The 56,206-nt window shown below is 67.3% G+C and carries 51 protein-coding genes (1 of these 51 cut by a window edge); 28 read left to right on the top strand and 23 right to left on the bottom strand.

Annotation, left to right across the window (positions count from 1 at the left end):
- Positions 1-156: 156 nt before the first annotated feature.
- The 4 genes from A3OK_RS0116880 to A3OK_RS0116865 all read right to left on the bottom strand — a co-directional run bounded on the left by A3OK_RS0116880 (position 157) and on the right by A3OK_RS0116865 (position 3,803).
- Complete coding sequence (locus A3OK_RS0116880; RefSeq protein ID WP_026597351.1) at positions 157-558, bottom strand: PTS sugar transporter subunit IIA; 402 nt, start codon at positions 556-558, stop codon at positions 157-159.
- 122 nt (positions 559-680) lie between these two features.
- Positions 681-1,205 (bottom strand): HPr kinase/phosphatase C-terminal domain-containing protein, encoded by a 525-nt coding sequence (locus A3OK_RS0116875; RefSeq protein ID WP_019906065.1) that lies wholly within the window; start codon positions 1,203-1,205, stop codon positions 681-683.
- Positions 1,206-1,217: 12 nt separating this feature from the next.
- Entirely contained in the window at positions 1,218-2,975 is a 1,758-nt protein-coding gene (locus A3OK_RS0116870; RefSeq protein WP_019906064.1) for a sensor histidine kinase, read from the bottom strand.
- A gap of 117 nt (positions 2,976-3,092) precedes the next feature.
- Entirely contained in the window at positions 3,093-3,803 is a 711-nt protein-coding gene (locus tag A3OK_RS0116865; protein WP_018046124.1) for a response regulator transcription factor, read from the bottom strand.
- 336 nt (positions 3,804-4,139) lie between these two features.
- On the opposite strand from A3OK_RS0116865, the gene A3OK_RS0116860 reads away from it, so the two are divergent.
- From A3OK_RS0116860 to A3OK_RS0116840, 5 genes are all read left to right on the top strand, one after another.
- Positions 4,140-4,964 (top strand): DUF2470 domain-containing protein, encoded by an 825-nt coding sequence (locus A3OK_RS0116860; protein ID WP_019906063.1) that lies wholly within the window; start codon positions 4,140-4,142, stop codon positions 4,962-4,964.
- A gap of 138 nt (positions 4,965-5,102) precedes the next feature.
- The gene (locus A3OK_RS0116855; RefSeq protein ID WP_019906062.1) at positions 5,103-8,051 is read left to right on the top strand and encodes a response regulator; all 2,949 of its coding nucleotides are present in this window, start codon (positions 5,103-5,105) and stop codon (positions 8,049-8,051) included.
- A 169-nt stretch (positions 8,052-8,220) separates the two neighbouring features.
- Positions 8,221-10,026, top strand: a complete 1,806-nt coding sequence (gene lepA / locus A3OK_RS0116850; RefSeq protein ID WP_019906061.1) for a translation elongation factor 4 — start codon at positions 8,221-8,223, stop codon at positions 10,024-10,026.
- A gap of 173 nt (positions 10,027-10,199) precedes the next feature.
- Entirely contained in the window at positions 10,200-11,750 is a 1,551-nt protein-coding gene (locus tag A3OK_RS0116845; protein WP_019906060.1) for a sensor domain-containing diguanylate cyclase, read from the top strand.
- Positions 11,751-11,927: 177 nt separating this feature from the next.
- Complete coding sequence (locus tag A3OK_RS0116840; protein ID WP_019906059.1) at positions 11,928-14,993, top strand: N-6 DNA methylase; 3,066 nt, start codon at positions 11,928-11,930, stop codon at positions 14,991-14,993.
- Positions 14,994-14,998: 5 nt separating this feature from the next.
- On the opposite strand, the gene A3OK_RS0116835 is transcribed toward A3OK_RS0116840, so the two are convergent.
- From A3OK_RS0116835 to A3OK_RS0116820, 4 genes are all read right to left on the bottom strand, one after another.
- Positions 14,999-15,331, bottom strand: coding sequence for a hypothetical protein (locus A3OK_RS0116835; protein ID WP_245259443.1), 333 nt, complete (start codon positions 15,329-15,331; stop codon positions 14,999-15,001).
- Between the two features lie 244 nt (positions 15,332-15,575).
- A complete protein-coding gene (locus A3OK_RS0116830) occupies positions 15,576-15,962 on the bottom strand; it encodes a hypothetical protein (protein WP_019906057.1) in 387 nt (128 codons plus the stop codon).
- A 65-nt stretch (positions 15,963-16,027) separates the two neighbouring features.
- Positions 16,028-17,923, bottom strand: coding sequence for a methylmalonyl-CoA mutase subunit beta (locus A3OK_RS0116825; RefSeq protein ID WP_026597350.1), 1,896 nt, complete (start codon positions 17,921-17,923; stop codon positions 16,028-16,030).
- A gap of 184 nt (positions 17,924-18,107) precedes the next feature.
- Positions 18,108-18,911, bottom strand: a complete 804-nt coding sequence (locus A3OK_RS0116820) for an undecaprenyl-diphosphate phosphatase (protein WP_026597349.1) — start codon at positions 18,909-18,911, stop codon at positions 18,108-18,110.
- A 206-nt stretch (positions 18,912-19,117) separates the two neighbouring features.
- Here A3OK_RS0116820 and A3OK_RS0116815 point away from each other — a divergent pair, with 206 nt between their 5' ends.
- From A3OK_RS0116815 to A3OK_RS0116795, 4 genes are all read left to right on the top strand, one after another.
- Complete coding sequence (locus A3OK_RS0116815) at positions 19,118-19,810, top strand: glutathione S-transferase family protein (protein WP_019906054.1); 693 nt, start codon at positions 19,118-19,120, stop codon at positions 19,808-19,810.
- Between the two features lie 98 nt (positions 19,811-19,908).
- Positions 19,909-21,039, top strand: coding sequence for a tRNA epoxyqueuosine(34) reductase QueG (gene queG / locus A3OK_RS0116805; RefSeq protein WP_081631260.1), 1,131 nt, complete (start codon positions 19,909-19,911; stop codon positions 21,037-21,039).
- Positions 21,036-21,899, top strand: coding sequence for an SDR family oxidoreductase (locus A3OK_RS0116800; RefSeq protein ID WP_019906051.1), 864 nt, complete (start codon positions 21,036-21,038; stop codon positions 21,897-21,899). The genes queG and A3OK_RS0116800 overlap by 4 nt, the downstream gene beginning before the upstream one ends.
- A gap of 51 nt (positions 21,900-21,950) precedes the next feature.
- Positions 21,951-22,334 (top strand): ester cyclase, encoded by a 384-nt coding sequence (locus A3OK_RS0116795; protein WP_019906050.1) that lies wholly within the window; start codon positions 21,951-21,953, stop codon positions 22,332-22,334.
- A 168-nt stretch (positions 22,335-22,502) separates the two neighbouring features.
- Here the strand turns inward: A3OK_RS0116795 and A3OK_RS0116790 are convergent, their stop codons facing one another.
- A complete protein-coding gene (locus tag A3OK_RS0116790; RefSeq protein ID WP_019906049.1) occupies positions 22,503-23,384 on the bottom strand; it encodes an aldo/keto reductase family oxidoreductase in 882 nt (293 codons plus the stop codon).
- A 93-nt stretch (positions 23,385-23,477) separates the two neighbouring features.
- On the opposite strand from A3OK_RS0116790, the gene A3OK_RS0116785 reads away from it, so the two are divergent.
- The gene (locus A3OK_RS0116785) at positions 23,478-24,386 is read left to right on the top strand and encodes a LysR family transcriptional regulator (protein ID WP_019906048.1); all 909 of its coding nucleotides are present in this window, start codon (positions 23,478-23,480) and stop codon (positions 24,384-24,386) included.
- 90 nt (positions 24,387-24,476) lie between these two features.
- Here the strand turns inward: A3OK_RS0116785 and A3OK_RS0116780 are convergent, their stop codons facing one another.
- Together A3OK_RS0116780 and A3OK_RS0116775 are read right to left on the bottom strand one after the other, a co-directional pair.
- Positions 24,477-25,532 (bottom strand): GNAT family N-acetyltransferase, encoded by a 1,056-nt coding sequence (locus A3OK_RS0116780; protein WP_019906047.1) that lies wholly within the window; start codon positions 25,530-25,532, stop codon positions 24,477-24,479.
- A 245-nt stretch (positions 25,533-25,777) separates the two neighbouring features.
- Positions 25,778-26,164, bottom strand: coding sequence for a hypothetical protein (locus A3OK_RS0116775; protein ID WP_019906046.1), 387 nt, complete (start codon positions 26,162-26,164; stop codon positions 25,778-25,780).
- A 159-nt stretch (positions 26,165-26,323) separates the two neighbouring features.
- Here A3OK_RS0116775 and A3OK_RS0116770 point away from each other — a divergent pair, with 159 nt between their 5' ends.
- From A3OK_RS0116770 to A3OK_RS24120, 16 genes are all read left to right on the top strand, one after another.
- Positions 26,324-27,844: a helicase HerA-like domain-containing protein gene (locus A3OK_RS0116770; protein WP_019906045.1), complete on the top strand. Its 1,521-nt coding sequence runs from the start codon at positions 26,324-26,326 to the stop codon at positions 27,842-27,844.
- Between the two features lie 397 nt (positions 27,845-28,241).
- Positions 28,242-28,556 carry a 50S ribosomal protein L21 gene (gene rplU / locus A3OK_RS0116765; RefSeq protein ID WP_019906044.1) on the top strand — a complete coding sequence of 105 codons (315 nt, stop codon included), beginning with the start codon at positions 28,242-28,244 and terminating at the stop codon, positions 28,554-28,556.
- Between the two features lie 34 nt (positions 28,557-28,590).
- Entirely contained in the window at positions 28,591-28,857 is a 267-nt protein-coding gene (gene rpmA / locus A3OK_RS0116760) for a 50S ribosomal protein L27 (RefSeq protein ID WP_018041680.1), read from the top strand.
- A 148-nt stretch (positions 28,858-29,005) separates the two neighbouring features.
- A complete protein-coding gene (locus A3OK_RS0116755; protein ID WP_026597348.1) occupies positions 29,006-29,479 on the top strand; it encodes a hypothetical protein in 474 nt (157 codons plus the stop codon).
- An 83-nt stretch (positions 29,480-29,562) separates the two neighbouring features.
- Positions 29,563-30,597, top strand: a complete 1,035-nt coding sequence (gene obgE / locus A3OK_RS0116750) for a GTPase ObgE (protein WP_019906042.1) — start codon at positions 29,563-29,565, stop codon at positions 30,595-30,597.
- Positions 30,598-30,640: 43 nt separating this feature from the next.
- Positions 30,641-30,892: a hypothetical protein gene (locus tag A3OK_RS0116745; protein WP_019906041.1), complete on the top strand. Its 252-nt coding sequence runs from the start codon at positions 30,641-30,643 to the stop codon at positions 30,890-30,892.
- Complete coding sequence (locus A3OK_RS0116740; RefSeq protein ID WP_019906040.1) at positions 30,889-31,251, top strand: DUF6883 domain-containing protein; 363 nt, start codon at positions 30,889-30,891, stop codon at positions 31,249-31,251. Before A3OK_RS0116745 ends, A3OK_RS0116740 begins: the two co-directional genes overlap by 4 nt.
- Before the next feature lie 100 nt (positions 31,252-31,351).
- Positions 31,352-32,488: a glutamate 5-kinase gene (gene proB / locus A3OK_RS0116735; protein WP_019906039.1), complete on the top strand. Its 1,137-nt coding sequence runs from the start codon at positions 31,352-31,354 to the stop codon at positions 32,486-32,488.
- Between the two features lie 107 nt (positions 32,489-32,595).
- On the top strand, positions 32,596-33,894 hold the full coding sequence (locus A3OK_RS0116730) for a glutamate-5-semialdehyde dehydrogenase (RefSeq protein ID WP_019906038.1): 1,299 nt from the start codon (positions 32,596-32,598) through the stop codon (positions 33,892-33,894).
- Between the two features lie 35 nt (positions 33,895-33,929).
- A complete protein-coding gene (locus tag A3OK_RS0116725; protein WP_019906037.1) occupies positions 33,930-34,541 on the top strand; it encodes a nicotinate-nucleotide adenylyltransferase in 612 nt (203 codons plus the stop codon).
- A 73-nt stretch (positions 34,542-34,614) separates the two neighbouring features.
- Positions 34,615-35,043 carry a ribosome silencing factor gene (gene rsfS / locus A3OK_RS0116720; protein ID WP_019906036.1) on the top strand — a complete coding sequence of 143 codons (429 nt, stop codon included), beginning with the start codon at positions 34,615-34,617 and terminating at the stop codon, positions 35,041-35,043.
- A 34-nt stretch (positions 35,044-35,077) separates the two neighbouring features.
- Positions 35,078-35,581: a 23S rRNA (pseudouridine(1915)-N(3))-methyltransferase RlmH gene (rlmH, locus tag A3OK_RS0116715; protein WP_019906035.1), complete on the top strand. Its 504-nt coding sequence runs from the start codon at positions 35,078-35,080 to the stop codon at positions 35,579-35,581.
- Positions 35,578-36,936 carry a peptidoglycan DD-metalloendopeptidase family protein gene (locus tag A3OK_RS0116710; protein WP_019906034.1) on the top strand — a complete coding sequence of 453 codons (1,359 nt, stop codon included), beginning with the start codon at positions 35,578-35,580 and terminating at the stop codon, positions 36,934-36,936. Before rlmH ends, A3OK_RS0116710 begins: the two co-directional genes overlap by 4 nt.
- Entirely contained in the window at positions 36,936-38,258 is a 1,323-nt protein-coding gene (locus tag A3OK_RS0116705) for a S41 family peptidase (protein ID WP_019906033.1), read from the top strand. The genes A3OK_RS0116710 and A3OK_RS0116705 overlap by 1 nt, the downstream gene beginning before the upstream one ends.
- Before the next feature lie 160 nt (positions 38,259-38,418).
- Positions 38,419-39,642: a divergent polysaccharide deacetylase family protein gene (locus A3OK_RS0116700; RefSeq protein ID WP_036302347.1), complete on the top strand. Its 1,224-nt coding sequence runs from the start codon at positions 38,419-38,421 to the stop codon at positions 39,640-39,642.
- 390 nt (positions 39,643-40,032) lie between these two features.
- Positions 40,033-40,464 carry a hypothetical protein gene (locus A3OK_RS24120; RefSeq protein ID WP_155912059.1) on the top strand — a complete coding sequence of 144 codons (432 nt, stop codon included), beginning with the start codon at positions 40,033-40,035 and terminating at the stop codon, positions 40,462-40,464.
- A 262-nt stretch (positions 40,465-40,726) separates the two neighbouring features.
- Here the strand turns inward: A3OK_RS24120 and A3OK_RS0116695 are convergent, their stop codons facing one another.
- Together A3OK_RS0116695 and A3OK_RS0116690 are read right to left on the bottom strand one after the other, a co-directional pair.
- Positions 40,727-41,920: a murein L,D-transpeptidase family protein gene (locus A3OK_RS0116695; protein ID WP_019906031.1), complete on the bottom strand. Its 1,194-nt coding sequence runs from the start codon at positions 41,918-41,920 to the stop codon at positions 40,727-40,729.
- A 131-nt stretch (positions 41,921-42,051) separates the two neighbouring features.
- Entirely contained in the window at positions 42,052-44,604 is a 2,553-nt protein-coding gene (locus A3OK_RS0116690) for an ABC transporter ATP-binding protein (RefSeq protein WP_019906030.1), read from the bottom strand.
- Positions 44,605-44,854: 250 nt separating this feature from the next.
- On the opposite strand from A3OK_RS0116690, the gene A3OK_RS0116685 reads away from it, so the two are divergent.
- A complete protein-coding gene (locus A3OK_RS0116685) occupies positions 44,855-45,670 on the top strand; it encodes a class II glutamine amidotransferase (RefSeq protein ID WP_019906029.1) in 816 nt (271 codons plus the stop codon).
- A 36-nt stretch (positions 45,671-45,706) separates the two neighbouring features.
- Here the strand turns inward: A3OK_RS0116685 and A3OK_RS0116680 are convergent, their stop codons facing one another.
- On the bottom strand, positions 45,707-46,390 hold the full coding sequence (locus tag A3OK_RS0116680) for a TenA family protein (RefSeq protein ID WP_019906028.1): 684 nt from the start codon (positions 46,388-46,390) through the stop codon (positions 45,707-45,709).
- Positions 46,387-47,274: an aldose 1-epimerase family protein gene (locus tag A3OK_RS0116675; protein ID WP_026597343.1), complete on the bottom strand. Its 888-nt coding sequence runs from the start codon at positions 47,272-47,274 to the stop codon at positions 46,387-46,389. The genes A3OK_RS0116680 and A3OK_RS0116675 overlap by 4 nt, the downstream gene beginning before the upstream one ends.
- Positions 47,275-47,518: 244 nt before the next feature.
- On the opposite strand from A3OK_RS0116675, the gene A3OK_RS0116670 reads away from it, so the two are divergent.
- Positions 47,519-49,219, top strand: coding sequence for a sensor histidine kinase (locus A3OK_RS0116670; protein WP_019906026.1), 1,701 nt, complete (start codon positions 47,519-47,521; stop codon positions 49,217-49,219).
- 16 nt (positions 49,220-49,235) lie between these two features.
- On the opposite strand, the gene A3OK_RS0116665 is transcribed toward A3OK_RS0116670, so the two are convergent.
- The 8 genes from A3OK_RS0116665 to urtB form a co-directional block, all read right to left on the bottom strand.
- Positions 49,236-50,264: an aliphatic amidase gene (locus A3OK_RS0116665; protein ID WP_019906025.1), complete on the bottom strand. Its 1,029-nt coding sequence runs from the start codon at positions 50,262-50,264 to the stop codon at positions 49,236-49,238.
- 167 nt (positions 50,265-50,431) lie between these two features.
- The gene (locus A3OK_RS0116660) at positions 50,432-50,746 is read right to left on the bottom strand and encodes a zinc ribbon domain-containing protein (protein WP_019906024.1); all 315 of its coding nucleotides are present in this window, start codon (positions 50,744-50,746) and stop codon (positions 50,432-50,434) included.
- Positions 50,747-50,808: 62 nt separating this feature from the next.
- Positions 50,809-52,038, bottom strand: a complete 1,230-nt coding sequence (gene fmdA, locus A3OK_RS0116655; RefSeq protein WP_019906023.1) for a formamidase — start codon at positions 52,036-52,038, stop codon at positions 50,809-50,811.
- A gap of 144 nt (positions 52,039-52,182) precedes the next feature.
- Positions 52,183-53,238: an alpha/beta fold hydrolase gene (locus A3OK_RS0116650; RefSeq protein WP_019906022.1), complete on the bottom strand. Its 1,056-nt coding sequence runs from the start codon at positions 53,236-53,238 to the stop codon at positions 52,183-52,185.
- A 10-nt stretch (positions 53,239-53,248) separates the two neighbouring features.
- Positions 53,249-54,007 carry an urea ABC transporter ATP-binding subunit UrtE gene (gene urtE / locus A3OK_RS0116645; RefSeq protein WP_019906021.1) on the bottom strand — a complete coding sequence of 253 codons (759 nt, stop codon included), beginning with the start codon at positions 54,005-54,007 and terminating at the stop codon, positions 53,249-53,251.
- A gap of 14 nt (positions 54,008-54,021) precedes the next feature.
- Complete coding sequence (gene urtD, locus A3OK_RS0116640) at positions 54,022-54,807, bottom strand: urea ABC transporter ATP-binding protein UrtD (RefSeq protein WP_019906020.1); 786 nt, start codon at positions 54,805-54,807, stop codon at positions 54,022-54,024.
- A gap of 13 nt (positions 54,808-54,820) precedes the next feature.
- Positions 54,821-55,987 (bottom strand): urea ABC transporter permease subunit UrtC, encoded by a 1,167-nt coding sequence (gene urtC / locus A3OK_RS0116635; RefSeq protein ID WP_019906019.1) that lies wholly within the window; start codon positions 55,985-55,987, stop codon positions 54,821-54,823.
- A gap of 13 nt (positions 55,988-56,000) precedes the next feature.
- Positions 56,001-56,206, bottom strand: partial view of an urea ABC transporter permease subunit UrtB gene (gene urtB, locus A3OK_RS0116630; protein WP_019906018.1) — the 3' portion only. The gene runs 721 nt beyond the window's last position; the window shows 206 of its 927 coding nt (coding positions 722-927); its start codon lies beyond the right edge, outside the window; its stop codon occupies positions 56,001-56,003.

Below are 56,206 nucleotides of genomic sequence, written 5' to 3'. Positions count from 1 at the left end.
CTCGTCGGTCCGCCAAGGGGAGAGCCCGCTGTGGCCGATCGTATCCTGGTTCAGTGATGGCACGGACGCGCTCAGACAACGCCGCGCGAAATCGCCACGCTTGCCTGATAAGCCGACAGTGGATGTTTGGGAAAGTCCGTTTCGCTCGCGGAAGTTTTATTTGCCGGCGAGGACACGGGAGGCGACGTTGATGTACTTCCGGCCCGCTTCCTGGGCGTGGAGCACCGCATCTCCTAGAGGCTCGGCATCGCGCACGCTGGCGAGCTTGATCAGCATCGGCAGGTTGATCCCGGCCACCACCTCGACAGTCCCGCCATTCATGCAGGACAGGGCAAGATTGGAAGGCGTGCCGCCGAACATGTCGGTGAGCACGACGACACCCTTGCCGGAATCGACCCGGTCCACGGCGGAGACGATGTCGAGCCGGCGAAGCTCCATATCGTCCTCGGGGCCGATCGTGATCGTCTCGATCTGCTTTTGCGGACCGACCACGTGTTCAAGGGCAGCCTTGAACTCGGTGGCGAGCAGCCCGTGGGTGACGAGCACCATTCCAATCATAGACGCGTGTTCCGACACCCAGTGGGAGCCGCCATTTTGTGCAGCGCAAGGTCGAACGCAAGACGAGAGGCTCGTTCTGCGCATCCTAGCCCCAGGATCATGCCATGTGGGGTGCCCCCACGCTATATGGGAGGGTCCAAATCGCATGAGACGGTGCCGAGGTGCGTCCATGGGGCAACGCTTGCCTTCTCGGCCAGAGCATCGAGGACGAGGCCGGGCGCCAGTCCGCGATCGCAAATGCTGCGGTCCAGCATGATCCGGCGAATCATCACCCCGAGGAGATCGACGGGATCGGGCGGGGCGTCGGGCAGCCGTGGCAGTGTCTCGACGAGATCGACCACGAGGCGGATGACGGCCGCATCGGCGAGAGCCGAGTGCGGCATCAGGCCGATTCCCCTGACCTCGATCAGGCCGTGCAGGGCGGGATGGCCGCGAGCGACGATGCGCCCGTGGCGATGTTCGATCTCGACACGATCGTCGCCGACGAGGGCGGCGTAGCTGCCGTCCCGGCCTGCCCGGTCAAGGAGGGAGAGGGCGAGAGTCGATTTTCCGGCGCCCGATTCGCCCCTGATCAGGATACCTGCTTCGCGGAGCACGAGGCAGGTGGCGTGGATCGCGAGGGCCGGCTCGGGACGATTCCGGTCCATGGGCCGGCTTTTCTAGCGCAAAGCGGCGGGCAGCCGCACGACGAAGCGCGCGCCGCGCACCGTCGGCTCGCCGTTCTCGTCGGCCGGGCCAGGCCGGTTCTCGGCCCGGATCGTCCCGCGATGGGCCTGGACGATCTGGCGCGAGATCGAGAGGCCGAGGCCGGAATTCTGGCCGAATCCCTGTTCCGGACGGTCGGTGTAGAAGCGCTCGAAGATGCGCTCCAGGGCATGTTCGGGAATGCCGGGTCCCTCGTCCTCGACGATCAGCTCCACGTCGGTCCGGGACCGGCGCAGGGCCACCCGCACCTTGGCGTCGGGCGGCGAGAACGAGCGGGCATTGTCGAGGAGGTTGTTGACGACCTGGCCGAGACGGCTGTCGTGTCCGAAGATCATGAAGGGCGCTTCCACGTCGCCTGACGGCGCGTCCACGTCGAACTGGATGAGCGCGTCCTTCGAGCGCCGGCGTTCGTTGGCGACGGAGACCACCGTCGTCATGAGCTTGCGCAGATCGACCCGGCGCGCCTCGGCGCGGGCGAGTTCCGCATCGAGACGGGAGGCGTCGGAGATGTCGCTGATGAGGCGGTCGAGCCGCTTCACATCGTGCTGGATGATGGCGAGCAGGCGCGAGCGCGAATCGTCGCTCTTGGCGAGGGGAAGCGTCTCGACGGCGCTGCGCAGGGAGGTGAGGGGGTTCTTCAATTCGTGGCTGACATCGGCCGCGAAGCTCTCGATGGCGTCGATGCGACGGTAAAGAGCCTGGGTCATGTCGCGCAGGGCGCCCGAAAGATGGCCGATCTCGTCGGTCCGGCCGGTGAAATCGGGGATTTCCTCACGCGACTTGATGCCGAGGCGGACCTTCTCAGCGGCATCCGCGAGACGCCGCACCGGACCCGCGATGGCGCCGGCGAGAAGGATCGACAGGACCAGCATCACGGCGGCGGCGATGAGGAAGACCTGGAGCAGGCCGAATCGCTCCGAGGCGATGACCCGGTCGATGTCGCCGCCCTGCGTCGAGAGCATCAGGGCGCCGCGCACCGATCCCGCCCGCAGGATCGGCACCGCCACCGAGACATTCGTCTCGCCGGCCTCGTTGCGGCGGACCAGGGTTCCGCGGGCGCCGCCCAGCGCGACCTGGACCTCCTTCAGGCTGTGACCGCTCGCGGGGCCGACCTCCTCCATGGCGGGGGCCCGGGCCGCGCCGAACAGCTTGGCCTGGACGAATTCCCAGGCCTGTTCGAGGAAGTTGCGCTTGCCGCGCACGACGATGCCGTCGCTGCGGCCCATCTCGCCGCGGGCCGAGAGCGTTCGGGTGTCGAACAGCAGGCCGCCATCCTGGTCGTAGACTCGCGCCCGGTTCCCCGTCGGCGTGATGAGGCGGCGCAGAAGCGGCGCCACCCGCTCGGGGTTGAGGGAGAAGGTGAGCGGGGAGGGATTGTCGTCGCCCGCTCCGCCCTCTCCGGCCTGGAGCTGGAGCAGCTTGTCGGGATCGATGCGGATCGCGTCGGTATCGACCGAGGCCGAGGAGGAGATCGCACCGGCGATGATTTCGCCCTGGATCAGCAGACTCTGCACCCGCGCCTGGATCAAGCCCTGCCGGAACTGGTTCAGGTAGAGAAAGCCGAACAGCAGCGCGATCAGCCCGACGAGGTTGAGGACGACGATCCGTCGCGTCAGGCTCGACGAGGCACGCTGGCCGATGCCGCGCCAGATCGTGCGCGGCAAGGTGAGGAGGCCGCGCTGCGGGACTTCGGCTTGGTCTTGGGAGTCCACGATCGTCCGAGGTTCGAGTATCCGCCCGAGAGGTGCATCCCACGTCTCGGAAAGGTTATTGAGGACAAAGCTTTATGACGTCGTCGCGCGAGAATCCCGCTCGCCGTTGCGTCACGCTCAACCTTCCTTGAAGCGGTAGCCGACACCGTACAAGGTCTCGATCATGTCGAAGTTGGTGTCGACCACCTTGAACTTCTTGCGCAGCCGCTTGATGTGGCTGTCGATGGTGCGGTCGTCCACGTAAACCTGATCGTCGTAGGCCGCGTCCATGAGGGCGTTGCGGCTCTTCACGACGCCGGGCCGGTGGGCCAGCGCCTGCAGGATCAGGAACTCGGTCACCGTCAGCGTGACGGCCTCACCCTTCCAGGTGCAGGTATGTCGCTCCGGGTCCATCATCAGAAGGCCGCGCTCCAGCGACCGGGCGGCGGCATCCGCCTCGCGCGCCGCGGCACCGGGGCCGTCCTTGGGGGCGAAGCGTCGCAGGACCGCCTTGACCCGCTCCACCAGTAGCCGCTGTGAGAACGGCTTATGGATGAAGTCGTCGGCGCCCATCTTGAGGCCGAAGAGCTCGTCGATCTCCTCGTCCTTCGAGGTCAGGAAGATCACCGGCAGATCGGATTTCTGACGCAGGCGACGCAGCAGCTCCATTCCGTCCATGCGCGGCATCTTGATGTCGAAGATGGCGAGGTCCGGGGGGGAATGCTTCAGCCCGTCCAGGGCCGAGGCACCGTCGGTATAGGTCTGGATCCTGTAGCCTTCGGTCTCGAGGGCGATCGAGACGGAGGTGAGGATGTTTCTGTCGTCGTCCACGAGGGCGATGGTGGGCATTGCGCGTTCCCTGTTGCTCGGATGCGGCCTTCGCGGACGTCGGTTCGCTAAAAACGTCTCCGCATCCCGCCCTCCGAAAACGAGGGCCGGCAAAACGCGCTGGCGGACCATTCGAAAGCAGGGCCGCATGCGCGCGGAGAGTCAGGCTGTGTAAAGAGTTCGGTTCAAAAAAGCGAGCTTGCTCGATATCTAGGCCGATTTGCCGCTTGACTGAGGCCGTCGTGCCGCAGTCCGGCGGCCTCGCGCAAGCAGTCCGCAAACCATTATCATCGCGATTCTGAATGGAGGCCGGCGGTCCGGGACCCCGGTCGAAACCACATGAGGGCAGGGCGCAACATGGCTGACGATACGCGGGTCGAGGATGGTCGGGTCGAGGGTGCGCAGGCCGATGCGTCGCCGCAGCGGCGAGGGCCCGCCGCTCCGCTGCCGGCCTCCGAGGCACCCTTCGATGCGATCGGCCTCGCCCGGCATCTTCTGCGCAGCATCCGGTCCGGTGCGCTGGCCACCCTCGACGCCCAGGACGGGATGCCGTTCGCCTCCCTGGTCACCATCGCCACGGATGTCGACGGCACGCCGCTGATGCTGCTGTCGCGGTTGTCGGCGCATACGCGCAACCTCCTCGCCGATCCGCGCGCCTCGCTGCTGTTCAGTGCCGGCGGCAAGGGCGATCCCCTGGCCCATCCCCGGCTCACCGTCACGGGGCGCGCGACGCAGACGAAGGAGCCGCGCATCCGCGAGCGCTTCGTCGCCCGTCATCCGAAGGCGAAGCTCTATGCCGACTTCCCGGATTTCGGTTTCTTCGCCCTGGAGCCGAGCGCCGGGCATCTCAATGGCGGTTTTGCCAAGGCTGCGACGCTGACGCCCGCCGAACTTCGTCTCGATCTCTCCGGCGCCGAGGCCCTGATGGCCGGCGAGCGCGGCGCGGTCGAGCACATGAACGCGGACCATGCCGACGCGCTCGCTCTCTACGCGAAGATCGAGGGCGGCGGCGACGGGCCCTGGCGCCTGACCGGGCTCGACCCGGAGGGCATGGATCTCCTCGCCGGCGACCGTACCGCGCGCATCCGCTATCCGGCGCCGGTCACCGATATGGGCGGCCTGCGCAAGATCCTGGTCGAGATGGCCGCGAAGGCGCGCGAGCCCGTCCCGTCCGCCGGCTAAGTCGAGCGTCCGCTACGTATTCGAAACGACTCTGCGCCTAGGTGAGGGGAGGCAGGCGTCCGATCGGTACGCCCATCGACGGGATGGCGAGCGGTGCGCAGGAGCGGAGAGCGGGGGCAACACTCGGCGGTGGCGACCATGATGGTCTTCGCGCTCGCCGTCGCACTTCCCCTCGTGATGCTCGCCGTCGTCACCACCGACTGGTACGTCTCGGCGGAGCGGGCCCGCCTCGCGACGATGGGGCAGCTCACCGGAGATCATCTCCGGGAGCGCCTCGACCGCGACCTGTCGGAGATGACGACCATGGCGCGGACGCTGGCGACCTCGCCGTCGATCGACGCCGAGGATTGGGCGCGATTCGACGCACAGGGCCGTGCACTCGTGGACACCACCGAATTCACGGTGTCCCTCGTGCGCCTCGACGGTCGCCAGATCGTCAACACCCGCGTGCCCGCCGGCGCCGCGATGCCGACCTCCCCTCGTCCCGAGATCGCCGCGAAGCTGGTCGCGACCCGACGCCCGGTCGTCTCGCCGGCCATCAAGAGCGTGATGAGCGGGGTCGACATCGTCCTGATCTGCGCGCCGGTCCTGCGTGGCGGAACGCTGGAGATGTATGTCTCCATCGCCGTGCGCATGGACCACTTCCTCCGCCTGATCGCGCAGGCGGATATCGCCGATCCGTTCTCCGCCGTCTTCGTCGATGGCGCGAAGCGTGTCATCGCGCGGACCGACGATGCGCCGGACCCATCCGATCTCTCCGAGAAAGGCCCGCCTGCATCTTCGTCTCAGCCCCAGCTTCTGGAAGATTGGGAGAAGGCGGAGGCGAGCGTCATGGAGTTCCGACATCGCTCGGGAGCCTCCGATTGGACGGTGGTCACCGGCCTGGACAAAGAGGCGTTCGAGGCCCCGCTCTATCGCTCGCTCTCGGTCCTGGCCTTCCTCGCCGTGGCTCTGGTCGGCAGCGGCGGGATCATCGCCTGGATCTACACCCGGCAGGTGGCGAAAGCGGTGCGAGCCCTGACGCGGGCCGCCGAAGCGATCGGGCGCGGCGATCCCGTCGACATGCCCACCGGCGAGATTCGCGAAGTGAACCAGATCGGCATGGCGCTGGTGACGGCGTCCCGTGTCTCGGCCGAGCAGCGCGCCGCCATCGCGGAGTCCCATGCGCTGCTCGAGGTCAGGGTCGCCGAGCGCGGCCGCGAGCTCGAGGCGAGCCGGGCGCATTACCAGCTCCTCGCCGAGACCATGACCGACGTCGTCATCCTGCGTCATGCCGATTGGCGCATCGCCTATGTCTCGCCCTCCGGTGCGGCGCTGTTCGGCACGGAAGGACCCGGCTTCGATCCGCGCGTCCGCATCCATCCCGACGATCTCGCCGCCTTCGCCACGGCGGATGCCCGGCTCGGTCCCGACCGGCCGAGCACTGTGTCCCTGTTCCGGATGCGCCACGCGGACGGACGCTGGATCTGGATCGAGGCGATCAACGACATCCTGGCCTCGGCGGCGCCGGAAGCGCCGAACGTGATCTCGACCCTGAGGGACGTGACGAAGCGGCAGGATCAGGCCGACGAACTGCGCATGGCCCGCGATGTCGCCGAGCTGGCACAGGCCAAGGCCGAGAATGCGAGCCGGGCGAAATCCGAGTTCATGGGCCTGATGAGCCACGAGATCCGGACGCCGCTGACGACGATCAAGGGGTTCGCCGACCTCCTCGCCCATACGGCCGATCTCTCACCCGACCAGGTGCGCTATCTCGCGCTCGTGGGGGCGGCCACCGATACGCTCATCGGCGCGGTGGACGACGTTCTCGACTATGCCAGGGCCGAGGCCGGCGACCTGCGCCTCGACAGCATTCCTCTCGACCTGCCCGCTCTGGTGAGCGAGGCGGCCGATCTCGTGAGGCCCGTGGCCGAGGGACGGGACCTCACCATCGACGTGGTCGTCGCCTGCGACGGACCCCGCCACGTCCTCGGTGACGAGCGCCGCCTGAGGCAGATCCTCCTCAACCTGCTCAACGACGCCATCGGTACGCTCGACCGGGGCAAGGTCACCCTCGCATTGCAGGGGCCGCGCCGCGGCGATTCCGTCGGGCGGTGGCGCGTGGCCGTGACCGCCAATGCCGGCGACGACCCGGAGCATCTCGCATCCCGCGCCACGGCCCTCGACGGCAGCGGCCTCGGCTTCATCATCGCCCAGCGCCTCGTCGGGCTCATGGGCGGTGGACGCATCGACCGGAGCACGCCCCTCGGCGAAACGGCGGCCTACCGCTTCTCACTCTCGCTGGCGCCGGCGCCGATCGTGAACCGGACCGCCCCGGCTCCGAAAGGCGGCGAGCCCGGTGCCGGCCGCATCCTCGTCGTCGAAGACAACCGGATCAACCAGGAGGTCGTCCAGGCGATGCTGAAGCGCCTGGGATACGGCGTCGACATGGTCGATAGCGGCGAGGCGGCCATCCTCGCGGTGCAGGCCAGCGGCTACGATCTCGTCCTGATGGATGTGTCGATGCCCGGAATGGACGGGATCACGGCCATCCGGCGCATCCGGTCCCTGCAGCACCCTTCGCGTCGCGTGCCGGTCCTGGCCATGAGCGCCAACGTGATGCCGGAGCGGGTTCGTGCCCTGAACGAGGCCGGAGCCAACGGCCATCTCGGCAAGCCCTTCGATCTTCCGACCCTGTCCCGGGCCGTGGGCGGGCAGCTCTCGGCCATCGTCCTGCGCGAGAGCGGCGAGGGCATGCCCATGCCGGAACGGCCGCCGATCTTCGACCGGACGGCCTTCGACGCCCTGAGTGCCGAGATCGGCACGGAAGCGGCCCGCGAGGCCGTGCGCGCTCTGGTCAGCCTCGTCGAGCGATCCGGCCAGGACCCCGACGCGGCCGACGCGGCCTCCATCGCGGTCCATGCGGACCGGACCGGGTTTCGCGATCTCGCCAGATCCTACCGGGCGCTCGCCGCCGCCCCGGCCGGCATCGAGAGAGACGGCGCATGCGGGCGCAGCCGGATCGCCCGGGATCTGATGAACCGCATGGTCCACGAGATCACGGGGCCGACCATGCCCGAGATCCGACGGACCGTGGCCCTGCTCTGAGCCCCGCCGCGGATCGATCGGGGGGGCGCGACCACGTGCTGATGCGGCTCCGCTTGGCGTGTGGGGGCCGCGCTGCTATCTCCCGACGCGCGTCCACACACCAAAAAGCCGTGCGCCGGGCCCGTCCTTACGCCGACGGACCGCGACCGCGCCGGAGACAGACCCCTCGATGACCACCGTCCCCATCGACAACATCCGCAATTTTTCCATCGTCGCGCATATCGACCACGGCAAGTCGACGCTGGCGGATCGGTTGATCCAGACCACCGGCACGGTGGCCCTGCGCGACATGAGCGAGCAGATGCTCGACTCGATGGACATCGAGAAGGAGCGCGGCATCACCATCAAGGCGCAGACCGTGCGCCTCGAATACAAGGCCGAGGATGGCAAGGATTACATCCTCAACCTGATGGACACCCCCGGCCACGTGGATTTCGCCTACGAGGTGTCCCGGAGTCTCGCGGCCTGCGAGGGCTCGCTCCTCGTGGTCGACGCCTCTCAGGGCGTCGAGGCGCAGACGCTCGCCAACGTCTACCAAGCGCTCGACGCCAACCACGAGATCGTGCCCGTCCTCAACAAGATCGACCTGCCGGCTGCCGAGCCGGAGCGCATCCGCGCCCAGATCGAGGAGGTGATCGGCATCGACGCCTCCGAGGCGGTGGCGATCTCGGCGAAAAGCGGCCTCAACATCGAGGCGGTGCTCGAAGCCATCGTCAAGCGCCTGCCGGCCCCGAAGGGCGACCGCGACGCGCCCCTCAAGGCCCTGCTGGTGGACAGCTGGTACGACGTCTATCTCGGCGTCGTGGTGCTCGTGCGCATCGTCGACGGCGTGCTCAAGAAGGGCATGAACATCCGCATGATGCGGGCCGACGCCGTACACGGTGTCGACAAGATCGGCGTGTTCCGGCCGAAGATGGCGGATATCGGCGAACTCGGCCCCGGCGAGGTCGGCTTCTTCACCGGTTCGATCAAGGAGGTCGCCGATACACGCGTGGGCGACACGCTCACCGAGGACAAGCGGCCCTGCAAGGAGATGCTGCCGGGCTTCAAGGACGTGCAGTCGGTGGTGTTCTGCGGGCTCTTCCCCGTCGATGCGGCCGAGTTCGAGACCCTGCGCAGCGCCATGAGCAAGCTGCGGCTCAACGACGCCTCGTTCTCCTATGAAATGGAGACATCGGCGGCGCTCGGCTTCGGCTTCCGCTGCGGCTTCCTCGGCCTGTTGCACCTCGAGATCATCCAGGAGCGCCTGGAGCGCGAGTTCAACCTCGACCTCATCTCGACGGCGCCCTCCGTGGTCTACCGCCTGCAGATGACCGACGGGACGATCAAGGAGTTGCACAACCCGGCCGACATGCCGGACGTGATGAAGATCACGGCGATCGAGGAGCCCTGGATCCGCGCCACCATCCTCACGCCCGACGAATATCTCGGCGGTGTGTTGAAGCTCTGCCAGGACCGGCGCGGCACCCAGGTCGACCTCAACTACGTGGGAAAACGCGCCATGGTCGTCTACGACCTGCCGCTCAACGAAGTGGTGTTCGATTTCTACGACCGCCTGAAGTCGATCTCCAAGGGCTATGCGAGCTTCGACTACCACATCTCGGATTATCGCGAGGGCGACCTCGTCAAGATGTCGATCCTCGTCAATGCCGAGCCGGTGGACGCCCTCTCGATGCTGGTCCATCGCAGCCGCGCCGAGCATCGCGGCCGCGCCATGTGCGAGAAGCTGAAGGACTTGATCCCGCGCCACCTGTTCCAGATCCCGGTCCAGGCGGCCTTGGGCGGCAAGATCATCGCCCGCGAGACCATCAAGGCCCTGTCCAAGGACGTGACGGCGAAGTGCTACGGCGGCGACATCTCGCGCAAGCGTAAGCTCCTCGACAAGCAGAAGGAGGGCAAGAAGAAGATGCGCCAGTTCGGCCGCGTGGAGATCCCGCAGGAAGCCTTCATCGCCGCGCTGAAGATGGACGATTGAGCCGCTACTTTGGAGGACGGAATCGGATTCTTGCCGCTTCGGTCCTCCGGGACGCCCATAACGAAGCCTTAACGAGTCTGACTCAACGTCGATCATCCGAGGCAGCGAGGCCCGCTAAGCGATGGGCGTGACACGTACCAGGCACCGATACGGGAGCCTGGGAGGGAGTACCGATGGTCCTGCTGCGTCGACTCGCCCGCAGGCTTCGCTCGGCGCGTAGCTGGATCGCTTTCGGAATCCTGGCGCCGGTCGGCATGGTCGTGGTGTCCGGCATCATGTTGCTCGACCTGCGGCAGGATGCCTGGGACAAGGCCGAGCAGACCTCGCGGAACCTTCTGCAGGTCATCGAGCGCGACATCGCCCGCAATATCGAGATCATCGATCTCTCTCTGCAGGGTGTCGCCGACAATGTGAAAAATCCGACCTTGGCGGATGTGTCGCCCGAACTGCGCCAGCTGATCCTGTTCGACCGGGCGATCACGGCACAGGATATGGGCGTGCTTCTCGTGCTCGACGAGAAAGGCGACAGCATTCTCGACGGGAATGCGATCCCGGCGCGCCCGACCAACAATTTCGATCGGGACTATTTCCAGGCGCACAAGGCCCAGGGCGGCCGTGGCCTCTATATCAGCCGGCCGCTGATCTCGCGCCTGACGGGCGCCCGGGTGATGGTGCTGAGCCGTCGTCTCGACAGGGCGGACGGATCGTTCGACGGAGTGGTTCTGGGAACCCTGAAACTGTCCTACTTCACTCGCCTGTTCGACAGCATCGGACTCGGGCGCGAGGGCGCGATCAACCTGTACCTGCACGATGGCACGCGCATCATGCGCTACCCGTACAAGGAGGAGGATATCGGCGTCAGCATCGCCGGATCCTCCAATTTCAACCGGTTCGTTCAAACCGTCAGCGGCAGCTTCGTCGGAGCCTCCAGCCGCGACGCGGTCCAGCGGCACTATGCCTTCACGCAGGTCGGGTCGCTGCCGTTGATCCTCAACGTCGCCTTGTCGGTGGATGAGATCGAGGCCGAGTGGCGGGCGAAGGCCATCGTCATCAGCGCCGTCGTGCTCGCCCTCTGTGGCCTCACCATCAGCCTCTCGCTGCTGTTCGGACGGGAGCTGAACCGCCGCGGCGCCATGCAGGCCGAACTCGCCCGGCAATCGCTCACCGATGCGTTGACCGGCTTGCCGAACCGCCGCCGTTTCGAGGAAGCGCTGGCGACCTTGCGGGGTGAAGCCCTTCATTCCGGCAAGCCGGTCGCGCTGCTGGTCATCGATGCCGATCACTTCAAGCGCTACAACGACCGCTATGGACATTCGGTCGGCGACGACGTGCTGCGTAAACTCGCTCAGTGTCTGTCGGACAGCCTTCAGCGTCCCGTCGACCTCGTCTGCCGGGTGGGCGGCGAGGAGTTCGTGATCCTGGTCCAGGACGGCGATGAATCCGCGGCCCTGCGCATCGCCGACAGGGTCCATGCCGAGGTGGCGCGCCTGTCCGTCGAATCGGCGCAGATCGCAGCCGGATCGGTGACGGTCAGCATCGGCGTCGCGACGATGGGCGCCCCCGGAGGAGACCTCCTCACGCCGTCCGACCTTTACCGGCTCGCGGATGCCGCCCTCTACGAGGCCAAGGCCAACGGCCGCAACCAGACCCGCTGCGCCGAGCGTCGTCACGGGACGGGGGACCGCCGGCAAGGCGGCGTTCGCCTGACGGGCGCCCCTGCCTGAAGCCGACTGAGACGGGGGCACTGCCTCGGCGTTGCGCGGATTTCGCGGGAACGCTCGGCATCGACAGCCGCGAGACGGCTTGAATGGCGGTCACAGACAACCTGTGTGTGGCTCCGATCGCGACTTGATGGGCAACCTGAGGTATATTATTTCGCTCCTCTCTTGAAGGAGCCGCCGATGCCGATCGACGATGACGCGCTCGGCGCGATAGTCGCAGAACTCCTGACGCGTCCGGGGCATGAGAAGGTGAGAGCGTTGCTCTACCGTCTGCTGACCGAGGCCCTCGGTGCCCGCAGCGAGCAGATCTTCTTCGAGAGAAAGATACCTGAGGTTAGAGGTCGCCTCGACGCGTTGCTGGGCCGGACGATCGTCGAGATCAAGTCCGACCTGCGCAGGGAAGGCAGGGAGGCCGAGGCGCAGCTCACGCGTTATCTGCCGGAACGCGAAGGCGCCACCGGCCAGCGCTATGTCGGTCTCGCCACCGACGGTGCCTCGTTCCTGGCCTACGAGATGAGGGACGGCGCGCTGGTCCGGCTCACCGAGCACGAGGTGAGGCTGACGGAGGCGCGCGGCCTCACCGCCTGGCTCGAAGGCGTCATCGCCGTCCTCGACTGGCTGCCGGCGGACGCCACCGGGATCACCAACGAACTCGGCCGCCAGAGCGCGGCCTTCGCGCGGACCCTCGGCCTGCTCGCCAAGGCCTGGGATGCGCTGTCCGCCGACCCGGAGGCGGTGCTGAAGCGCCAACTCTGGTCGCGCCATCTCGGCTTCGTCTACGGCAAGGCCATCGACGACGATACGCTGTGGCTCCAGCACACCTATCTCGTCATCCTGGCCAAGGCGATCGCTGCCGGAACCATGGGAGCGACCGGCCGCTCGCCGGAGGATTTGCTGTCGGGGCGCGCCTTCCACGAAGCGGGGGTCCACGGCGCGGTCGAGACGGATTTCTTCGGTTGGGTGCTCCAGGCGCCGGGCGGAGAGGCCATCGTCGCCAGCCTCGCGGCGCATGCCGCCCGGTTCGATCTCGGCAGCGTCGATGTCGATCTGCTCAAGGTTCTCTACGAATCCCTGATCGATCCGGCGCAGCGCCACGATCTCGGCGAGTATTACACGCCGGATTGGCTCGCCCGGAAGGTGGTCCGGCGCGCCATCGACCGGCCGGCCGAGCAGACCTGCCTCGACCCCGCCTGCGGCTCGGGCAGCTTCCTCTTCCATGCCGTGCGCCTCAAGCGCGAGGCCCTGATCGCGGCAGGCGTGCCCCTCACGGAGATCGCTTCGCGCTGCTGCGCCTCCGTGACGGGGTTGGACGTGCACCCGGTCGCGGTCATCTTCGCCCGCGTGACCTACCTCCTGGCCCTGGGCGATGCCCTGCCGGGGCGCGGCGGCGATATCTCGCTGCCGGTCTATCTCGGCGACGCGCTGCAATGGAACGTGAAGCGCGACGCCTTCGAGAGCGACCTCGTGGTCGAGGTGCCGCGCGATCCCCGCGAGGGCAGGAAGGGGTCGCCGACCCTGCGCTTCCCCCTCGGCCTCTGCGCCGACCCGCCGCTGTTCGATCGCGTGGTCACGGCCATGCACGATGCCAGCGAGGCCGGCCGCACGGCCGAGGCCTTCGCCCGAGGTCTCGCCGGCCTCGGCATCCCGGCCGAGCAGCACGAAACACTGCGCACCACCTACGCCACCTACGACCGATTGCGCCGGGCGGGCCGCGACCATGTCTGGGGCTTCTTCGCGCGCAACCTCAGCCGCCCGGTCGCCCTGTCGGATGGCGCCAGGGTCGATGTCGTCATCGGCAACCCGCCCTGGCTCTCGTATCGTTTCATGGCTCCGGCGCTGCAGGCGCTGTTCCGTGATACGGCGCGTCGGCTCGGGATCTGGGTCGGACCCGACGAGGCGCGGCTGGTGACGCAGACCGACCTGTCGGGCCTGTTCTTCGCGCGGGCCGCGGAACTCTACGCCCGTCCTTCCGAGGAGGGCGGGATGGGGGGACGGGTCGCCATGGTCCTGCCGCTCGCCGCGATGAGCCGCGGCCAGTTCCGTGCCTTCCGCACCGGCGACTGGACGGGCGTCCGGGTCGCGTTCTCCGAGGCCTGGATGCTCGACAATCAGGCGGTCTCGCCGCTGTTCAGGGTCCCGACCTGCGTGCTGTTCGCCGATGTGACGGCGGGGGAGGCCCGGCCGATGCCGGGGCGGGTGACGGCTTTCTCGGGGCGGCTCCCTTCCAAGGATGTGCCCGAGGAGGTGGCCGACCGGTGTCTGCGTCAGGAGCAGGCCGATGCGCCCGCGGCCGCGAATTTCAATGCCGGCTCACCCTATCGCCCACTGTTTCATCAAGGTGCCACTCTGGTCCCGCGGATGCTGTGCTTGGTGGAGCGTGTCCAGGCTGGTCGACTTGGTGGCAATGCCGCTGCGCCTCTTTTGCGGAGTCGCCGTTCCGCACAGGAGAAGGCACCTTGGCGAGATCTGCCGGCTCAGCAGGGCGCGGTCGAAGCTGCCTATGTCCAGCCTGTCTATCTCGGCGAATCAATCGCGCCCTTTCGCGTCCTGAGACCCTTCGAAGGCATCGTGCCGGTGACGTCCGGTGGGACTATGCTCGACGCGAAACAGGCCAGCGACCGCAGTGCTCCCCGGCTCGGAGCATGGTTACGGCAAGCCGAGGCAGAATGGGCACAACACGGCGCGGGGCGCATCTCCCTGAAACAGCGCTGGGATTTTCAGCGTGGGCTATCCTCACAGTTTCCGATGCCGCCCATACGCGTTGTCTTCACCAAGGCTGGAAAGTGGCCTGCGGCTTGTATCCTCAGGGATCGCCGCGGGATCATCGATCACAAGCTCTACTGGGCCGATGTTCCGACTGACGAGGAAGCGCGCTTCCTCATCGCCATCCTGAACAGCGAAGCCGTCCGCATCCGCATCGCCCATCTGCAAAGTCGGGGGGAGCAGGGTGTGCGTGACTTCGACAAGCTGATGTTCACGCTTCCGATCCCGCGCTTCGACCCTCGCGAGGCGGTCCATGCCGCATTGGCGGCGGAAGGCGCAGTCGCGGAGGAGATCGCGGCCTCCGTCGTGCTGCCGGCGGAGGCCTCGTTCCAGCAGGCGCGAGCCCTGGTGCGGAACGCCTTACGCGAGGGGGGCGTGTCGGCGCGCATCGATGCCCTGGTCGAGACGCTCCTCGGCCCCGACCCGCGCCTTGCCGTGGCGGACCGCATCGCCGAGCCCGTCTTCGAGGACGCGGATGCCTGACGGCTCTATTCTGCCTTGTCGCTCGCCTCGTCGAGGGTCTTCTCGGCGGGCGGTTCGGCGATCGCCACCGCCTTGCGCTCCAGCATCGGCTTGAGGCGGATGGCGAGTTCGCCGCCGAGATGCTTGGTGTAGGCGATCTTGAAATAGCGCTCGCCGGTGCCGGTGCCGAAAAGGCGGTCGTGGGTGCGGATCATCGCGTCCACCTCGGGCCGGCACAGGAAGCCGATGATCCCGGCCGCCTCGTACCACCGGCCCGCCCTGGCGTGACGCATGGCGGCCGGGTTGGCCATCACTGTCTCGGCGAAGCAATCTGTGGCCGCCTGTTCCAGCGGCACCATGGCCGCATGAGCGGCGTGGTCGGGGGTGCGCGGGACGGCGTTCGCGACGCTGGCCGTCACCAGAGGGATCAAGAAAGCGCTAAACAGCCGAACCTTCATCGCCCACAACCCCTGAAGTCGATCGATCCCGATTCGTTGCGAGTATTCAACGAAGACTTGGACCGGAACAGGGCCTGTTGCACTGCAAGATCGTCGACTCACCATTTCGTGAGTCGGCTGTGCTCAGCCGATCACAGGTGCCGCGTCAGCCCCGCTTCTCGGCGTTCCAGCGACCGGTGCAGCGGATCATGCCGTTGCTCGACCAGGTGCCGTTGCCGTAGCCGCCACGATCGAGCTGTCCGACGACGTTGGCGCCGTCCGAGCCGCGCATGATCGTCGCCCGCACGGCGCCGTTGCCGGAGACGCGGCCCCGGATGTCGAAATCGCCGCCCGGATAGCTCGCCTCACCCTTGGCGATCCGGACGCCGTAGCGATAGGCGCGGTCGCACGGTCCGTCCTGGGTGATGACTTCGATGCTCCAGTTGCCGTCGTAGCGATTCGGCACCGAGACCTTTCGCTTGGCCGCCTCCGCCGTCCCGAGGGAGGTGGAGAGGAGGGCGAGGGCGCCGGCGGCAAGGAGGAAGCGTCGCATCGTGGCCTGTTCTGCAAAGACGGGATCGGGGCTGGAAACGTCCCGGATCCCGTATCGGTTGCGGTTCACGCCTTCGAAGTCTCGCTCGGCGCGGCGTGCGTGGCCTCGCTCAGCGCGGCTTGAAGGAGCGCGAGGAGATCGCCTCCGGCATGGAGATAGGCATCGACGCCGGCCGCTTTGAGCCCCTCCGCGAGGTCACCCGGCTTGCCCGCGAGATAGACGGTCGTCGCGCCGGCGGCCTTGAGGGCCCGGGCCGCGTCGACGGCATGGGTCGCGTAGAGGGCATCCGACGAGCAGAGGCAGGCGATGCGCACACCGGAGGCCGCGAAGGCCCGGCCCAGGACTTCGCTCTCCGAGAAACCCTCTTCGTTCACCGCCTCGATGCCGCCGGCCGCGAAGGCGTTGGCGGCGAAGGTCGAGCGGGCGTTGAAGACGGCGACCGTCCCGAGATTGGCGAGGAACACCAGGGGGCGCCCACCGGTCCTGGCGAGATAGGCGTCGGAGGCGTCGCGCAGCGCCTCGTAGGGCTCGGCGAGACGTAGCGAGGGCAACGGCTCGCAAGTGGTGGTGCCGGTCCCGCCGAGAGCGAAGGCGGGTGCCAGCGTCTGGTTGGGCGCGAGGTCGAGGACCGTCACCGGCTTCTCGGCGAGGAAGGGGAATTCGCTCGCCCCGGTCAGCGGCTCGCGGCGCGTGGCGATGTTCTTCGTGCGGGTGGCGCGGGTCTCGCCGATACGGGCCTGGACGGCGCCGGCCTGCAGGCTCGCGACGATGCCGCCCTCGCGTTCGATCGCCTGGAAGGCGGCCCAGGCCGTGGTGGTGAGTTCCTCGGTCAGCGCCTCGAAACCGCCGGCTCCGGCCGCCGGATCGGCGACGCGGGCGAGGTTCGATTCCTCGATCAGGACGATCTGGCTGTTGCGGGCGACGCGCCGGGCGAAGGCATCGGCGAGTCCGAGCGAGGCGGTGTAGGGCACGATGGCGACGGAATCCGCGCCACCGAGGCCGGCCGAGCAGGCCGCCATGCCGGTGCGCAGGATGTTCACGAACGGATCGCGCCGGTTCATCATCCGCCACGCGGTCTCGGCATGGAGGCGCAGCGGCTTTGGGTCGAGCCCGCAGGCGGCCTCCACCCGCGCCCAGAGCCGGCGCATGGCGCGGAACTTGGCGATGGTCAGATACTCGTCGGCATCGGCGACGAGCAGGATGGCGACGGCGTCACGGGCGCGGGCGAGATCGTGTCCCCCGGCTTCCAGCATGCGCAGATAGGCGACGGCCGTGGCCAAAGTGGCGGCGAGTTCGGCGGCCTCGCTGGCGCCGGCCTCGTGATAGGGGCGCCCATCGGCGAGCATCGCCCGTCCTGTGAAGCCGGCCCCGTCGAACTCCGACAGCAGCGACGACACCGCCGCACCGATATCGGGAAGCGCCGCATCGAGCCGGCCGGTGGCGGCGAGGGTGCCGATGGGGTCCAGGCCGAGGTCGAGATCGAGGGCGCCGAGATCGTCGTTCCGGTGCGCGGCCAGCGCCTGGACCAGCCGGGCCGCCTCGAGGCCGCGCCCGCCCGCATCGAGGCGCGTCGCGATGAGAGACAGCATCACGCCGGACAGCGCCGTGTCGAGGGTCGGCACGTCTTCGGCAGTAATCCCGAAACCGCGCGCGGAGACGGCGCCCGAAAAGACCAGAGTGAGCGCGTCGGCGCCGCCTTCGAGATCGGCCATCGCGAGGTCGTGCGCGGCCTGCGCGTCGGGATGGTCGACCCGCTGGGCGATGCGCCAGGGGCCGGGGGCGCGCATCGGCTGCGCCACGGGGGCGGCCGGCTCATAGAGCGGCTCGATCCGGATGCCGTCCGCCGTCTTCGAGACGAGCCGCTTCTCGAAATCGCCGCCCTTCAGCACGCCTTCCACCAGACCGAGCCAACGCTCGCGGGTCGGTGTCGGAAACAGGTCGGCGAGGGGGCGATCTTCCATCGTCAGGGCCTTGGCACGCGCTTCCGCCGGCCGCTTATGGCCGGACTTTGTCGGCGACAGCCCTCGCACGGCGTGGCGTGCTGGGCAACACGCCGCGCCTATCAAAGAAGTCAAGGCGGGGGCAAAGAAAACGCCTCCCGCCGTCTGCTTGCCGCGCCGGATCGCAGCCCGCGCGCGGGCCTCGTCATCCGAACAGGATCAGTCCCGCGAAGCCGAGGGAGCCGACGATGATGCGCCACCACGCGAACAGGCGGAAGCCGTGCGAGGAGACGTAGTCGAGCACCGTGCGTACGACGATGAAGGCCGAGATGAAGGCCACGATGAAGCCGATGACGATCAATCCGGCATCGTCCTTCGACAGGTTCTTGTAATTGTCGAGGAGATCCTTGGCGAAGGCGCCGGCCATGGTCGGGATCGCGAGGTAGAACGAGAACTCGGTGGCCGAGCGCTTGTCCGCCCCCATCAGCATCGCGCCGACGATGGTGGCGCCCGAGCGAGACACGCCCGGGATCATCGCGAGGCACTGGAAGAGGCCGATCTTGAAATCCATCGGCAGGGTGAAGTCGAAGACGTCGCGTTTCTTCACCTCGAGGTCAGTCTCGTCGAGAACGAGGAGGACGAGGCCGCCGGCCACCAGCGTCGCGCAGACGATCCAGGGATTGAACAGGTAGAACTTGATGTATTTCGAGAACAGGCCGCCGATGATCGCCGCCGGCAGGAAGGCGAGGAGAATGCCGTAGACGAAGCGCCGGGCGTTCGGGTCGCTGGGGAAGGCCTTGGCGATTCCGAGCAGGCGGCGGAAGTAGACGGCGAGGATCGCCAGGATCGCGCCGAGCTGGATCAGCACCTCGAACGTGTTGTTGGGCGACTGGAAACCGATGAAATGGCCGACCAGCAACTGGTGGCCGGTGGAGGAGACCGGGATGAATTCGGTGGCGCCCTCGACGACGGCAAGCACGACCGCCTTCACGATGCTCATGGCATCCATCATGTCATCGCCTCAATTGTTTCGGGTTGGGAGCGCGGTTCGCCAGAGGGTGTCGACGATCAGGGTTGACGAGCGGTTACCGGGCCATGTTCAGCGTGTTAATGAGGCGGCAATGATCGGGCAATAAATCATGCTCGCCGACCCTCTTGCACAAGCGGCTCCGACACGGCGCGTCCCGCGATCCCTTCCCCTCCGAAACGGCCTCTATGGCGACGCTTCACCATTCCCCCTTCTGCCCGCATTCGCGCTTCATCCGCCTCGTGCTCAGCGAGATGGGGATGGAGCCTGCGCTCGTCGAAGAGCGGGTCTGGGACCGCCGCGAGGCCTTCCTGCTCATCAATCCGGCGGGTACGACGCCGGTCCTGGTGGAGGAGACCGGGCTTGCCGTGCCGGGTGCGGGCATCATCGCCGAATATCTCGACGAGACCCGCGGTCTCGGCCTCACCGGGCGCCGGCTCCTGCCGGAAACCACCGCCGAGCGCGTGGAGGTCCGTCGCCTGCTCGACTGGTTCCTGGTGAAGTTCGACGCGGAGGTGACCGGCTATCTCGTCACCGAGAAGATTTCCAAGCGCTTCATGACCAGCGCCAATGGCGGCGGTCCGCCGGACATGCACGCCATCCGCGCGGCGCGGACCAATGTGCGCTACCATATGAAATACATCGGCTATCTGATGTCCCGCCGGAAGTGGATCGCCGGCGACCATCTGACCTATGCGGATCTCGCGGCCGCGGCCCACCTCTCCTGCGTGGATTATCTCGGCGACGTGCCATGGGACGAGGACGAGACGGCGAGGGACTGGTACGCGCGGCTGAAGTCGCGCCCCTCGTTCCGGACGCTCCTGGCGGACCGGGTGCCGGGCATGGCTCCGGCCGACCATTACGCGGATCTGGATTTCTGAACCTTCCGGCAGGCCACCCCCAGGGCGAAGGCAGAGAACGGGAGGGCAAGCAGGCGGCCGGTCGCCGTCTGCAGCGCAAGATCCTGTCCGGCGATGCCCTGAGGCAGGCCGTCGAGGCGCGCGCCCGCCATCTCGGCTTCGATTCCGTCCGGGTCACGACACCCGATGCCGTGCCCGCCCTGCGCGAGCGCCTGCCGGCCTGGCTCGCCGCCGGGCATCATGGCGACATGGATTGGATGGTGGAACGGGCCGACCAGCGCGCCGATCCGGCCATTCTCTGGCCGGGTGTCCGCAGCGTCGTGATGCTGGGCATGAATTACGGCCCGGAGACCGACCCGCTCGCGCTGCTCGCGCTGAAGGATCGCGGCGCCATCGCGGCCTATGCCCAGAGACGCGATTATCACGATGTGTTGAAGGGCAAGCTGAAGGAGCTCGGCGGCTATCTGTCCGCCAAGGGCGACGTCCGCGTCAAAGTCTTCGTCGATACCGCCCCGGTGATGGAGAAGCCTCTCGCTGCCGCCGCAGGTCTCGGATGGCAGGGCAAGCACACGGTGCTGGTCTCGCGTGAGCACGGCAACTGGCTGCTGCTCGGCGCGATCTACACCTCGGCCGATTTCGCGCCGGACCTGCCCGAGGCCGACCATTGCGGTTCCTGCCGCCGCTGCCTCGATATCTGCCCGACGGCCGCGTTTCCCGCGCCCTACCAGCTCGATGCCAGGCGCTGCATCTCCTACCTCACCATCGAGCACGAGGGGCCGATCGCGCCGGAATTCCGCACCGCCATCGGCAACCGCATCTTCGGCTGCGACGATTGCCTCGCCGTCTGTCCCTGGAACAAGTTCGCCGTCACCGCCTCAGAAGGGCGCCTCGGCGCGCGGGCCGACCTCGCCGCACCGCCGCTCGCCGAACTGGCGCGCCTCGACGACGCGGCGTTCCGGGCGCGGTTCGCCGGCACGCCGGTGAAGCGCACGGGGCGCGACCGCTTCCTGCGCAACGTCCTCATCGCCATCGGCAATTCGGGCGCGCCGTCGCTGGCCGCCGAAGCGGAGCGCTGCCTCTCCGACGCCTCGCCCCTGGTGCGCGGCATGGCGGTGTGGGCCTTGGGCCGCCTTGTCGGCGCAGCGGCGTTGCGCGACCTTTTCAACAGCCATGCCATCGGCGAAACCGATGGCGACGTCGGCGCCGAATGGCGCGCGGCGCTGGATCACGCGGGAAACACGGCGGCATGAATCTCTTCGTCTTCGGCCTCGGCTTCACGGCGCGCCGCTTCGCCGAGCGCGCGGCCGGACGGTTCGACCGGATCCGCGCCACCGTCACCGACCCGACGCGAGTGGGCGCCGGGCTCGGTGACGTCGCCCTGCGCGGTTTCGGCCCCGATGCGGATGACGCGCGGATCGCGGACGATCTCGCCGATACGGACGTCCTGCTGGTCTCGGCCCCGCCATCGCGCGACGGCGACACGGTGCTCGCCCGCTACCAGGATGCCATCTCCGAAAGCCGGATCGGCTGGATCGGCTATCTCTCCACCATCGGGATCTACGGCGATCAGCAGGGCGCCTGGATCGACGAGACCACGCAGCCCAATCCCACCAGCGGTCGCTCGCACGGTCGCATCGCGGTGGAGAAGGCCTGGCTCGATCTCGGCGAGCGGACGGGCAAGGCGGTGCAGGTGTTCCGGCTGTCCGGCATCTACGGGCCGGGCCGCAACCCGATCGTGAAGCTGCGGGAAGGCAAGTCCCAACGCATCATCAAGCCGGGTCAGGTGTTCAACCGCATCCATGTCGACGACATCGCGACGACGCTGCTCGCCTCCATCGACAGGCCGCGCAACGGCGCGATCTACAACGTCACCGACGACGAACCGACGCCGCCGCAGGTGGTGACGGAATATGCGGCCGGGCTCGCCAACCTGCCCTTGCCGCCGGAGATCGACTTCGAGACGGCGGATCTGAGCCCGATGGCGCGCAGCTTCTACGGCGAGAACAAGCGCGTGCGGAACCGACTGATCCGCGAGGAGCTCGGGGTCGATCTCGCCTATCCGACCTACCGTGAGGGGCTCGCCGCCCTGGTCGCCGACGCCAGAGGCTAGGCAGCGTGATCCTCGTCCCGGGACCGGCCCCGATCAGTCAGGAGAAGCGGCATGACGGACCCTGCGCGGAACAAGGCGAACGTGATCTCCTTCTACGAGACGATGTTCAACGACTGCCAGCCGCGCGAGGCGATCGCGCGCTATGGTGGCGACGAGTACATCCAGCACAACCCGCATGTGGCGACGGGTAAGGACGGCTTCATCGCTTACTTCGAGCGCATGGCGCGGGAATGGCCGGGCAAGCGGGTCGAGGTGAAGCGAGCGGTGGCCGAGGGCGATCTGGTCGTCCTTCATTGTCTGCAGCACTGGCCGGGCAGCCACGATTACGCGGCCATGGATATCTTCCGGCTCGATCATCACGGCAAAATCGTCGAGCACTGGGACGTGCTGCAGATCCTGCCCGAGGCGTCCGCCAATCCGAACGGGATGTTCTGAGCCGTGGGCGGCTCGCTCGACCGCACCGCAGCCTCGTCATTCAGGATGCTTGACGGACGGGCGGGCGACGGTAGCGCGACGTCCGACCGATCCGACCTTCACCCTATCGCGAACCGAACCACGTTTTCACGGCCGCGCGACGCTGGCCGGGAGCGGTTCCACAAAGCCTCAGCTCGTTTCGGGACGAGCCGCGATCCGATCGAGCGCCGCCATCGTCTCGTCCGGGAGCGTGAGGGCTGCCGCCGCCAGGTTTTCGTGCAGGTGCCCGAGTGACGATGTGCCGGGGATCAGCAGGATGTTGGGCGAGCGGGCGAGCAGCCAGGCGAGGGCCACCTGCATCGGTGTCGCGCCAAGCCCCTCGGCGATGTCGGTGAGGGCCGTCGACTGAATCGGGCTGAAGCCGCCGAGCGGGAAGAACGGCACATAGGCGGTGCCTCGAGCCGCCAGCTCGTCGATGAGCGCGTCATCCGCCCGATGCGCGAGATTGTACGCGTTCTGAACACAGACGATCTCCGTGATCGATCGCCCCTCGGCGACCTGCCGGGCCGTCACGTTACTCAGGCCGATCCGGCGGACGAGGCCCTGGCGCTGAAGCTTGGCGAGGATGGCGAGGGGCTCCGCGATCGAGCCTTCCGCGGGGCCGTGCACATCGAGCATGATACGCAGGTTGACCACGTCGAGCGCGTCCACCGCGAGATTGCGGAGATTGTCGTGGACCGCGCGCGTGAGTTCCTCCTCGGAGAAAGCCGGATTCCACGACGCGTCCTCACCGCGCTTCGCACCGATCTTCGTGACGATCACGAGGTCGTCCGGGTAGGGGTGAAGCGCTTCGCGGATGAGCTGGTTGGTGATGTGAGGGCCGTAGAAGTCGCTCGTGTCGATGTGGTTCAAGCCTCGCGCCACCGCCTCGCGCAGGACGGCGATGGCACCTGCCCGATCCTTCGGAGGACCGAAAACCCCCGGCCCCGCCAATTGCATCGCGCCGTAGCCCATCCGCTTCACGGTGCGGTCGCCCAGGGCATAAGTCCCGGCCTGTGCGTTATCGGTCATGGTCGCCTCCGTTGTGATGAGAGGACATGTAGACCCGGCCGGATCGTGTGATAATGCGGGCTAGTCGGCACGGGCCGTACGAAAGATCGCACAATGGCCGATGATCTCGGGGATCTCGCCGCTTTCGTCACCGTCGCGGAGGCAGGCGGGTTTCGTGATGGCGCGCGGGCGAGCGGAACGAGCGCATCGGGCTTGAGTGAGGCCGTCCGCCGGCTCGAGGCAAGGCTCGGCGTCAGGTTGCTCAATCGCACGACGCGGAGCGTCGCACCGACCGAGGCGGGGACGCGCCTGCTGGAGCGGCTGACGCCGGCCTTGAGCGAGGTGAAAGCGGCGCTCGATGTCGTGAACGGCTTTCGCGACCGCCCGGCCGGCACGCTCCGGCTCAACGTGCCGGTCAGCGCGGCGCGGCTCGTTCTGCCGGCGATCGTTCCGCCTTTCCTCGCCGCCTATCCCGATATCCGTCTCGAAGTGGTGGCCGAGGACGGATTCGTCGACGTGCTGGCCGCCGGCTGCGATGCCGGGATCCGCTACGACGAGCGCCTCGAACAGGACATGATCGCGATCCCGATCGGGCCGAGGGAGCAGCGTTTCGCAACGGCCGCCTCGCCGGCCTATCTCGATCGCCATGGGCGTCCGTCCCACCCAAGCGAGCTGCTGACCCATGCCTGTATCGGCGGACGCTTCGCCAGCGGCGCGATGACGGCGTGGGAGTTCGAGCGTGACGGGGAGATCGTGCGCGTCGATCCCAGCGGTCCTCTCGTCGTCCGCGTCGGTGCCGCCACGGATCTCGCCGTGGACGCCGCCATCGCGGGGACCGGGATCATCACCCTGTTCGAGGATTGGCTACGGCCACATCTCGACAGCGGCGCATTGGAGCCTGTTCTGGAGCCCTGGTGGCAACCGTTTTCGGGGCCATTCCTGTACTATCCCGGCCGTCGCTACCTTCCCGCGCCGCTGCGGGCCTTCGTCGATTTCGTCGGCCGGCAACGCCCCCGTTCCTGATTCCGGACATCGACCGATGCCCGGGCTTCCCGGTCAGGTGAGGAATCTCCGCTTCCGGGAAGGAACGGTAACGGAGCGTTCGACGCCGGCTCAGGCCGCGCGTTTGTTCGCCGCCGGGGTGAAATGGCCGATGTAGCGGGCGGCGATGGCCGAGACCGGCAGCACGACGAACACGTCCGTCGTGCCGAACTGATGGTCGATGACGGCGCCGTCTCCGAAGGTGGCGCCGACGCGCAGGTAGCCCTTGATCAGCGGCGGCAGCGACTGGAGCGCGGCCTTCGGGTCCACCACCTCGCGCGGCATCCTGTCCATGGCGACGTGGCGTCCCGGCAATGCCCGCGCGCGCCAGGGCTCGGGGGCGCGGGCATGGTGGTGCAGGAAACTCAGGGCGAGGGCGAGCTTATCGGGGTCGGTGCCTTCCAGGCTGGCGCAGCCGAGCATCGCATCGATGCGGTGGTGCTGGACATAGGCCCAGATCCCGGCCCAGAGCAGCTCGACCGTGCGCTTGGTCCGGTACGGCTTGAGCACGCAGGAGCGGCCGAGTTCCAGGAAGCGCTTGCCCGGATGGGCGGCCAGAAGCGGCGCGATGTCGTATTCGCCGGCGGTGTAGAAGCCGAAATTGCGGTCGGCCGCGTCCTGGCGCAGCAGGCGGTAGGTGCCCACCACCTTCGGTCTCGGGCGTCGGAAGGGTTTCGCCTCCGTCGCCGCATGATCGATCACCAGCAGGTGGTCGCAGACCGTGTCGTAATCGTCGATGTCCCGCCGCGACAGCAGGGACATGCCGGAGGCGACCGCCGACATCTCCTGGTAGAACACCTGGTAGCGCAGGCGCTGGGCGCGGCGGATCTCGGCGACGGTGGTGGCGAGGCGCACTTCGAGATCGCCGATACGGCCGAGAATCGGGTCGAGTCCCGGAGCAGCCAGCGGTTTCTTCAGGCGCGGCTTGAACCTGATCGGCGTCGCGCCCGGAGGAACCAGGGCCCTCGCACCGAAGCCCGGAAGGCTCGAGAATCCCGGAAGCCCGGCGAGTCCCGCATTCCCCGCTTCCAGGCGCTTCTGCTTGAATCGGGCGATGGGCGCATGGACATGCGCTTCCCAGCCATTGAGCCAGGCCGTGGACGCATCGCGTGCGAAGTTCGGGACCATCGTCCATTCCGCTCTGTCGGACCCGCGAGGCCGGCGCCCGATGGAGCGCCGGAACCTCGTGTCCGCGAGGCCACATCATCACGAAGCCCGAACGCTTTTATGACAGGCTTTTGCTTGAAACCAGAGGCGGTTAGTGAAGGAGAAAAATGGTTCGCCGGCGCCATTCCCATGGGTAGCCGCCGAACCTTCCGCGCACTCTCGCTCCCTGGGTCGATGCCGGAGAGGAGAGGGGTATCGAATCGGCCTCAGACGAACTGGTTGAGGCCGGGGATCGCACCGACGATCGGTCCCATCACGTCTTCGCCCGCCTTCTCGCGACCGAAGGCGAAGAGCTCGCTGCCGAGGGGTTGCATCTGCCCCATGGGGACGCCCGCCGCCATCAGCTTCTGGCCGAGCGCCATCACGCCGCCACCCATCATGCCGCCGAGCATGCCCATCAGCCCGCCGCCGCCTTCACCTTCGTTCGACTGGGCCGCCGCCGCGTCCGCTCCGGGCATCGCCGCGAAGAGTTGGGCGACCTCGGTGGCCGGGCCTTCCTTCTGCAGGAACGCGAGGATGTGGCCGATGGCCGTCTGCGCCGTCGCGGTATCGAGGCCGGTCACGGTGGTGACGCGGGCGATCAACTCTTCCATGTGCAAATGCTCCAACGCATGCGGGTTCGTAGTCCATCTGGCCTGTCCGCGCTGAAATCAAGCGCTGGCGGCGGCGGCGCTGGAAAATGCCACCTCGCGGCTGCATAACGCCAAGGTCGATGCGCTGGGCGCGACGCGGGACGGTGGGATCAGGCGATCATGCAGAGCGACGGCACCATCCTCGTCGGCAAGAGTGGCACCAAGCCGGAGGCGCTCAGCCTCAGGCTCGCCAACCGCCACGGCCTCGTCGCCGGCGCAACCGGCACCGGCAAGACGGTGACGCTGCAGGTGATGGCCGAGGGCTTCTCCAATGCCGGCGTCCCGGTCTTCGCCGCCGACATCAAGGGCGATCTCTCGGGCTTGGCGGCCGCGGGCGAATCGAAGCCGGTCTTCGTCAAGCGCGCCGAAGAGCTCGGGATCACCTACGAGCCCGACCGCTTCCCCACCGTGTTCTGGGACCTGTTCGGAACACAGGGTCATCCGATCCGCTGCACGGTCATCGAGATGGGGCCGCTGCTGCTCGCCCGCCTGCTGGAACTCAACGACACGCAGGAAGGCGTGCTCAACATCGCCTTCCGCGTCGCCGACGACAATCAGTGGCCGGTCCTCGACCTGAAGGACCTGCGCGCGCTGCTCCTCTACTGCACCGAGAACCTCAAGGAGATCTCCGGCAAGTACGGCAACGTCTCGGCGGCATCCGTGGGCGCGATCCAGCGCCAGCTCCTCATGTTGGAGAACCAGGGCGCGGACCAGTTCTTCGGCGAGCCGGCCCTCGATCTCAACGACTTCATGAAGGTCGACCGCGAGGGACGCGGCATCGTCAACATCCTGGCCGCCGACAAGCTGATGCAGCGGCCGCGCCTCTACGCGTCGTTCCTGCTCTGGATGCTGTCGGAATTGTTCGAGCAGCTGCCGGAGGTGGGCGACCTCGACAAGCCCAAGCTCGTCTTCTTCTTCGACGAGGCGCATCTCCTGTTCAACGATGCGCCCAAAGCCCTCCTCGATGCCGTGGAACAGGTGGTCCGCCTGATCCGCTCGAAGGGGGTCGGCGTCTATTTCGTCACCCAGAACCCCCTCGACGTGCCTGAAACGGTGCTGGGGCAGCTCGGCAACCGCGTCCAGCACGCGCTTCGCGCCTTCACGCCCCGCGACCAGCGCGCGGTGAAGGCGGCCGCGGAGACCTTCCGGCAGAACCCCGGCTTCGATGTCGCCTCGGCGATCACCGAACTCGGCGTGGGCGAGGCCCTGGTCAGCTTCCTCGAGGCCAAGGGCACGCCGTCGATCGTGGAGCGCGCCCTCATCGCCCCGCCCCAGGGCCGGGTCGGACCGCTCACCGAGGCCGAGCGCGCCCAGCTGATCGCGAACAGCCCGCTGCGAGGGAAATACGACGCCGCGGTCGACAACGAGAGCGCCTACGAGATTCTCGCCAAGCGCAAGAACCTCGATTCGGCTCCAGCCGAGGCGGCGCAGCAATCGGAGGGTGGCTTGAGCGGCATGCTCGGCGGCCTGCTGGGCGGCGTCCTCGGCTCGAAACCCGCCGCTAAGGGCGGTCGCCGCCCGCCGCCGAGCCTCGCCGAACAGGTCATCGGCAACGCCGCCCGTTCCATGGCCCGCAGTGTCGGCACGCAGGTCGGCAACGCAATTTTGCGGAACGTGCTGGGCGGGTTGATGAAGCGGTGAAGTGTAGAACCTGTCCGCATCGGAGATCGGCGTAACCAGACTTTCGACGAAGGATAGAGGCGTCCGTCGCTGAGTTTCATCGGCGAAACACGGCGATGCACTGTTACCCTGTGCCGAGGCCGACTTTGACGTCGATGGTCGTGGGCCGCTTGCGGTCTGCGTTCATACGCAGCGATGGTCCCGTGTACGATCGAAGAGGACGCTGTGGCGTCCTCGGTGACACATTGACACGACACCCCTCCCACGCTTATCCACCGGCACTCGCGCGGCTTCCTCGACGAAGTCCGCGCGTTTCGCGTTCGCGCAACGGCTCGATCCGGTGTCGCGGATGACCTGAACAAGAAGACGGTCCAGGCTCACAAGGCCGGAGGCCGGCAGAGAACACGAAGAGAGAACGATGTTCGCAGTCATCAAGACGGGCGGCAAGCAGTATCGCGTTGCCGCCAACGACACCATCACGATCGCCACTGTCGAGGGCGAGCCCGGCTCCGCCGTGACCTTCGGCGACGTCCTGCTGTTCACGGACGGCGCGGGCGCCACCCAGGTCGGCGCGCCGCTCCTGTCGGGCATCAGCGTCGCTGGCGAGATCGTCAGCCACGGCCGCGACGCCAAGGTCATCGCCTTCAAGAAGCGCCGCCGTCAGAACTCGCGCCGCAAGCGCGGTCATCGCCAGCACCACACCGTGGTGCGCATCACCGGCATCAGCGCCTGACGTTCTGATCGAGACATTTCGGAGTTAAGCCACCATGGCCCATAAAAAAGCAGGCGGTTCGTCCCGCAACGGCCGCGATTCGGCCGGTCAGCGCCTCGGCGTGAAGAAGTTCGGTGCCGAGGCCGTCATCGCCGGCAACATCATCGTTCGTCAGCGCGGCACCAAGTTCCATCCCGGCGTCAATGTCGGCATCGGCACGGATCACACCCTGTTCGCCAAGGCGGATGGCCGCGTGTTGTTCCAGGTGAAGCGCGGCCGCGCCTTCGTCGCCGTGGTGCCGCACCAGGAAGCCGCGGAGTAATCCACGGCCTCCCACGGCGCGGCGTGCTCCCTCGGGGCTCGCCGCCACCACGATCGTCTGACATCGAAGGGAGGATGGCGCACCATCCTCCCTTTCGTCGTCTGCGATGTCGCCGCCTGACGGTGTCGTGTTCGGCAACGGTTCCGCGATGACGACGCTCAAACTCGTACTGGCGGGGATCGCGGCCATCGGTTCGGCCGCTATCGCCCTCGTGGTTCTGAACGGCCGAGGCGAGACGCCCGCTACTCCGGTCGCGGACACTCCGAGACAGTCGCGGAAGAGCCCGACGCTCTATTGCGAGTTCTACAATGTCGTCGGGCGAAGCCCCAAGGTCGGCTTCACCTTCGCGATCTCGGACCACGACTCGCGGCCGGTCTTCGCCCAGGCGAACCAGTTCGAGATGGACGGGACGCGGACCGAATTCGGCCGGGAGGCGCCGCGCCCGGTCTGGACTTTCGACGATGCGCAGGTTCCGGCGACCCTCACGTCGCCGGATGGCGCTATCGTCATCAATCTCTACGCCTACGACCGGACGAAGTCGGGTGAGGCGTGGTTCGAGGCCGGCCTGCGCAGCGTGCAGTATCTGAACCTCGACGGGAAGTGCCGTCAGGGCGCAGCCTGAACCCGAACCCGCATGTGATTCGCCAAGGTCCGGATCCCGCAGGACCCGCCCTCGGCGCATGAACGACAGAGACGAGAACACCCGTGAAATTCCTCGACGAAGCCAAGGTCTACGTGCGCTCCGGTGACGGCGGCGCGGGATGCGTGGCCTTCCGACGCGAAAAATTCATCGAGTTCGGCGGCCCCAACGGTGGCGATGGCGGCCGTGGCGGCGACGTCTGGGTCGAGTGCGTCGACGGCCTCAACACGCTGATCGACTACCGCTACCAGCAGCACTTCAAGGCGAAGAAGGGCGAGCACGGCATGGGCTCGAACCGCCACGGCGCCAACGGGGCGGATGTGGTGCTGAAGGTGCCCGCCGGCACCGAGATCATCGCCGAGGACGGCGAGACCCTGATCGCCGACATGACCCATGTCGGCCAGCGCGTGCGCCTCGCCAAAGGTGGCAATGGCGGCTTCGGCAACGCCTATTTCACCACCTCCACCAACCGTGCGCCCAAACACGCTAATCCGGGGCTCGAGGGCCACGAGCAGTGGATCTGGCTGCGCCTGAAGCTCATCGCCGATGCCGGCCTCGTCGGCCTGCCCAATGCCGGCAAGTCGACCTTCCTCGCCACCGTCACGGCGGCGCGGCCCAAGATCGCCGACTACCCCTTCACCACCCTGCATCCGGGGCTCGGCGTGGTCCGCTCGGACGAGCGCGAATTCGTGCTCGCCGACATTCCCGGCCTGATCGAAGGGGCCCATGACGGCGTCGGCCTGGGCGACAAGTTCCTCGCCCATGTGGAGCGCTGCCGCGTGCTGCTCCATCTCGTCGAGGCGACGAGCGAGCATGCCGGCAAGACCTACAAGCTCGTGCGCAAGGAATTGGAAGCCTATGGCAACGGCCTCGCCGACAAGCCCGAGATCGTCGCCCTGTCGAAGGCCGACATCGTCGATCCCGACACCTTGAAGGAGCAGGTCGCGCGCCTGAAGCGGGCATCGAAGGTGAAGCCGCTGATCCTGTCCTCGGCCACCGGTCTCGGCGTGCAGGACGCCCTGCGCGCGATCACGCGAGAGATGATGGAAGCCAAGGCGGCGGAAATCGCGGCGCAGCCGGCGGAGGCGTGGCAGCCCTGAACGAGCGTATTGTCTGCGGCGCGACTCGGGGTAGAATGAGTCTATGTCGGTCGAAGTCCTTTATCTGCTGAGGAAAGACGATCCGGGAGGCACGCTCCGGGATCTGGACGAGGTTACCCTGCTTGCGGAGGCGATGACCGATGACGGCGCGACGGTTCCCGCAGGCACGGCGGGGACGATCGTCGGCATCTGGCGTGACGGCGAAGCGTTTGAAGTCGAGTTCGCGCTTCCCGAGGGAGCATTGGCGACGGTGCGTGCCGAGGCGTTGACCCGCACGCGGCGCAGTGCCCATTGAGTCGAGATCTGCCTTCGATCCGTGGTCTGACGATCAGCGAAGACAAGGTGACTCGATACCTTCTCAATACCGATCATCCGCGCGGTGGCCCGAAGGCCAGATTTTTGCTCCGCTTCGGCTTCGACGGTCATGAGCCGCGTGTTCTCCAGGATTCGCTCGCCGATCACCTCCTCCTCGCTCCTGATGCTTGGACGGTCTCAAATGCGCAGAGCGACATCAAGATCGTGTGCGAGGGGCCGATGACCTCGCCGGATGGGCGGCACCCCATGATCCGATCCGTCTGGATGCTGGAGAATGAGTTTGCCGCCTTCGTTACCCTGGTTCCACTGACGCGCGGTCAGCCAAGGTCGACGCCGTGAGGTGGAAGGCTGGTTTCGCCCGGACCCATGCGCAGCCGCCGCTGTTTAAGGGCACGGATTTCGTTCACACGGATATCGCCTTCGCCTACACCCCAGTGCCATGACCTCTTCCCCCCAGATCCCTTCCCTTCAGGATTTTCGCCGCGTCGTCATCAAGGTCGGCTCGGCGCTTCTCGTCGACCGTGCGCGCGGTCGCCTGCGCCATGCCTGGCTCGCGGCGCTGGCAGAGGACATCGCCGACCTGCATGCCCGCGGCGTCGATGTCCTCGTCGTCTCCTCCGGCGCCATCGCGCTGGGACGGACGGTGCTCGGCTATGCGCCCGGCACGCTGCGGCTGGAGGAGAGCCAGGCCGCCGCGGCGGTAGGGCAGATCGCGCTCGCGCGCTATTGGGCGGAGGTGCTCGGCCATCACGGCATCGCCGCGGGCCAGATCCTGGTGACGCCGCAGGATACCGAAGAGCGCCGCCGCTATCTCAATGCCCGCGCGACCGTGCTGAAGCTCCTCGAAGTCCGCGCCGTGCCGGTGGTGAACGAGAACGACACGGTCGCCACCAGCGAGATCCGTTACGGCGACAACGATCGCCTCGCCGCCCGTGTCGCCACCATGATCGGCGCCGACGTGCTGGTGCTGTTCTCCGACATCGACGGCCTCTATACCGCGCCCCCCGCCAGCGACCCGGAAGCCCGGCACCTGCCCCTGATCGAGCGGATCACGTCGGAGATCGAGGCCATGGCGGGCGGGCCCGCCTCCGAATTGTCGCGCGGCGGGATGCGCACCAAGGTCGAGGCGGGCAAGATCGCCGCGAGTGGCGGAACCCACATGGTCATCGCCGACGGGCGCGAGAAGAACCCCCTGCGCGCCATCCTGCAGGGCGGGCGCTGCACCTGGTTCCTGTCGGGCTCGAACCCCATCGCCGCCCGCAAGGCCTGGATCGCCGGATCGCTGGAACCGCGCGGCATCCTCGTGGTCGATGCCGGTGCGGCCCGCGCCCTGCAGGGTGGGGCGAGCCTGCTGCCCGTCGGCGTCACCGGGATCGCGGGGAGCTTCGGGCGCGGTGACGCGGTGATCATCCGCGATGTGCAGGGCCGCACCCTGGGGCGGGGCCTCGTGGCTTACGACAGTGCACAGGCGGCTCAGATCATCGGTCGCCCGAGTCGCGAGATCGCCGAATTGCTGACTCATCCCGGTCGCGCCGAAATGGTGCATCGCGATGACCTCGCTATGGTGGGGGAATAGGCTCGAATATTATGCAATGTGCTTGTTTTGCTGCCTCATCGCGTGGCATGACGGCGCAGTCGACATGCCGCCATCGCCTTGAACGGTGAGCCGCGAGGAAACAGACCGTGCCCGTCCTGAATTTGAGATCCGATTTCGCCGACGCTCCCGATCTCTCCGAACAGATGAATGAGATCGGCCGCCGCGCCCGCGCCGCCGCGCGCAAGATCGCCCAGGCTTCGGCCCAGGCGAAGGACATCGCCCTGCGCCAGGTGGCCGACCGTCTGAGGGCGAGCCGCGATGCGATCCTGGCCGAGAATGCCCGTGACGTCGCCGCCGCCAAGGCGAGCGGGCAGAGCCAGGCGCTGATCGATCGTCTCACCCTCGACGAGGGCAGGCTCGCCGCCATGGCCGATGCGGTGGCCAAGATCGGTGCGCTGCCCGATCCCGTCGGCCGCCAGCTCGCGGCGTTCGAGCGCCCCAACGGCCTGCTGATCGAGCGGATCGCCGTGCCGCTCGGCGTCGTCGGCGTCATCTTCGAGAGCCGCCCCAACGTCACCGCCGATGCGGGGGCTTTGTGCCTCAAGGCCGGCAATGCCGCGATCCTTCGCGCCGGCTCCGACAGCCACCGTACCGCCATGGCCATCGCCCGCGCCATGCGCGAAGGGCTCGAGGCCGCCGGCCTGCCTGCGGACGCGGTCCAGATCGTCCCCACCCGCGATCGCGCGGCGGTGGGCGCCATGCTGTCGGGCCTCGACGGCTGCATCGACGTGATCGTGCCCCGTGGCGGGCGCGGCCTGGTGGAGCGCGTCCAGTCCGAGGCCAAGGTGCCGGTCTTCGCCCATCTCGACGGCATCTGCCACGTCTACGTGGCGGCCGGCGCCGATCTCGACATGGCCCGCACCCTGGTGATCAACAGCAAGATGCGCCGCACCGGCATCTGCGGCGCGGCCGAGACCCTGCTCGTCGATGCCGCCGTGGCGGAGACCCATCTCGCCCCCCTGGTCACGGCGCTGATCGGGGCCGGCTGCACCGTGCGCGGCGATGCGACGACCCAGGCCGTCGATGCGCGGGTCGTGCCCGCCACCGAGGCCGACTGGCGCACCGAGTATCTCGACGCGATCATCGCGGTGAAGGTGGTGGACGGGCTGGACGCGGCCATCGCCCATATCGAGACCAACGGTTCGCACCACACCGACGCCATCGTCACCGCCGACCCGGTGGAGGCGGCCCGGTTCCTCGCGGAAGTCGATTCGGCCATCGTGACCCATAACGCATCGACGCAGTTCGCCGATGGCGGCGAGTTCGGTTTCGGCGCCGAGATCGGCATCGCCACCGGGCGCATGCATGCGCGCGGGCCGGTGGGCGTCGAGCAGCTGACGACCTTCAAGTACCGTGTCCATGGTCGCGGTCAGACACGTCCTTGATGCGGCCTGCCTGATGCGGCTCGCCGGCATTCCTCGTGCGGCTTGATGCGGCCGGGCTCGCCCGGCTGCCTCCTGCCGCGCCCGGCCTGCGGATCGGGCTCTATGGCGGGTCGTTCAATCCGGCCCATCTCGGCCATCGCCATGTGAGCCTCGTCGCGCTGAAGCGGCTGGCCCTCGACCGCGTCTGGTGGATGATCACGCCGGGCAACCCGCTGAAGGACCGATCGGCGCTCGCTCCCCTCGACCGCCGGATCAGGATCGCGGAAGAGATCGCGAACCATCCGCGCATCGCCATCACCGATTTCGAGACGCGGATCGGGGCTCGCTACACGCGCCAGAGCCTGGACTACCTCCGGGCCCGGTATCCCGAGGTCCGGTTCGTCTGGATCATGGGCGCCGACAGTCTCGCGGCATTTCACCGCTGGCGCGATTTTCGTGCTATCGCTGCCATGATGCCGATCGCGATCATCGATAGGCCCGGCTTCACCCTGACGGCACCGAATGCCCGCGGGGCACAGGCGATGGGCCGATGGCGCATCGACGAATCGGATGCGGGCCTCCTCGCCGATCTCGAACCCCCGGCCTGGGTGTTTCTCCACGGCCCGCGCTCGACCCTGTCGTCCACCGCCCTGAGGGCCGGACGATGACGAGCGCGTCGCGACTCTTGAAAACGGAGAGTGATCGTTCCACTCTCATCAGACTATAGAATGTTCAGGTAAAATGACCGCCGCCACTTCGGGAATCGAGACACTGACCGATTCGCACCATACGGGAACCGCTGGTTCCGACCACGCCGCCGATCAGAGGATCGGTGATCTGAAGGCGCTTGCGCTCGATTGTCTCGAAGACATGAAGGCCGAGGAAACCATCGAGATCGATCTCGCCGGCCGCACGTCGCTGGCCGACACCATGATCATCACCTCCGGCCGTTCGCAGCGCCATGTGGGCGCCATCGCCGACCGCATCCTGCAGGACATGAAGTCCAAGGGTTTCGGCACGGCCCGGGTCGAGGGTCTGCCGGCCTGCGACTGGGTGCTGATCGATGCGGGCGACATCATCGTCCATATCTTCCGGCCGGAAGTCCGCGGCTTCTACAATCTCGAGAAGATGTGGGGCGCCGATCGTCCCGCCGGTCTGCTGGCCGGCTGAGCGGTCGATCCCGATGAAGCGAGGCGCCTGACGCGTGCGGCTGCTGGTCACGGCCGTCGGTCGCCTCAAGCCTGGACCGGAGCGGGATCTGGCATCCCGCTATCGCGACCGGGCGGTTCAGCTCGGCCGCGGTTTCGGCCTCACGGCTTGCGACATCGTCGAGATTCCCGAAAGCCGGGCACGGCGCGCGATCGACCGGAGCGTCGAGGAGGGAGCGGCGATCCTGTCCCAGGCCCCGGCCTCGTCGAGCGTGCTGCTGGTCTATGACGAGCGCGGACGCTCGAACTGGACGAGCGAGCGAATCGCCGAACAGATCGCCTCGTGGCGCGACGCGGCCACGGCCACCCTCGTGGTCGCCATCGGCGGCGCGGACGGGCTCGCGCCGGCGGTGCGGGACCGCGCCGACCTCTCCCTCGCTTTCGGAGCCGCCACCTTGCCTCACGGCCTTGTGCGCGTCCTGGTGCTCGAGCAGGTGTACAGGACGCTGACGATCCTGGCGGGGCATCCCTACCATCGGGGAAATATCGACGCATTATGAGCGGAGCTTTGCGGCGCGGGCCCTATGGCGGAGCGATCCGCATCGCCGCATGCGCGGCGGTGGCGGTGCTCGCGTCCGGCTTGGCTCTGGCCCAGGATGCGTCGAAGGCTCAGGACGCGGCCAATGCCGATGCGATCCAGCGTGCCATCGACGAGAAGGCCCGCCGCGCCGAGAACCTGAAGCGGGTCGAGGAGCAACTGGCCGCCTCGACAGGGGCGCGGGCGAAGCTCGAGACGGAGATCGCTTCCATCGGCGGCGACCGGGCCAAGCTCAACGCCGCCCTCCTCGATGCCGCCCGGCAGGCGCAGGCGACCGAGGGCCGGATGAGCCGGTTGGAGGAGCGTTTGAAGACGCTCACCGCCAGCGAGGCCGGCATCCGCCGCTCGCTCGATGCCCGCCGTGGCGTCATCGCCGAAATCCTCGCCGCCCTCCAGCGCATGGGCCGGAGGCCGCCTCCGGCGGTCCTGGTCCAGCCGGAGGACGTGCTCGCCGTGATCCGCACCTCGATGCTGCTGGGCGCCGTCGTGCCCGAATTGCGCGGCGAGGCCGAGACGCTGGCCGCCGACCTGACCGAGATGGTGCGGCTGAAGGGCCTCATCGCCGCCGACCGCGAGGGCCTGCAGAACGACCTCGCCGGCTGGGCCAGGGAGCAGCAGCGGATCAACGCCCTGATCACCGCGCGCCGGACGCGCCTCGCCGAGGTCGAGAGCGGCCTCGTCACCGAGCGCGCGCGCACGGCCGAGCTGGGAGTCCAGGCCAGGAGCCTGAAGGAACTGCTCGACAGGATGGAGAGCGAGGTCGCCTCGGCCCGCCGGGCGGCGGAGGAGGCTCGCGCCGCCGAGACGCGCGAAGCCCGCGTCACCCAGGAGCGCTTCGCGGCGGCCGGAACACGCGATCCCGCCCGGTTGGCTCCCAAGATCCGCTTCGTGGATACGCGCGGCGAGGTGCCCAGGCCCGTGAGCGGCGCCACCCTGCGCAGCTTCAACCAGCCCGACGGAAATGGCGGAACGACCCGCGGCATATCGCTCGCGACCCGCCCGAAGGCGGTGGTGTCGTCTCCGTCCGATGGGTGGGTGTCGTTCGCCGGGCAGTTCCGCTCGTATGGACGACTCTTGATCATCAATGCCGGCGATGGCTACTATCTGCTGCTGGCCGGTATGGATCAGATCAACGTCGAGGTCGGACAGTTCGTGCTTGCCGGGGAACCGGTGGCCGCCATGGGAGAGGGCGGCCAGGGCGCCACTCCGGGCGACCGCGACGGACCGGTTTTGTACGTCGAGTTCAGGAAAGACGGCGGCTCCATCGATCCGGAGCCTTGGTGGGCCAAAAGCCCCAGCGAGAAGGTTCGCGGATAATGCGCAAGATTTCCCTAGTCCTGGCCGGCGCGTTCCTTGGCGTCGGCTCCTCTCTCCTCGCCACGCAGACGCACCTGCTCTCCGGGACCAGCGCGGTGGCGGCTTCCGCCGAGACCTACCGCCAGCTCAGCCTGTTCGGCGACGTGTTCGAGAAGGTGCGGACCGATTACGTCGAGAAGCCCGACGAGGCCAAGCTGATCGAGGCGGCCGTGAACGGCATGCTCACCTCGCTGGACCCGCATTCGAGCTACATGGACTCGAAGAGCTTCCGTGACATGCAGGTGCAGACCAAGGGCGAGTTCGGCGGCCTCGGCATCGAGGTCACGATGGAGGACGGCCTGATCAAGGTGGTCAGCCCCATCGACGACACCCCCGCCTCCAAGGCCGGCATCCTCACCAACGACATCATCACGCAGATCGACGAGGATCAGGTCCAGGGCCTCACCCTCAACCAGGCCGTCGACAAGATGCGCGGGCCGGTCAACTCGCCGGTGAAGCTCAAGATCAGCCGCAAGGAATCGAAGGACCCGATCGACGTCGTCCTCAACCGCGACGTCATCAAGATCAAGCCGGTGCGCTCGCGCGCCGAGGGCGGAGACGTCGGCTACATCCGCCTGACCCAGTTCACCGAACAGACCTATGACGGCCTGCGCAACGCCATCGACAAGCTCTCCACGGAAGTCGGCCAGGACAAGCTCAAGGGTTACGTCCTCGACCTGCGCAACAATCCGGGCGGTCTCCTCGATCAGGCGGTGATGGTCTCCGACGCGTTCCTCGACCGCGGCGAGATCGTCTCGACCCGTGGCCGCAACCCGGACGAGACCCAGCGGTTCTCGGCCAAGGCCGGCGACCTCACCAAGGGCAAGCCCATCGTCGTTCTGGTGAATGGCGGCTCGGCCTCCGCTTCCGAGATCGTGGCCGGCGCCCTGCAGGATCACAAGCGCGCGACCGTGCTCGGCACGCGCTCCTTCGGCAAGGGCTCGGTCCAGTCGATCATCCCGCTCGGCGGCAGCGGCGCGCTCCGCCTCACCACGGCGCGCTACTACACGCCGTCGGGCCGATCGATCCAGGCCAAGGGCATCGAGCCGGACCAGGAGGTCCTGCAGGAGATCCCGGACGAGCTGAAGGGCAAGGACGAGACCAAGGGCGAAGCCGGCCTGAAGGGGCACCTGAAGCAGAAGGACGTCGAGGAGCGCGGCGGTTCGTCGGCTTACGTCCCGCCGGATCCGGCCAAGGACAAGCAGCTGATCGCGGCGATCGACTTCGTCCGCGGCATCCAGAAGGGCGCGGCCAACACCCCCAAAGCCGCCGTTCCGAACTGAAATCGTCAGTTCCGTACTGAAACGCGGCCCGTGTCGCGTGATTTAAGCAAGCGTTAACCAGCGCGGCCTGCAATGTCGGTAATGACCGACTCTGCGGGCCGCTTCGTTTCCTGGATGGAAGCGCCAAGTCTCTGTCGGTCGCGAGGCTTGAGGAAAGCGGCTGAACGTGGCCACCGACGACATCCTGACCCGCCCGCTGGGGACCAAGAGTGCTGCGGCCTCGCGCTCGCTCGGCCAGCGTCTGCGCTCTGTCTCGGCACCCAGGATGACCCTGCCGGCGGTCGTCGCGATGGCGGTCGCGGGCCTCGCCATCGGCGGCACCATCCTGGCGATCACCGGCGATCCCCAGGGCGGCGAGCCCTCCGCCACCACTGCCATCGCGTTGCGTGAACCCGCACCCCCTCCGCCCGTCGCGAAAGCGCCGGAGCCCCCACCGTCAGGGCCACGCTCGGCCGGCGAGGTCGAGACGGCGTCCGGCGTCCATGTGGTGCGGCCGGCCGGCTCCGCGGCCCCCACCGATGCGGTGATCATCCGCGTGCCGACCGCCGAGCCGACGCGCCTCGCCGCCCCCGACCCTCGGCTGATGGAGCGGGGACGCCACGGCAGCCTGCCGAAAATCGGAGAGGGCCGTCGCCGACCCCTCGACGCCTATGCCCGATCGGATTTCGATGCGGGCGCACCGGGCGCGCGGATCGCCATTCTCGTCACCGGCCTCGGCGTCGGACAGGCCGCGACGGCCGGCGCCATCACCAAGCTGCCGCCCGCCGTCAGCCTCGCCTTCTCGCCCTATGGCGGCGATCTCGAACGCAGCGTCGCCCGCGCCCGTGATTTCGGCCACGAGATCCTGGTCCAGGCCCCCATGGAGCCGTTCGACTATCCCGACAGCGATCCCGGTCCGCAGACCCTGCTGACGAGTTCGCGCCCCCCGGAGAACCTCGACCGTCTGTCCTGGGTGATGAGCCGGTTCGGCGGCTATGTCGGCCTCGTGAACTTCATGGGGGGCAAGCTCGGCAGCGATTCCGCCGCCTTCGAGCCGGTGCTGCGGGAGATCGGCGCCAGGGGGCTCGGCTTCGTCGATGACGGCTCCTCGCCCCGATCACTCGCGACATCCCTGGGCGGCAAGCTGAAGATTCCTGTCGCCCGCGCCGAAATCGTTCTCGACGCGACGCCCAATGCCGAGGCGATCGACCGCGAACTCGCCCGGCTCGAAGCCCAGGCCAAGACGAACGGGTTCGCGCTGGCATCGGCCGGGGCGATGCCGCTGACGATCGAGCGGATCGCCCGCTGGTCGCGCGATCTCGAAGCCAGGGGCATCCGCCTCGTCCCCGTCAGTATCGCCCTGCGGGGAACGCCGCCGGCACGGATGACGAGCGCCACGCCGTGAGAGGGTTTCCAGCGGAGCCATTGGGCTGAACCCGCCGCCCGCCGCCCGCCACCCGCCAGTGGTGAAAATCTGACGTTTGGTACCCGCTGCCGGGGCTGCTTTCGACTCAACGCAGACGTTGTGACCGCGATCGGCACACACTGAAAGCAGCCCCTCGTATTTTACGACAAATACGCACAGAGGCGTTAAAGCTATCAGGTCGGCGGTTATAGAGGGTGGTGAAGGGGTGCAGCGACAATGTGAGCGGCTACATGTACGTTTAATACATCGTGGGCGACGATTTTATTCACTAAAGATCCTGCACAACAAGGTTTAAATAAGGAGTTATATATAATCGAACCATCGAATTGTTATATAAGTTGACGATTATGTAATCACATTGATGACGCGATGGTCTATATGAAATTCACTAATTTGATTAAAATTGCGCTCAAAAGCGCAGCTATCGTTGCTGTCGGAGTTTTATCATGGGCCTATATCAATGAGGAGTACTACTGCAAAGTTTCAGAAGAAAATATCAAAAATAAAGAAGAGGCTGTCGAAATTATCAAGCGCAACATTCGTTGGTTCACGAGCGGTAAAGCCACACGGATAGAGCAGTTAGAGAACTTCAAGAATCCCAAAATTACAAATCTGGTCCATTCGGGAAATGGGTGGGGAGCTTGGGAAACCGAAGATAGTAAACCGCACAAAAGAAGGTTTTTTGTGAGTTACAGCCCCTTCGATCCCATTGATCACACATTCGAGTGCAAGGTAGCATGCGGAACTATATATACAGATCAGTGCCTTACACTTAGAGACTCGCGTATCAACCTCGATTAGATCAATATGCTTGCATGGTATTTTGCGGGCAGGTGGAATAGCAGTGGAGGCGTCTCGTTTGATGCCTGTACCGCTCGAAAGCAGACAGGCGGGAAACCACCCATCTCGGACGCTCAGGGCGGGTAGCATCCGTCAGATTTTGACCATTAGGAAAACGAGGGCGTTCTCGGCGGCCGAAGGTGGACCGTCTGTCGTGCGATCATGGCGTTAGCACCCCTCTTCCCTGCGTGCGGGGAGAGGGGAGCCCGCTCATCCGTATGCGCTAGCGCTGCGCCAGGGTCTCGACGATTGCCGGCGGGGTCGGGGCCGGCATCTGCCCGGCGAGGGACGCAGAGAGCATCATTGGCAGCGTCTGCTCGTAGCGCGTGACGAGGTTCGTGAAGCGTGACGGTTCCGTCTCGTAGGTCGGTTTGAACCCGCGCACCCGCGTCAGCACGGGAACGGAGGCCGCCGCCATCCAGCGCGACCACACCACCTCGGCGACCTGAACAGGGCGGCGCTGGGCCGGGATCACCACGACGTCCTGGCCGGCATAGGCGAGCGCTTCGGGTCGGCTGACATCGCCGAGCGAGACGCCCTTGGCGGAGAGCGCCGCCCAGAACGGATGCTGCGCGCCGTCGGAATAGGTGGTGCGCACGGCCGCGCTCCCGTCCTCGACGAGGCTCGCGATACGGGCCTCCTCCTGCGCCCGGCGCGCCGTGACCAGGGATTCCAGGGCGGGATCCTTGTAGGGCAGGAAGGCGTAGCGGCCGGCGGTGACGGTGACGTTCGGCTCCTCGCCCGTCGCGTCGAACCGGTCCGCACCCTCCTTGAGCTGGCGCCAGAACGCGATGTTCGCGTCGGTCCGGTAGCGGGCCATGTTCGCCGCGTTCATCCGGAATGGGAAGGATTGGAACTGGAACGCTGCCTGGCCGCCCGCGAAGGCATCGCGGGCGATGGCGTAGATCTCGCCGACCACCTGGTCGGTCATGGCGAAGCATCCCATCGACGAGCAGACGCCGTGGACCATCACGGCCGAGCCGGTGGAGCCCTGCGCGCGGTCGTAGGCGTTCGGATAGCCGACGTCGAAGGAGAGATAGTAGCTCGAATTCGGGTTCATCTGGCGCTGGGGCACCGTGTAGAACCCCTCCGGCGTCTGACGGTCGCCGGTCTTGCGCTTCGGCCCGAGCTGGCCCGACCAGCGGCAGATCGGGAAGGTCTTGATATGGACGAAGCGCCCGTTGGCGGCCTTCTTCCAGACCTCGATCTCGGATTCCTTCTTGTAGGCCCTGAACAGGACCGGCGCCGAGGCGCTGGTGCCCTTCTGGCTCATCAGCGCGAGGGTGGCCGCCGGGATCGGCGCGGTGGCCTTGGCCGATTGGGCCTGCGCGACGTTCGGCGCCGCGAGGGCCAGACCGAACACGACCAGGCAGGCGATGCTGAGGCGCGGCACGATTGGCGAGGGTCGAATGACCATTCCCGGCCCTGGAGAGCGATCCGCCGACATTCGCCGGCGCCGTGCGACAGGTTGCACGATGGTCTTCCTATCGCATCCCATTGGGGCGGCAATAGGGAAGTGCCTGATTCCCTTCGGTTGTCCTCGTCGCGTCAGGCGGCCAGAACCGCGTTGCGCTCCACATGCAGCACCGCGCCGAAGGGATCGTTTGCATCGAGGGCGTTGGTGTCCGGCAGGCAGACGATGAGTCCGCGCCCGGCCCGCGCCGCGCGCAGGCTGGCGAGGCGCTCCTTGATCTCGGCGGCCTTGCCGTCGTCGAGGGCGATGGCGATGACGACGATGTCCGGCTTGCGCACGAGGCAGCGCGCGAGATCGATGCCGATTCGCTCGCGCGAACCGATGGCGTTCTCGCCGAGACTCGCCCCGCCGCCGCCCATGCCCGGTTCCACACGGCTGGCGAGGCCGAGCCGGTAGACGGCCGATTCGAGTCCCTGCTGTACGAGGACGCGGCGCACCAGCGCCCGCACGCGCTGTTCGGCGCCGGCTTCCTCACCGTTGATGCGCCCGAACAGCAAGTTCTCCTCCAGGCTGGCGGCCGGGTTGAGGCGGGTCGGGTCGTAGAACTCGACGCCCGAGCGCAGGCTCTGCGGCATCAGCCGCGCGAAGGAGTGCCGCGCCACGACGATGCGTTCTTCGAAGGCGGCGTCGATCAGGCCGAACCGGTGCCGGGTCTCGCTGTAGCGGAGCGCCAGCCCGATCAGGCGCTTGCGGTCGCGCTGGCCGGCCGGGCCCCGGCGCCAGCCCTTGGCCTCCGGCTGGCGGCTGACCAGATCCTCGAAGAACCCTCGCTCGGCCGCCGGAAACAGGGAGAACGCGTCGAAGAGAGGGTGATCGTCGGGCAGATCGGCGAAGATCTCGATGGTGCTGCGCGCCACCTGCAGACCGATCTCGGTGAAGGGCCGGGTCAGGTCCTCGGCTTCCAGCACGGCGCGCAGGTAGGGATGGGCGGCGATATGGCTGCCGGAGAAGGCCGCCCCGACGGCCTCGCCGAACAGGATGTTCTCGCCCACCGTCGCCTGATGGTTGTAGCGGGCGGGATCGAACGGCTCCACCAACCGCGCCGCCTTATCCGCCGCCAGGGCCTCCCGCACGGCGTGACGGGCGGAGACGATGGCCTCGGCGATGCCGGGCTCTGCGCTCGGATCCACCGTCCCTTCGAGGCCGCGGGCATAGACGAAGGCGTCGAGCCCGGTCAGACGCAGCACCTCGATGAGGTCCGTCTCCGAGGGCCGCTCCTGCCGCGCCGCGCCGTAGAGGATGTTCTGCTCCAGCGTTCCCTCGATCAGGATCGCTTCCGCGCCCGCGAGGGCGATGTGGCTGGCGCGCTCGGCCGGGTCGAGACTGCGCAGGTCGATCCCGTCATAGGTCACCGCGCCCGCGGTGGGTTCGAGCTGTCCGGCGAGGAGGGCTGCCAATGCCCGCGCGCCGCTGCCGCGCTCGCCGACGATCGCCAGATGGGAGGGCATCGGTACCGTGACGTCGACGCCGGCGAGGCGCTCCCCGCTGGCGGGATCGTAGGCGCCGACCCCGGAGGCTGCGAGCGCGCCGCCCTGCGGCAGAGCGGCGAAGGGGCCCGGCCGGAAGCCACCCCGTCCCTCGAGAGAGACTAGGGTCGTCGCGAGATCGCGGAAGACCGGCGTCACCGCCTCATGGACCGAGCGCAGCCGAAGGGTCACCGCGAGCGCCAGGACGGCGAGGGCGAAGCCGCCGCCGGCGGCCACCAGGGCTCCGGGCGCCACCGGCGGTGCCGTGCCGCTCTCTCCGCGCCAGAGGGCTACGGCCAGGATGATGGCGGGGAGCAGGACGCCGAGGGCGAGCGAGGGCGCCCGCGCGAAGGCGAGGGAGGATTCGGCGGCCGCCAGGGCATCGCGCATTGCCGCCCCCTTGGCCGCGAGGCGGTTACGCTCGAAGGCTTCGGCTCCATGGGCCCGCACCGCCGGGACCCGCCGGATGAGGTCGGCGAGGAAGCGCTCGGCGCTCGCCCCGGAAGTCAGGCGCAGGGCGGTGCGCGCGCGGGTCCGCTGGAGGATCAGGATTCGGGCGAGGCCCGCCGCGAGAAGGCCCACCGCGACGGCGGGTACCAGCCTCGGAGCGGCAAGGCCGGCCAGCGCGAGGGCCAGGATCACGGCGGCGAGGGTGGTGACCGGGACGACGATGCCGAGGCCGAACAGGGTGTCGATCCGGGCCAACAGCGCGCCGATGAGCTGCGTCAGGGTGCGGGCCTCGTCCCTGGCCGCCGTCGGGGCATGCAGGATCGCCGTGGTCACCCGCTCGTTCAGGAGACGGATCGTCCGGGTCTGGACGAAGAAGCACAGCCGCGCCACGATCCAGCCCAGGGCAGCCGCGAGGAGAGCGACGGCGGCGAGCCCGCTCAGCGCCCACAGGATCACGTCGACGGGTGGCATCGGCCAGCCGGACACGGCCACCAAGGGCGGGTCGCCGGCCGAATTCCAGGGCCGCTCCATCGCGATCCGGAGGAACGGGACGGTCTGCGCCGGTGCCTGGACCAGGACGCTCACGAGATCGCGCAGGCAGAGGAGGGCGAACGCGGCGAGGGGGAAGCCCAGCCCCAGCGTGAGGGCGATGGCCGAGAGCTGGAGCGTCCGTGCCGACTTCCAGGCGAAGGCGATCGGATCACGATCCATCGACGTTTCCCTCCGGCGGCCCGTGCCGGGTACGGTCCATCAAGGCCGGCTTAGAGGATCGCCGGCGGCCATGGAAGGCGCGAGAACACCGGTGACGAATCTCTTCGTGTCTCCCGGCACATGCGGCTCCGCGGTTGTCGGACGCGGCAAACACTCCTAGGTTTGTGTTTCTCCGGCGACCTCGACGCCCGCCCGCTTCCTCACCCGCTTTCCCGTCGCAAGCGCATCGCCAGAAACCGCAAGATTTTCCATGTGCGAATTGCTCGGCATGAGCGCGAACGTGCCAACCGATATCCGCTTCTCTTTCGCCGCGCTCGCCCGGCGCGGCGGCGAGACCGGACCTCACGCCGACGGATGGGGCATCACCTTCTACGAGGGCCGCGGCGCCCGCGCCTTCCATGAGCCCGAACCGAGCGCGCGCTCGGTCCTCGCCAAGCTCCTGCGCGAATATTCGATCAAGAGCCGGATCGTGATCGCGCATGTGCGCAAGGCCAATCGCGGGCGGGTCGGGCTCGAGAACACCCATCCGTTCAGCCGCGAGCTCTGGGGACGGCGCTGGACCTTCGCCCATAACGGCCAGCTCAAGGGCGTGAAGAAGTGGCCGCTCACCTGGTTCAAGCCGGTGGGCTCCACCGACAGCGAGTACGCCTTCTGCTGGATGCTCGACCGGTTGCAGGCGCGCTATCCGAGCCTGCCGAGCCCGGCACGGCTCGACACGGCGGTCGCCGAACTCTGCGCCGAGCTGCACGGGCTCGGTGTGTTCAACATGCTGCTGAGCGACAGCCGGACGCTCTATGCCCATTGCGGCAAGCGCCTGTGCTACCTCACCCGCTGCGCCCCCTTCGGCACGGCCACCCTGATCGACGAGGATTGGCACGTCGATTTCGCCCAGGAGACGCGGAGCGACGACGTGGTGACGGTCATCGCCACCAAGGCGCTCACCCGCGACGAGTGCTGGACCGACGTGGAGCGCGGTCACATGCTGTCCCTGCGGGACGGCATCGTGCGCATCGTCAAGCCGGGTGCGCCGAAGCCGGTGCGCGTCCCGCTCCCCTGCACGCATTGAGAGCGGCGAGCGGTCTTCGCACCTGACGGTCGGATTTCAGACCGGCCAGACCGCCTCGCGGTAGGCGCCGTCCCAGAACATCCATTCGAGCTGCGTCGCGCGGGTGAAGGCGCGGTGCATCCTTGCCCGCAGCGAGGGCGAGACCCCGAGCGCTGCGGCATCGGTGGCCGCGATCATCTCGGCGACGGCGATGCCGAACTCCTCGCCGGCATAGGTGTCGATCCAGGCGGCGTAGGGATTGCCGGCGCCGGCGCGCGACAGGATGTCGGTGCCGATCTCGGCATAGATCCAGAAGCACGGCAGCAGGGCGGCGAGCAGAACCTCGTAGGGTTCGGCATAGGCCGTGGCGAGGAGATACGAGACGTAATGGTCGCAGGGCGGGGACAGGGGAGTGCCGGCGAAGGTCTCGGCCGTGATGCCGTAATCCCGGAAGAAGCCGCCATGGAGCGAGCGCTCGACCACGATGGCCGTCTCGGCCGCCTTGGCGAACTGCACGATCCCCTCGGGCTCCGGCGCCTTCGCCGCGGCCAGGGCGAGCGCCCGGCCGAATCCGATCAGGTAATGCGCGTCCTGCAGGATGTAGTGCCGGAACCGGGCCTCTGCGAGCGTGCCGGCGGCGAGCTCGGCATTGAAGGGCATCGTGCGGATGGTCTCGTAGGCCGCTTCGTTGCGGGTCCAGGCCTCCGCCGCGAAGCCGGTCTCGTCGATGGGACGGATCATGAGCGGGGCCCTTCCAGGGTGAGGCTGACGCCGTGGCGGGCGCGCTGGCCGGGTGCGAGGAGGCGCTGCGAGTCGCGCCGGGTCAGGTCGCCGTCGAATCCCGACCAGTCGGCGTAGCCGGTCCAGCATTCGAGGGAGAGGAACGGCGCCGTGGGCTTCGTCCAGATGGCGAGATGGGGGAAGTCCGAGACATTCATGCGGATGGCGCTGCCATCGGGCGCGGTGAAGCGCATCCTGGCGCTCGCCGCATCGCGCAGGACGATGGCTTCGGAGAACATGTCCGGATCGAGGGGTAGTATCCGACCGTCGAGGGCGAACGGGCGCTCCTGGCGCAGGAGCAGGCCGCCATCTCCCACCTCCGGGGCCATGGCCCGCTCGGGATGCTCGAATTCCACCGCGTAGCCGCCGCCGGCCCTGCGCTCGCCATCGGCGAAGGGCCAGGGGAAGGCCGGATGGAAGCCGAGCGCGTAAGGCAGGGGCGTCTCCCCGGTATTCTCGATCCAGATCTCGAAATCGAGATGGGCCGGGCCGACCCGCGTGGTGATGTCGAGGCGGAACGGGTACGGATAGTGGGAACGCGTCGCCTCGCTCTCCTCCAGGCGCAGGGTGACGCCGTCGTCGCTCTGCGCCACGATGGCGAAGGGCAGGTCGCGGGCAAAGCCGTGCTGGCCCATCGGATAGGTCTCGCCGTCCACCCGGACCACGCCGCCGGCCGAGGCGCCGACCACCGGGAAGAGCCAGGGCGCATGCCGGTTCCAATGCGCCGGGTCGCCGTTCCAGAGATATTCGCGGCCCCCGACCTGCCACGAGACCGGCTCGGCGCCGGACGCCGCTACCACCGCAACGGTGCCGTCTCCGGCTTTCAGAGTGATGCGGTCGCTCATGTCGGGATCCTCGGGGCTTTCATGCTGGAGCGGTTGTGGCCGCGGGAGGGGCGTCGGTCCAGCCTCGTCGCGATCGGGTTCGGCATCCGGCATTCGCGGGTCGCCGAGAAATCCGTCCGTCCCGACAAGTTTCCCATACGGCTGGTTCGGCAAGTCAGGCATACAGTATAATGCCAAGCTGATTCGGTTGGACGAACCGGATCCTCCCGGCCGATTTGTTGTCCTTTGCGACCAGCCGCCCTTCATGACGCTGACATCCCGTATCGTTGCACTGGTCTTGCTCGTTCTGGTCCCCGCCATCGCGGTCCAGAGCTTCAACGAGCATGCGTTGCGCAGCGCGCGCGAAGATGCCGTGACCGCATCCGCCCTGCGCAGCGCCCGTGCGGTCTCGGAGGATCTGGCCCAGTTCGCCGCCGGGATGAGCCAGCTCCTCGACATTCTCGCGGAGGCTCCGTTCATCCGCGACCAGGAGGCCGCGGGATGCACCAGCTTCCTGCGCTCGATCATCAGCAAGCTGTCGGGGGCGACGATCCTCATCCTGGCGGATGCGGAAGGCCACCTCGTCTGCAACAGCCGCGGCATGGAGCGGGGAGCCTATTCCATGGCCGACCGGACCTATTTCCAGAAGGCGATGGTGTCGGGCCTGCCGGTGATTGGCGAATACGTGGTCGGTCGCGGCAGCGGGGTTCCCACCATCCAGTTCGCCTACCCGATCCAGGCGTCCGGCGCCAAATCCTCCGGCCTGCTGATCTTCGGCTTCGACCCGGCCTGGCTCGGAGACCGCCTGGCTCATGCCGGCCTGCCCAAGGACGCCACCGTGACGGTGCTCGACCGCAGCGGCACGATCATCGTCCAGACTCCCGACACGGGCTCCTGGGTCGGTCGAGACATGCCGGCGGCCTTCGCCACTGGCCTGAGCGAGGCGGAGGCCGCCGGAGGCGTCATCGAGATGCCTGACCTCGGCGGAACTCCGCGCATCACCGGAATGGTCCGCCCCGACGGCGCCCTCGACGGCATGACCCTCGCCGTGGGCCTGTCCCGCGATACCGCCTTCGCCGATATCGACGCGGCGACCCGGCGGGGCGTGATCCTGATCTTCCTCGGGACCCTCGTCGCCATCGTCGCTGCGCTGATCGGCGGTCGCGTCTTCATCCGCAAGCCGGTACGGCGGCTGCTCAAGGCCTCCCGCGCCTGGCGCTCCGGCCAATTGTCCGCCCGGTCGGGGCTGACGGGAAGCTCCGAATTCGGCCAGCTCGGCCAGGCCTTCGATGCCATGGCCGTCGCGCTCGAGAGGCACGAGGACGGCTTGAGGGCCGAGCTCGAACGGACGCGATCCCTGCAGGAGCAGCAGGTGACGATGATGCACGAGCTGAACCACCGGGTGAAGAACACCCTCGCCACGGTGCAGTCCCTCGCCCGCCAGTCGCGCGGCGGGGAGGAGCAGGCGGCGCAGCTCGAAGGCCGCATCCTCGCCCTGTCGAAGACCCACGACCTCCTCACGCGCGACGACTGGACCGGTGCGCCGTTGCGGGCGGTGCTCGAGAACGAGCTCAGCCCCTACCGCAGCTCGGCGGACCACATGGAACTCGACGGCCCCGATATCGACCTGCCGCCGCGCTACGTGCTGGCCTTGGGGATGACGGCCCACGAACTCACCACCAACGCCGCGAAATACGGCGCCCTGTCGGGGAGGCAGGGACGCCTGTCGGTGGTCTGGCGCGTCGTCGAGGATGGGGTGGGCGCGCGCCGTTTGGAGATCGAGTGGCAGGAGCGCGGCGGTCCGGTCGTGGCGCAGCCGAAGCGGCGCGGTTTCGGCACCCGCCTCATCACCGGCGGCATCGCCCGCGAGTTGGCAGGCTCGGTCCAGCTCGATTTCCTCGCCGAGGGTCTGCGCTGCCGCATCGACGTGCCGATCGAAACGGTGCCGATGGCCCGTTTCCACTGATCCCGAGCGCGATCCGTTACTTCGCCCCGTTGGGGATGCCCTCGATCGGGCATTCCGGCGTGCCGAGATCGGGGCGGGTGATGGCGCGCACCGCCTCGCGGGTGCCGGCGGGGTCCTCGATCCAGCGACGATAGAAGTCGTAGGGACAATCCGCCTTGCCGGGCTCGTTCTCCTTGGAGTTGATCATGCCGGTGTAGCCACGATGCAGCAGTTTGAAGAGGTGGTTCTCCGACTGCATGTTGGCGCGCGCGTCGCGGATGAGGAATTTCGACAGTGCGGCATACTGGATGCCCATCTCCTCGGTGCCGCATTCGCCCAGGGTCCGGCCGTCGAAGCCGATGATCGCCGAATGACCGAAATAGCTGTAGACGCCGTCGAAACCGGCGGCGTTGGCCACGGCCACATAGGTGTTGTTGGCGAACGCCATCGCTTTCGACATCAGGACCTGCTGTTCCTTGGCCGGATACATGTAGCCCTGGCAGCGGATGATGAGTTCGGCGCCGCGCATGGCGCAGTCGCGCCAGATCTCGGGGTAATTGCCGTCGTCGCAGATGATCAGGCTGATCTTGAGGCCCTTCGGACCGTCCGAGACATAGGTGCAATCGCCCGGGTACCAGCCCTCGATCGGGGTCCAGGGCATGATCTTGCGGTACTTCTGCACGATCTCGCCCTGGTCGTTCATCAGGATCAGGGTGTTGTAGGGCGCCTTGTTGGGGTGTTCCTCGTGGCGCTCGCCGGTGAGCGAAAATACGCCCCAGACCCGCGCCTTGCGGCAGGCCTCGGCGAAGATCGCCGTTTCCTCGCCGGGCACGGCGGAGGCGGTCTCGTACATCTCGGCCGCGTCGTACATGATGCCGTGGGTCGAGTATTCGGGGAAGATCACGAGGTCCATGCCGGGCAGGCCGGACTTCATGCCGACCACCATGTCGGCGATTTTTCTCGCGTTCTCCAGAACCTCGGCCCGCGTGTGAAGACGGGGCATCGTGTAGTTCACGACCGCGACGCCGACGCTGTCGTGGCTCGATGAAATGTCGCCATGCATCATGGTGGGTGCTCCTCGGGGTTACGAACCCTCCCCCCTCCGCGGGGGAGGGTGCCTGCGGAGCAGGCGGGAGAGGGGCAGCACCGCCCCATTCGGAAAGCTCGGCGCCGCCCCGCTCCCGGTCGCTCCGTGACCACCCTCTCCCGCAGAGGGGAGAGGGTTCCATATCGTCAGTGGCTGATCATCCAGGGCCGCGCGTTGGGAAAGCTCTTGGCGGCGGCCGGTTGCTTGGCTTTCGCCGGACCGCAGCAGCCGCAGCCGGCCCCGTGCCCCGACGATTTGCGCGGCGCGTGCGCGCTCCGCTCGTTCGTCGCATGCGCCTTGCGCCGGCCCGCATCCATGGAGGCGAGGTTCGGCGCGGTGAGGAAGGCGCGGCCGCAGGACGACCCGCAATCGGGGCAATCGTGCGGGTCCTTGAACTGCGCCATCGGGCGCAGCACGGTGAACGGCCCGCAGGCCTCGCAGGAATAATCGTAGACCGGCATTCGAGCGCTTCCAGGCAAAGTGTGTGCGGTTTGCCGGCCGGGAAGCGCGGCAAACCAGGAGACTACAGATCCGGCGAGAGCGGCATCTGGATCGAGCCGTCGATATGCTTGATCGGCCCGTCCGCGCCGGGATTGATGTCGAAGTCGAAGATCTTCGTCGGAATCCACAACGTCGCGCAGGCGTTGGGAATGTCGACGACGCCGGAGATATGGCCCTGGACCGGGGCGGTGCCGAGGATCGAGTAGGCCTGGGCGCCCGAATAGCCGAACTTCTTCAGGTATTCGATCGCGTTGAGGCAGGCCTGCCGGTAGGCGACGGTGACGTCGAGGTAGTGCTGCTTGCCGTACTCATCGACGGAGATGCCCTCGAAAATCAGATGATCGTCGAATTTCGGCGTCATCGGCGACGGTTTGAAGATCGGGTTCTTGATCCCGTATTTCGACATGCCGTCCTTGATCAGGCTGACCTTGAGATGGACCCAGCCCGCCATCTCGATGGCGCCGCAGAAGGTGATCTCGCCGTCGCCCTGGCTGAAATGCAGGTCGCCCATGGAGAGGCCGGCTCCCGGCACGTAGACGGGGAAGTAGATCTTCGAGCCGCGCGACAGGTCCTTGATGTCGCAATTGCCGCCGTGCTCGCGCCCCGGAACCGTACGGGCGCCCTCCGCCGCCGCCTTGTCGCGGCCCTCGCCCTTGAGCCGGCCCATATGGGCGGTGGGGGCGAAGGGGAGGGTGGCGAGTGCGGGCACCCGGCCGGGATTGGTGTCGTAGAGCGCCTTCTCGCGGGTGTTCCAGGTCTCCAGCATCTTCGGATCGGGCAGGCAGCCGATCAGGCCGGGATGGATCAGGCCGGGGAAGCGCACGCCGGGGATGTGGCGCGACTTGGTGAACATGCCCTCGAAGTCCCAGATCGACTTCTGGGCCTGGGGGAAGTGTTCGTCGAGGAAACCGCCGCCGTTGTTCTTCGAGAAGAAGCCGTTGAAGCCCCACTGGCTCTCGGGCATGGCACCGATATCGAGGAGATCGACCACGAGGAGGTCGCCGGGCTCCGCACCCACGACACCGATGGGGCCGGAGAGGAAGTGCACGATCGACAGGTCGATGTCGCGTACGTCGTCGGCCGAATCGTCGTTCTTGATGAAGCCGCCGGTCCAGTCGTAGGTCTCGATGATGAAGTCGTCGCCGGGCTTCACCATGGCCACCATCGGGATGTCCGGGTGCCAGCGGTTATGGACCATGTCGTTGTCATAGGCCGACTGCGTCAGGTCGACCTTGATCAGGGTCTCAGCCATCGTTCCGTGCTCCCTTCCCGTGTTATGGGGCATGCCTGTTCGAGGACATGCCTGTTCGAGGACCTGCGTCCCGGCTTGCGCACGCCATGGACCCCACACGCGTGCGCCCTGTCATCGGCTCGGCCTCGCGGCCGCGCCTTTCCGTCAGCGGGCGAGCAACTCCCTGAGAGCCGCATCGACGAGGACGATGTCCGGGCTGGTGCCGCGCGGGTCGCCCGCGAAATGGCCCCAGTCGCTCTGGCAGACGCGCAATTCGGCGTTCGGCATGCGCGAGACTTCGTAGGCGCTGTCTTCCGGCGGGAAGTAGAGGTCGGTCGAGCCCGGCATGACGATCGCCTTGGCCTTGATGCCGGCGAGCGCCTTGTCGAAGTCTCCGCCATAGGCCGGATCGCCGGATATGTCGGCATGCTGCCACGTCCACAGCAACGCGAGGAGATCGTTCGCGTCCTTGGGCAGGAAGAATCCCTCCCAGAAGTAGACGAGGAAATCCTCGAGCGACGAGTAATTCCACGGTACGTCGGCCGGGCGCCCGCCGAAGGGACGCTCCGGCTGCTTCAGGTCGAGTTCCTTGCGGTAGAACGTCTGCGAGAAACCCCAGCCCGCATAGACCCGCGCCATCGCGCGAAGGCCCCGGCGTGGCGGCTCGTCGTACCATCCGTCCTTGTAGGCGGCATCCGCGGTGAGAGCGGCCTTCACGCCTTCGAGGAAGACGAAGTTGTGCCGCGAGCACCGCGCCGCGCCCATGAACGGCAGGATGCGCTCCACCATGTCGGGATACGACGCGCCCCACTGGAACGACTGGGCCGCCCCCATCGACCAGCCGGTCACGAGCTTGATCCGCTCGATCCCGAACCTCTCGGTGACGAGCCGATGCTGCAAGCGGACCTGATCGTAGACGGTCACGGCGGGGAAGCGCGCGCGATCGTAGGGTTCTGCCGTGTTGCTCGGTGACGACGAGACGCCGTTGCCGAGCATGTTCGGGATGATGATGAAATACTGTGCCGGGTCGAGGGCCATGCCATCGCCGATCAGCCATTCGTTGTCGCTGTGGCTGGCGGAATACCAGGTCGGGTAGACGATGACGTTGTCCTTGGCCGCGTTCAGCGTGCCGAACGTCTTGTAGGCGAGCTTGGCGTCGCGCAGGGTCTTGCCGCATTGAAGGACGACATCGCCGAGCTCGAAGATCTCGTAACCGGCCATTGGATCTCCTTCAGACCGAGAGGAAGCGGGCGACCTTGGCCTCGTCGATATCGGCGCGCATCGCCTCGTGGACGATGTTGCCGTTCTCGATGACGAGGACCCGGTCGGCGACATCGAGGGCGAAGCTCAGCACCTGCTCGGAGACGACGATGGAGAGGCCGCGCTCGTCGCGGATCTTCTTCAGGGTACGGCCCATCTCGCGGATGATCGACGGCTGGATGCCTTCGGTCGGCTCGTCGAGGAGCAACACCTTCGGTCGACTGGCGAGCGCCCTCGCGATGGCGAGCTGTTGCTGCTGCCCGCCGGAGAGATTGCCGCCGCGCCGGCCCTTCATCTCGAGAAGGACAGGGAACATCGTGTAGAGGTCCTGCGGAACCTTGCGCTCCCCGGTGACCGTGAGCCCCGTCTCGATATTCTCCTGCACCGTCATGGCGGAGAAGATCATCCGGCCCTGCGGCACGTAGGCGAGGCCCTTGGCCACGCGCTGGTGGCTCTTGAGGGCGGTGACGTCATGGCCGTCCACCGTGATGGTGCCGGACTTCACCGGCACGATCCCCATCAGGGTCTTCATCAGCGTGGTCTTGCCCATGCCGTTCCGGCCCATCACCGCGACGATCTCGCCGGGGGCGATCGAGATGTCGAGGCCGTGCAGGACCTCGCTCTGGCCGTAGGCCGAATGGAGATCGCGGATCGCCAGCATCGGCTCGATGCCGCCGATTATGGAGGGCACCGGGGGCAGGGTGGCCGAGGCGGAACTGGTCTGAAGCATGGCGCCGGTCCTGTTCAGTGGCCGAGATAGACTTCGATGACCTTCGGGTCGTTCTTCACCCGCTCCATCGAACCTTCGGAGAGCACCTTGCCCTGGTGCAGCACGGTGACCCGGTGGGCGATGTCCTCGACGAACTTCATGTCGTGCTCGATCACCAGCACCGAGCGGCCGACGATGATCTGGTTGAGGAGCTCGGCGGTCTTGATGCGTTCGCCGACGCTCATGCCGGCCACCGGCTCGTCGAGCATGAGCAGTTCCGGGTCCTGGATCAGCAGCATGCCGATCTCGAGCCATTGCTTCTGGCCGTGGCTCAGGAACTCGGCCCGCTCCTTCAACTGATCCTTGAGGAAGATCATCGTCGCGACCTCGTGGATGCGGTCGCGGACCTCGGCGTCGCGCTTGAAGGTCAGCGCCCCCCACACCGTGCGGCCGCGGGGGAAGGAGATCTCCAGGTTCTCGAACACCGTGAGGTCGTCGTAGATCGACGGCGTCTGGAACTTGCGGCCGACGCCGGCCTGGACGATGGCGCTCTCCGATATCTTGGTGAGTTCCTGGCCCTTGAACTTGATCGACCCGGTGCTGGCCTTGGTGCGCCCGCAGATCAGGTCCAGCACCGTGGTCTTGCCGGCGCCGTTGGGGCCGATGATGACGCGGATCTCGTTGGGGTCGACATAGAACGAGACGTCGTTCACCGCCTTGAATCCGTCGAACGAGACCGTGAGGGCCTCGACGGCGAGGAGGAATTCCTTCGCGTCGGGGGATTCGCCGATGATCGGCGAGTTCAGGATGGCGGCGTTCATCTCGGTCTCGCTCCTATTCGGCCGGGGTGCCGTGGGGGACGGCCGCGTCCACGGGTTGAAGGGCCTTCACCTTGCGGGTGAGCCGGGGCTCGACGTAGCTGCGGTAGATGCCGGCGAGACCGTTCGGGAAGGCGAGCACGACCGCGATGAACAGGGCACCGAGACCGAAGAGCCAGAGTTCGGGGAAGCTCTCGGAGAAGGTGGTCTTGGCCCAGTTGACCAGCAGCGTGCCCCAGACCGCGCCGAACAGCGACAGGCGACCGCCGACGGCGGCGTAGATCACCATCTCGATCGAGGGCACGATCCCGACGAAGGAGGGCGACATGAAGCCGACCTGAAGGGTGAACATCGCACCGCCGATCGCGGCGAAGGCGGCGGCGAGGCAGAAGGCGAAGACCTTGAAGCCGGCCACCGAGTAGCCCGAGAACCGCACCCGGTCCTCCTTGTCGCGCATGGCGAGGAGGATGCGGCCGAGCTTGGCCTTCTTCACGTATTGCGCCGCCAGGATGCAGCCGATGAGCAGACCGCCATTGATGAAGTAGAGGATGTTGTGGGCGCTGTCGGTGCGGATGTCCCAGCCGTGCAGGGTCCGCAGGTCGGTGATGCCGTTGATGCCGCCGGTATAGCCCTGCTGGCCGACGATGAGGATGGTGAGGATGGCGGCGATGGCCTGGGTGATGATGGCGAAGTAAGTCCCGCCGACCCGGCGCGTGAACATCGCGAAGCCGATCACGAAGGCGAAGAACACCGGTACGGCGAGGACGAGGATCAGCGTCATCGGCAGGCTCTGGAACGGCTTCCAGATCCAGGGAAGTTCGGTGATCTGGTTCCAGTCCATGAAGTCCGGGATGCCGGGCGTCGATTGGATCTTGGTGTTCTCGACGCTGGAGGCCTCGAGCTTCAGGTACATGGCCATGCAATAGCCGCCGAGCCCGAAGAACACCCCCTGTCCGAGAGACAGGATGCCGGCATAGCCCCAGCACATGACGAGGCCCAGCGCCACGAAGGCGTAGGTGAGGTACTTGCCCACCAGGTTGAGGCGGAACGCGTCCAGCGTCGCCGGCAGGACGATGAGGATGAAGGCGGCGAGCAGCGCGAGGCTCACCCACTCCATCGGCTTCATGAAGGAATTGTCGTTCACGGTGAGCGACTTCGACAGGGTCTGGACGGGGCTTGTCATCGGGATGGCCTCCTCAGCGCCGGACCTTGAGGGTGAACAGGCCCTGCGGGCGGACCATCAGGATTCCGACGACGGCAAGCAGCGTCAGGACCTTGGCGGTAGAGCCGGACAGGAAGAATTCGAGGGTCGATTGGGTCTGCGAGATCGAGAAGGCCGAAGCGATGGTGCCGAGCAGGCTCGCGGCTCCTCCGAAGACCACGATCAGGAAGGTGTCGACGA

This window comes from Methylobacterium sp. 77, assembly GCF_000372825.1.
GTDB lineage: Bacteria > Pseudomonadota > Alphaproteobacteria > Rhizobiales > Beijerinckiaceae > Methylobacterium.
This window is presented reverse-complemented; position numbering and strand designations above follow the sequence as displayed.

What these genes read in the sequence shown, in the direction of transcription:
- urtC (WP_019906019.1), bottom strand. Translation starts at nt 55,987, where the DNA reads ATGACAAGCCCCGTCCAGACCCTGTCGAAGTCGCTCACCGTGAACGAC.
- A3OK_RS0116780 (WP_019906047.1), bottom strand. Translation starts at nt 25,532, where the DNA reads ATGGTCCCGAACTTCGCACGCGATGCGTCCACGGCCTGGCTCAATGGC.
- rpmA (WP_018041680.1), top strand. Translation starts at nt 28,591, where the DNA reads ATGGCCCATAAAAAAGCAGGCGGTTCGTCCCGCAACGGCCGCGATTCG.
- A3OK_RS0116710 (WP_019906034.1), top strand. Translation starts at nt 35,578, where the DNA reads ATGAGCGGAGCTTTGCGGCGCGGGCCCTATGGCGGAGCGATCCGCATC.
- A3OK_RS0116785 (WP_019906048.1), top strand. Translation starts at nt 23,478, where the DNA reads ATGGCCGATGATCTCGGGGATCTCGCCGCTTTCGTCACCGTCGCGGAG.
- A3OK_RS0116860 (WP_019906063.1), top strand. Translation starts at nt 4,140, where the DNA reads ATGGCTGACGATACGCGGGTCGAGGATGGTCGGGTCGAGGGTGCGCAG.
- A3OK_RS0116705 (WP_019906033.1), top strand. Translation starts at nt 36,936, where the DNA reads ATGCGCAAGATTTCCCTAGTCCTGGCCGGCGCGTTCCTTGGCGTCGGC.
- A3OK_RS0116755 (WP_026597348.1), top strand. Translation starts at nt 29,006, where the DNA reads ATGACGACGCTCAAACTCGTACTGGCGGGGATCGCGGCCATCGGTTCG.
- A3OK_RS0116790 (WP_019906049.1), bottom strand. Translation starts at nt 23,384, where the DNA reads ATGACCGATAACGCACAGGCCGGGACTTATGCCCTGGGCGACCGCACC.
- A3OK_RS0116685 (WP_019906029.1), top strand. Translation starts at nt 44,855, where the DNA reads ATGTGCGAATTGCTCGGCATGAGCGCGAACGTGCCAACCGATATCCGC.
- A3OK_RS0116690 (WP_019906030.1), bottom strand. Translation starts at nt 44,604, where the DNA reads ATGGATCGTGATCCGATCGCCTTCGCCTGGAAGTCGGCACGGACGCTC.
- A3OK_RS0116775 (WP_019906046.1), bottom strand. Translation starts at nt 26,164, where the DNA reads ATGGAAGAGTTGATCGCCCGCGTCACCACCGTGACCGGCCTCGATACC.
- urtD (WP_019906020.1), bottom strand. Translation starts at nt 54,807, where the DNA reads ATGAACGCCGCCATCCTGAACTCGCCGATCATCGGCGAATCCCCCGAC.
- lepA (WP_019906061.1), top strand. Translation starts at nt 8,221, where the DNA reads ATGACCACCGTCCCCATCGACAACATCCGCAATTTTTCCATCGTCGCG.
- A3OK_RS0116880 (WP_026597351.1), bottom strand. Translation starts at nt 558, where the DNA reads ATGATTGGAATGGTGCTCGTCACCCACGGGCTGCTCGCCACCGAGTTC.
- A3OK_RS0116695 (WP_019906031.1), bottom strand. Translation starts at nt 41,920, where the DNA reads ATGGTCATTCGACCCTCGCCAATCGTGCCGCGCCTCAGCATCGCCTGC.
- A3OK_RS0116815 (WP_019906054.1), top strand. Translation starts at nt 19,118, where the DNA reads ATGGCGACGCTTCACCATTCCCCCTTCTGCCCGCATTCGCGCTTCATC.
- A3OK_RS0116680 (WP_019906028.1), bottom strand. Translation starts at nt 46,390, where the DNA reads ATGATCCGTCCCATCGACGAGACCGGCTTCGCGGCGGAGGCCTGGACC.
- A3OK_RS0116745 (WP_019906041.1), top strand. Translation starts at nt 30,641, where the DNA reads ATGTCGGTCGAAGTCCTTTATCTGCTGAGGAAAGACGATCCGGGAGGC.
- A3OK_RS0116675 (WP_026597343.1), bottom strand. Translation starts at nt 47,274, where the DNA reads ATGAGCGACCGCATCACTCTGAAAGCCGGAGACGGCACCGTTGCGGTG.
- rsfS (WP_019906036.1), top strand. Translation starts at nt 34,615, where the DNA reads ATGACCGCCGCCACTTCGGGAATCGAGACACTGACCGATTCGCACCAT.
- A3OK_RS0116820 (WP_026597349.1), bottom strand. Translation starts at nt 18,911, where the DNA reads ATGGATGCCATGAGCATCGTGAAGGCGGTCGTGCTTGCCGTCGTCGAG.
- A3OK_RS0116835 (WP_245259443.1), bottom strand. Translation starts at nt 15,331, where the DNA reads ATGGTGCCGCTGGAACAGGCGGCCACAGATTGCTTCGCCGAGACAGTG.
- proB (WP_019906039.1), top strand. Translation starts at nt 31,352, where the DNA reads ATGACCTCTTCCCCCCAGATCCCTTCCCTTCAGGATTTTCGCCGCGTC.
- A3OK_RS0116840 (WP_019906059.1), top strand. Translation starts at nt 11,928, where the DNA reads ATGCCGATCGACGATGACGCGCTCGGCGCGATAGTCGCAGAACTCCTG.
- A3OK_RS0116830 (WP_019906057.1), bottom strand. Translation starts at nt 15,962, where the DNA reads ATGCGACGCTTCCTCCTTGCCGCCGGCGCCCTCGCCCTCCTCTCCACC.
- A3OK_RS0116855 (WP_019906062.1), top strand. Translation starts at nt 5,103, where the DNA reads ATGATGGTCTTCGCGCTCGCCGTCGCACTTCCCCTCGTGATGCTCGCC.
- A3OK_RS0116825 (WP_026597350.1), bottom strand. Translation starts at nt 17,923, where the DNA reads ATGGAAGATCGCCCCCTCGCCGACCTGTTTCCGACACCGACCCGCGAG.
- A3OK_RS24120 (WP_155912059.1), top strand. Translation starts at nt 40,033, where the DNA reads ATGGTCTATATGAAATTCACTAATTTGATTAAAATTGCGCTCAAAAGC.
- urtE (WP_019906021.1), bottom strand. Translation starts at nt 54,007, where the DNA reads ATGCTTCAGACCAGTTCCGCCTCGGCCACCCTGCCCCCGGTGCCCTCC.
- A3OK_RS0116670 (WP_019906026.1), top strand. Translation starts at nt 47,519, where the DNA reads ATGACGCTGACATCCCGTATCGTTGCACTGGTCTTGCTCGTTCTGGTC.
- A3OK_RS0116845 (WP_019906060.1), top strand. Translation starts at nt 10,200, where the DNA reads ATGGTCCTGCTGCGTCGACTCGCCCGCAGGCTTCGCTCGGCGCGTAGC.
- A3OK_RS0116875 (WP_019906065.1), bottom strand. Translation starts at nt 1,205, where the DNA reads ATGGACCGGAATCGTCCCGAGCCGGCCCTCGCGATCCACGCCACCTGC.
- A3OK_RS0116770 (WP_019906045.1), top strand. Translation starts at nt 26,324, where the DNA reads ATGCAGAGCGACGGCACCATCCTCGTCGGCAAGAGTGGCACCAAGCCG.
- rplU (WP_019906044.1), top strand. Translation starts at nt 28,242, where the DNA reads ATGTTCGCAGTCATCAAGACGGGCGGCAAGCAGTATCGCGTTGCCGCC.
- A3OK_RS0116650 (WP_019906022.1), bottom strand. Translation starts at nt 53,238, where the DNA reads ATGGCCGGTTACGAGATCTTCGAGCTCGGCGATGTCGTCCTTCAATGC.
- A3OK_RS0116795 (WP_019906050.1), top strand. Translation starts at nt 21,951, where the DNA reads ATGACGGACCCTGCGCGGAACAAGGCGAACGTGATCTCCTTCTACGAG.
- A3OK_RS0116800 (WP_019906051.1), top strand. Translation starts at nt 21,036, where the DNA reads ATGAATCTCTTCGTCTTCGGCCTCGGCTTCACGGCGCGCCGCTTCGCC.
- fmdA (WP_019906023.1), bottom strand. Translation starts at nt 52,038, where the DNA reads ATGGCTGAGACCCTGATCAAGGTCGACCTGACGCAGTCGGCCTATGAC.
- A3OK_RS0116865 (WP_018046124.1), bottom strand. Translation starts at nt 3,803, where the DNA reads ATGCCCACCATCGCCCTCGTGGACGACGACAGAAACATCCTCACCTCC.
- A3OK_RS0116660 (WP_019906024.1), bottom strand. Translation starts at nt 50,746, where the DNA reads ATGCCGGTCTACGATTATTCCTGCGAGGCCTGCGGGCCGTTCACCGTG.
- A3OK_RS0116665 (WP_019906025.1), bottom strand. Translation starts at nt 50,264, where the DNA reads ATGATGCATGGCGACATTTCATCGAGCCACGACAGCGTCGGCGTCGCG.